General features: G+C 72.5%; 48 protein-coding genes, 1 pseudogene and 1 riboswitch (2 of these 50 cut by a window edge). Of the genes and pseudogenes, 36 read left to right on the forward strand and 13 right to left on the reverse strand.

The genetic code is table 11. The features are described 5' to 3' along the window. From truB to dapB, 6 genes are all read left to right on the forward strand, one after another. Positions 1–742 carry the 3' portion of a tRNA pseudouridine(55) synthase TruB gene (gene truB, locus AB0J93_RS01885; protein ID WP_363917129.1) on the forward strand. Its footprint begins 143 nt before the window's first position, so the window shows 742 of its 885 coding nt (coding positions 144–885); its start codon lies off the left edge, out of view; it ends in the stop codon at positions 740–742. Between the two features lie 59 nt (positions 743–801). Further along, complete coding sequence (locus AB0J93_RS01890; protein WP_363917131.1) at positions 802–1,731, forward strand: bifunctional riboflavin kinase/FAD synthetase; 930 nt, start codon at positions 802–804, stop codon at positions 1,729–1,731. A gap of 193 nt (positions 1,732–1,924) precedes the next feature. After that, a complete protein-coding gene (gene rpsO / locus AB0J93_RS01895; RefSeq protein WP_099847095.1) occupies positions 1,925–2,194 on the forward strand; it encodes a 30S ribosomal protein S15 in 270 nt (89 codons plus the stop codon). A 221-nt stretch (positions 2,195–2,415) separates the two neighbouring features. Further along, a complete protein-coding gene (locus tag AB0J93_RS01900) occupies positions 2,416–4,782 on the forward strand; it encodes a polyribonucleotide nucleotidyltransferase (protein WP_363917133.1) in 2,367 nt (788 codons plus the stop codon). Positions 4,783–4,985: 203 nt separating this feature from the next. After that, positions 4,986–6,284, forward strand: coding sequence for a pitrilysin family protein (locus AB0J93_RS01905; RefSeq protein ID WP_363917686.1), 1,299 nt, complete (start codon positions 4,986–4,988; stop codon positions 6,282–6,284). Between the two features lie 142 nt (positions 6,285–6,426). Beyond that, positions 6,427–7,191: a 4-hydroxy-tetrahydrodipicolinate reductase gene (gene dapB, locus AB0J93_RS01910; protein WP_363917135.1), complete on the forward strand. Its 765-nt coding sequence runs from the start codon at positions 6,427–6,429 to the stop codon at positions 7,189–7,191. A gap of 37 nt (positions 7,192–7,228) precedes the next feature. Here the strand turns inward: dapB and AB0J93_RS01915 are convergent, their stop codons facing one another. After that, positions 7,229–7,810 carry a GNAT family N-acetyltransferase gene (locus AB0J93_RS01915; RefSeq protein ID WP_363917137.1) on the reverse strand — a complete coding sequence of 194 codons (582 nt, stop codon included), beginning with the start codon at positions 7,808–7,810 and terminating at the stop codon, positions 7,229–7,231. Positions 7,811–7,845: 35 nt separating this feature from the next. Between AB0J93_RS01915 and AB0J93_RS01920 the strand changes: the two genes are divergently transcribed. Then, positions 7,846–9,150: a glycosyltransferase family 87 protein gene (locus tag AB0J93_RS01920; protein ID WP_363917688.1), complete on the forward strand. Its 1,305-nt coding sequence runs from the start codon at positions 7,846–7,848 to the stop codon at positions 9,148–9,150. On the opposite strand, the gene AB0J93_RS01925 is transcribed toward AB0J93_RS01920, so the two are convergent. After that, complete coding sequence (locus AB0J93_RS01925) at positions 9,046–9,600, reverse strand: GNAT family N-acetyltransferase (RefSeq protein WP_363917139.1); 555 nt, start codon at positions 9,598–9,600, stop codon at positions 9,046–9,048. The two genes, AB0J93_RS01920 and AB0J93_RS01925, sit on opposite strands and share 105 nt — an antisense overlap. Before the next feature lie 78 nt (positions 9,601–9,678). Between AB0J93_RS01925 and AB0J93_RS01930 the strand changes: the two genes are divergently transcribed. From AB0J93_RS01930 to AB0J93_RS01955, 6 genes are all read left to right on the forward strand, one after another. Continuing rightward, entirely contained in the window at positions 9,679–10,908 is a 1,230-nt protein-coding gene (locus AB0J93_RS01930) for a crosslink repair DNA glycosylase YcaQ family protein (protein WP_363917141.1), read from the forward strand. A gap of 50 nt (positions 10,909–10,958) precedes the next feature. Then, positions 10,959–11,528 (forward strand): DUF2752 domain-containing protein, encoded by a 570-nt coding sequence (locus tag AB0J93_RS01935; protein ID WP_363917689.1) that lies wholly within the window; start codon positions 10,959–10,961, stop codon positions 11,526–11,528. A gap of 124 nt (positions 11,529–11,652) precedes the next feature. Continuing rightward, on the forward strand, positions 11,653–12,396 hold the full coding sequence (gene thyX, locus AB0J93_RS01940) for an FAD-dependent thymidylate synthase (protein WP_363917691.1): 744 nt from the start codon (positions 11,653–11,655) through the stop codon (positions 12,394–12,396). A gap of 78 nt (positions 12,397–12,474) precedes the next feature. After that, entirely contained in the window at positions 12,475–13,401 is a 927-nt protein-coding gene (gene dapA / locus AB0J93_RS01945) for a 4-hydroxy-tetrahydrodipicolinate synthase (RefSeq protein ID WP_363917143.1), read from the forward strand. A 52-nt stretch (positions 13,402–13,453) separates the two neighbouring features. Further along, positions 13,454–15,145 (forward strand): ribonuclease J, encoded by a 1,692-nt coding sequence (locus AB0J93_RS01950; protein ID WP_363917145.1) that lies wholly within the window; start codon positions 13,454–13,456, stop codon positions 15,143–15,145. A 166-nt stretch (positions 15,146–15,311) separates the two neighbouring features. Beyond that, a complete protein-coding gene (locus AB0J93_RS01955) occupies positions 15,312–16,496 on the forward strand; it encodes a S1 family peptidase (RefSeq protein WP_363917147.1) in 1,185 nt (394 codons plus the stop codon). Positions 16,497–16,542: 46 nt separating this feature from the next. Here the strand turns inward: AB0J93_RS01955 and AB0J93_RS01960 are convergent, their stop codons facing one another. Beyond that, the gene (locus AB0J93_RS01960) at positions 16,543–18,075 is read right to left on the reverse strand and encodes a YbjN domain-containing protein (protein WP_363917693.1); all 1,533 of its coding nucleotides are present in this window, start codon (positions 18,073–18,075) and stop codon (positions 16,543–16,545) included. A 116-nt stretch (positions 18,076–18,191) separates the two neighbouring features. Continuing rightward, on the reverse strand, positions 18,192–18,671 hold the full coding sequence (locus tag AB0J93_RS01965; protein ID WP_363917149.1) for a YbjN domain-containing protein: 480 nt from the start codon (positions 18,669–18,671) through the stop codon (positions 18,192–18,194). Positions 18,672–18,783: 112 nt separating this feature from the next. On the opposite strand from AB0J93_RS01965, the pseudogene AB0J93_RS01970 reads away from it, so the two are divergent. Then, positions 18,784–22,689: pseudogene (locus AB0J93_RS01970) on the forward strand (DNA translocase FtsK 4TM domain-containing protein); the annotation flags it as partial. A gap of 19 nt (positions 22,690–22,708) precedes the next feature. Continuing rightward, the gene (locus AB0J93_RS01975; protein WP_363917151.1) at positions 22,709–23,086 is read left to right on the forward strand and encodes a VOC family protein; all 378 of its coding nucleotides are present in this window, start codon (positions 22,709–22,711) and stop codon (positions 23,084–23,086) included. 111 nt (positions 23,087–23,197) lie between these two features. On the opposite strand, the gene AB0J93_RS01980 is transcribed toward AB0J93_RS01975, so the two are convergent. Both AB0J93_RS01980 and AB0J93_RS01985 read right to left on the reverse strand, forming a co-directional pair. Further along, positions 23,198–23,425 (reverse strand): hypothetical protein, encoded by a 228-nt coding sequence (locus AB0J93_RS01980; RefSeq protein ID WP_164445641.1) that lies wholly within the window; start codon positions 23,423–23,425, stop codon positions 23,198–23,200. A 102-nt stretch (positions 23,426–23,527) separates the two neighbouring features. Then, positions 23,528–23,842 carry an SMR family transporter gene (locus AB0J93_RS01985; protein WP_363917154.1) on the reverse strand — a complete coding sequence of 105 codons (315 nt, stop codon included), beginning with the start codon at positions 23,840–23,842 and terminating at the stop codon, positions 23,528–23,530. A 58-nt stretch (positions 23,843–23,900) separates the two neighbouring features. Beyond that, a riboswitch (guanidine-III (ykkC-III) riboswitch) is annotated at positions 23,901–23,966 on the reverse strand. A 90-nt stretch (positions 23,967–24,056) separates the two neighbouring features. Between AB0J93_RS01985 and AB0J93_RS01990 the strand changes: the two genes are divergently transcribed. The 7 genes from AB0J93_RS01990 (at position 24,057) to AB0J93_RS02020 (ending at position 30,356) form a co-directional block, all read left to right on the forward strand. Further along, entirely contained in the window at positions 24,057–24,980 is a 924-nt protein-coding gene (locus tag AB0J93_RS01990; protein WP_363917156.1) for an ornithine cyclodeaminase family protein, read from the forward strand. A 57-nt stretch (positions 24,981–25,037) separates the two neighbouring features. Next, positions 25,038–26,525: a 30S ribosomal protein S12 methylthiotransferase RimO gene (rimO, locus tag AB0J93_RS01995; protein WP_363917158.1), complete on the forward strand. Its 1,488-nt coding sequence runs from the start codon at positions 25,038–25,040 to the stop codon at positions 26,523–26,525. 71 nt (positions 26,526–26,596) lie between these two features. After that, the gene (gene pgsA / locus AB0J93_RS02000) at positions 26,597–27,190 is read left to right on the forward strand and encodes a CDP-diacylglycerol--glycerol-3-phosphate 3-phosphatidyltransferase (RefSeq protein WP_363917160.1); all 594 of its coding nucleotides are present in this window, start codon (positions 26,597–26,599) and stop codon (positions 27,188–27,190) included. Between the two features lie 59 nt (positions 27,191–27,249). After that, positions 27,250–27,753 carry a CinA family protein gene (locus tag AB0J93_RS02005; protein ID WP_363917162.1) on the forward strand — a complete coding sequence of 168 codons (504 nt, stop codon included), beginning with the start codon at positions 27,250–27,252 and terminating at the stop codon, positions 27,751–27,753. A gap of 276 nt (positions 27,754–28,029) precedes the next feature. Next, the gene (locus tag AB0J93_RS02010) at positions 28,030–28,488 is read left to right on the forward strand and encodes a helix-turn-helix transcriptional regulator (protein WP_363917164.1); all 459 of its coding nucleotides are present in this window, start codon (positions 28,030–28,032) and stop codon (positions 28,486–28,488) included. A gap of 184 nt (positions 28,489–28,672) precedes the next feature. Next, complete coding sequence (locus AB0J93_RS02015; protein WP_363917166.1) at positions 28,673–29,533, forward strand: PspA/IM30 family protein; 861 nt, start codon at positions 28,673–28,675, stop codon at positions 29,531–29,533. 40 nt (positions 29,534–29,573) lie between these two features. Continuing rightward, positions 29,574–30,356: a hypothetical protein gene (locus tag AB0J93_RS02020; RefSeq protein ID WP_363917168.1), complete on the forward strand. Its 783-nt coding sequence runs from the start codon at positions 29,574–29,576 to the stop codon at positions 30,354–30,356. A gap of 104 nt (positions 30,357–30,460) precedes the next feature. On the opposite strand, the gene AB0J93_RS02025 is transcribed toward AB0J93_RS02020, so the two are convergent. Both AB0J93_RS02025 and AB0J93_RS02030 read right to left on the reverse strand, forming a co-directional pair. Then, positions 30,461–34,186, reverse strand: a complete 3,726-nt coding sequence (locus AB0J93_RS02025) for a hypothetical protein (RefSeq protein ID WP_363917170.1) — start codon at positions 34,184–34,186, stop codon at positions 30,461–30,463. A gap of 306 nt (positions 34,187–34,492) precedes the next feature. Beyond that, complete coding sequence (locus AB0J93_RS02030) at positions 34,493–35,296, reverse strand: zinc finger domain-containing protein (RefSeq protein ID WP_363917172.1); 804 nt, start codon at positions 35,294–35,296, stop codon at positions 34,493–34,495. Between the two features lie 110 nt (positions 35,297–35,406). On the opposite strand from AB0J93_RS02030, the gene AB0J93_RS02035 reads away from it, so the two are divergent. Then, on the forward strand, positions 35,407–36,609 hold the full coding sequence (locus AB0J93_RS02035; protein ID WP_363917174.1) for a hypothetical protein: 1,203 nt from the start codon (positions 35,407–35,409) through the stop codon (positions 36,607–36,609). Positions 36,610–36,703: 94 nt separating this feature from the next. Here AB0J93_RS02035 and AB0J93_RS02040 read toward each other — a convergent pair whose 3' ends face one another. Both AB0J93_RS02040 and AB0J93_RS02045 read right to left on the reverse strand, forming a co-directional pair. Further along, positions 36,704–36,946: a CPCC family cysteine-rich protein gene (locus AB0J93_RS02040; protein ID WP_210937277.1), complete on the reverse strand. Its 243-nt coding sequence runs from the start codon at positions 36,944–36,946 to the stop codon at positions 36,704–36,706. Between the two features lie 26 nt (positions 36,947–36,972). Then, complete coding sequence (locus AB0J93_RS02045) at positions 36,973–37,941, reverse strand: SAM-dependent chlorinase/fluorinase (protein WP_363917176.1); 969 nt, start codon at positions 37,939–37,941, stop codon at positions 36,973–36,975. Positions 37,942–38,074: 133 nt separating this feature from the next. Between AB0J93_RS02045 and AB0J93_RS02050 the strand changes: the two genes are divergently transcribed. Then, the gene (locus tag AB0J93_RS02050; RefSeq protein ID WP_363917178.1) at positions 38,075–38,695 is read left to right on the forward strand and encodes a hypothetical protein; all 621 of its coding nucleotides are present in this window, start codon (positions 38,075–38,077) and stop codon (positions 38,693–38,695) included. Positions 38,696–38,870: 175 nt separating this feature from the next. On the opposite strand, the gene AB0J93_RS02055 is transcribed toward AB0J93_RS02050, so the two are convergent. Then, a complete protein-coding gene (locus tag AB0J93_RS02055; RefSeq protein WP_363917180.1) occupies positions 38,871–43,439 on the reverse strand; it encodes an ATP-dependent helicase in 4,569 nt (1,522 codons plus the stop codon). Positions 43,440–43,619: 180 nt separating this feature from the next. On the opposite strand from AB0J93_RS02055, the gene AB0J93_RS02060 reads away from it, so the two are divergent. The 10 genes from AB0J93_RS02060 to AB0J93_RS02105 all read left to right on the forward strand — a co-directional run bounded on the left by AB0J93_RS02060 (position 43,620) and on the right by AB0J93_RS02105 (position 53,701). Then, a complete protein-coding gene (locus AB0J93_RS02060; protein WP_363917182.1) occupies positions 43,620–43,994 on the forward strand; it encodes a hypothetical protein in 375 nt (124 codons plus the stop codon). A 147-nt stretch (positions 43,995–44,141) separates the two neighbouring features. Continuing rightward, positions 44,142–46,976 (forward strand): Na+/H+ antiporter subunit A, encoded by a 2,835-nt coding sequence (locus AB0J93_RS02065; RefSeq protein ID WP_363917184.1) that lies wholly within the window; start codon positions 44,142–44,144, stop codon positions 46,974–46,976. Next, on the forward strand, positions 46,973–47,437 hold the full coding sequence (locus AB0J93_RS02070; RefSeq protein ID WP_363917186.1) for a Na(+)/H(+) antiporter subunit C: 465 nt from the start codon (positions 46,973–46,975) through the stop codon (positions 47,435–47,437). Before AB0J93_RS02065 ends, AB0J93_RS02070 begins: the two co-directional genes overlap by 4 nt. Before the next feature lie 37 nt (positions 47,438–47,474). Beyond that, positions 47,475–48,977, forward strand: coding sequence for a Na+/H+ antiporter subunit D (locus tag AB0J93_RS02075; protein WP_363917188.1), 1,503 nt, complete (start codon positions 47,475–47,477; stop codon positions 48,975–48,977). Next, positions 48,974–49,570, forward strand: a complete 597-nt coding sequence (locus AB0J93_RS02080; RefSeq protein ID WP_363917190.1) for a Na+/H+ antiporter subunit E — start codon at positions 48,974–48,976, stop codon at positions 49,568–49,570. Before AB0J93_RS02075 ends, AB0J93_RS02080 begins: the two co-directional genes overlap by 4 nt. After that, a complete protein-coding gene (locus AB0J93_RS02085; RefSeq protein WP_281566540.1) occupies positions 49,567–49,830 on the forward strand; it encodes a monovalent cation/H+ antiporter complex subunit F in 264 nt (87 codons plus the stop codon). The genes AB0J93_RS02080 and AB0J93_RS02085 overlap by 4 nt, the downstream gene beginning before the upstream one ends. Beyond that, positions 49,827–50,162: a monovalent cation/H(+) antiporter subunit G gene (mnhG, locus tag AB0J93_RS02090; protein WP_363917192.1), complete on the forward strand. Its 336-nt coding sequence runs from the start codon at positions 49,827–49,829 to the stop codon at positions 50,160–50,162. The genes AB0J93_RS02085 and mnhG overlap by 4 nt, the downstream gene beginning before the upstream one ends. A 170-nt stretch (positions 50,163–50,332) precedes the next feature. After that, positions 50,333–51,685 carry a hemolysin family protein gene (locus tag AB0J93_RS02095; RefSeq protein ID WP_363917194.1) on the forward strand — a complete coding sequence of 451 codons (1,353 nt, stop codon included), beginning with the start codon at positions 50,333–50,335 and terminating at the stop codon, positions 51,683–51,685. Next, the gene (locus AB0J93_RS02100; RefSeq protein ID WP_363917196.1) at positions 51,682–52,749 is read left to right on the forward strand and encodes a hemolysin family protein; all 1,068 of its coding nucleotides are present in this window, start codon (positions 51,682–51,684) and stop codon (positions 52,747–52,749) included. The genes AB0J93_RS02095 and AB0J93_RS02100 overlap by 4 nt, the downstream gene beginning before the upstream one ends. Before the next feature lie 10 nt (positions 52,750–52,759). Next, positions 52,760–53,701, forward strand: a complete 942-nt coding sequence (locus tag AB0J93_RS02105) for a sporulation protein (RefSeq protein ID WP_363917198.1) — start codon at positions 52,760–52,762, stop codon at positions 53,699–53,701. 80 nt (positions 53,702–53,781) lie between these two features. Here AB0J93_RS02105 and leuE read toward each other — a convergent pair whose 3' ends face one another. Continuing rightward, a complete protein-coding gene (gene leuE, locus AB0J93_RS02110) occupies positions 53,782–54,444 on the reverse strand; it encodes a leucine efflux protein LeuE (RefSeq protein WP_363917200.1) in 663 nt (220 codons plus the stop codon). After that, on the reverse strand, positions 54,441–55,685 hold the full coding sequence (locus tag AB0J93_RS02115) for a bifunctional pyridoxamine 5'-phosphate oxidase family protein/GNAT family N-acetyltransferase (RefSeq protein WP_363917202.1): 1,245 nt from the start codon (positions 55,683–55,685) through the stop codon (positions 54,441–54,443). Before AB0J93_RS02115 ends, leuE begins: the two co-directional genes overlap by 4 nt. Before the next feature lie 34 nt (positions 55,686–55,719). On the opposite strand from AB0J93_RS02115, the gene AB0J93_RS02120 reads away from it, so the two are divergent. Further along, positions 55,720–57,060, forward strand: coding sequence for an aminotransferase class I/II-fold pyridoxal phosphate-dependent enzyme (locus AB0J93_RS02120; RefSeq protein ID WP_363917204.1), 1,341 nt, complete (start codon positions 55,720–55,722; stop codon positions 57,058–57,060). A gap of 183 nt (positions 57,061–57,243) precedes the next feature. Further along, a protein-coding gene (locus AB0J93_RS02125; RefSeq protein ID WP_363917206.1) for a UdgX family uracil-DNA binding protein crosses the window boundary here: on the forward strand, positions 57,244–57,671 show its 5' portion. The gene runs 274 nt beyond the window's last position; 428 of the gene's 702 nt are visible here — the first part of the coding sequence; its start codon is at positions 57,244–57,246; its stop codon lies off the right edge, out of view.

Consider the following 57,671-nt stretch of genomic DNA (forward strand, 5'->3'; position numbering starts at 1 on the left):
GATCGGGGTGGGCCGGGCCACCCGGCTGCTGACGTACGTGATCGGTGCGGACAAGAGCTACGCGGCGACCATCCGGCTGGGGCAGGCCACGGTCACCGACGACGCGGAGGGTGACGTGATCGCCACCACGCCCGCCGGGATGCTCACCGACGAGGCGGTCCGGGACGTTCTGGCCGGAATGACCGGGGAGATCGACCAGGTGCCGAGCGCGGTGAGCGCCATCAAAGTCAACGGGCAGCGGGCGTACAAACGGGTCCGTGAGGGGGAGAGCGTCGACCTGCCGGCCCGGCGGGTCACCGTCTCCCGGCTCGACGTGCCGGCGATCCGGCGTGACCGGCCCGACGTGGTCGACGTCGACGTCGACGTGGCCTGCTCGACCGGGACGTACATCCGGGCGATCGCCCGCGACGCCGGCCTGGCGCTCGGGGTCGGCGGCCACCTGACCGCGCTGCGTCGTACCGCCGTGGGTGGGTTCACCCTGGCGGAGGCCCTGACCCTCGACGAGCTGGAGCGCCGCGCACCGGACGTGGTGGGGCTGCCGCTCGCGGCCGCCGCCGACCGGTTCTTCCCCCGCCGGGACGCCACCGCCGAGGAGGCGAAGGTGCTCTCCCACGGCGGTCCGCTCGACCCGGTCGGCCACACCGGGCCGTACGCGGTCTTCGATCCGGCCGGCGGGCTGATCGCTATCGTCAGCGAGCGGGCCGGCCGGGCCCGCGCGGAGATCGTGCTCGCCCCGGCCTGATGCCGGGTGCCCGACGGCCGACCGCCGACGGTCGGGGCCAACGACAGCGGAGGAGCAGCATGCAGCGGTGGCGGGGGTACGACGCGGCGCCCGGTGGCTGGGGACGGTCGGTCGTCACCATCGGCGTCTTCGATGGTGTGCACAAGGGGCACCAGGCGACGATCGGGCACGCCGTGGCCCGCGCCCGTGAACTCGGCGTGCAGTCGGTGGTGGTCACCTTCGACCCACACCCGGCCGAGGTGGTGCGGCCCGGTTCCCATCCGGCCGTGCTGACCGAGCCGTCCCGCAAGGCGGAGCTGATCGAGGCCCTCGGTGCGGACGTGCTCTGTGTGATCCCGTTCACGCCAGAGGTCTCCCGGCTGTCGGCCGAGGCGTTCGTGCACGACGTGCTTGTCGAGCACCTGCACGCCGCACTCGTGGTGGTGGGCGAGAACTTCCGGTTCGGCCACCGGGCCGCCGGTGACGTGGCGCTGCTGGAGCGGCTCGGCCGTACGTTCGGCTTCGCCGTCGAAGGGGCGCCGCTGGTGGCCGCGGCCGGCACGGTCTTCTCCTCGACGTACATCAGATCCTGCGTCGACGCAGGTGACGTGACCGCAGCGGCCGACGCGCTCGGCCGCCCACACCGGCTGGAGGGTGTGGTTGTCCGCGGTGACCAGCGCGGGCGTGAACTCGGCTACCCGACCGCGAACCTGCTCTGCCACCGGTACGCGGCGGTCCCGGCCGACGGCGTCTACGCCGCCCGGATGATCCGTCGGGGGCAGCGGCAGCCGCTCGCCGCCGCCGTGTCGATCGGCACGAACCCGACCTTCTCCGGCCGGGAGCGGCGGATCGAGGCGTACGCGCTGGACTTCGACGGCGACCTCTACGGCGAGCGGCTGGCGCTGGACTTCGTGGCGCATCTGCGCGGGCAGGCCCGCTTCGACTCGATCGAGCCGCTGATCGCCCAGATCGCCCAGGACGTCGAGCGGACCCGCCGGGTTCTGGGCTGACCGGTCACCGACCCGCCCGTGGCCCTTGACCGGCCGGGTCGGGTGGGTGCTGGTAGGCTGGCTGAGACGTCGGCTGACCGACGTGGGGCCTCGCCTGCCTGCTCGACGCCGCGGGTGCGAGGACCGTCCGTCACCGGTGCCGTAGCCCGGCCCGACGGACCGCATTGAGACAACCCACCAGAACAGGGAGAACATGGCGCTCGACCAGCAGTCCAAGGCCAAGATCCGCGAGGAGTACGCCACCGCCGAGGGTGACACCGGGTCGCCCGAGGTGCAGGTCGCGGTCCTCACCAAGCGGATCGCCGATCTCACCGAGCACCTGAAGGTGCACAAGCACGACCACCACAGCCGCCGTGGGCTGCTGCTGCTGGTCGGCCGTCGCCGCCGGTTGCTCAACTACGTTCAGAAGAAGGACATCAACCGCTACCGGTCGCTCATCGAGCGGCTCGGCCTGCGCCGGTGACGTGACGGGGGAGTGGCCCACCAGGTCACTCCCCCGTCGGCGTCCCAACCGAGAAACGGGCCACGACCACCCAGACAAGGGAGCGTCGGCGTACCGGTCTCCGGTAGTGGCCTCCGGGCACCCTGGCATCCCGCCGGTGGTCCCGGGCGCTTCGATCGAAGACCGGCCGTCCGCACAGCTTCCGCGTCGTGGCCCCCGATGCGAAGGAGCATTGAAGCAGCATGACCGAGACCAAACTCGGCACCGAAATCCGCACCGCCGTGATCGACAACGGGTCGTTCGGCACCCGTGAGATCACCTTCTCGACCGGCCGGCTGGCCCGACAGGCCGCCGGGTCCGTCATCGCCCAGCTCGGCGAGACGGTCGTCCTCTCCGCCACCACCGCCGGCAAGCAGCCGAAGGAGCAGTTCGACTTCTTCCCGCTGACCGTCGACGTGGAGGAGCGGATGTACGCCGCGGGCCGCATCCCCGGCTCGTTCTTCCGACGCGAGGGTCGGCCCAGCGAGGACGCCATCCTCACCTGCCGCCTGATCGACCGGCCGCTGCGCCCGTCGTTCGTCAAGGGGCTTCGCAACGAGGTCCAGGTCGTCGAGACGATCCTCGCGCTCGACCCGCAGCACCCGTACGACGTTGTCGCGATCAACGCCGCGTCGATGTCGACCAAGCTGTCCGGCCTGCCGTTCTCCGGCCCGATCGGCGCCACCCGGATGGCCCACGTGGACGGCCAGTGGGTCGCCTTCCCGACGCACGAGGAGCTGGCTCGGGCAACCTTCGACATGGTGGTGGCCGGCCGGGCCCTCGCGGACGGCGACGTCGCGATCATGATGGTCGAGGCGGAAGCCACCGAGCACACCGTGAAGCTGGTCGCCGGCGGGGCACCCGCCCCGACCGAGGAGGTCGTGGCCAGCGGCCTGGAGGCCGCCAAGCCCGCCATCCGCGAGCTGTGCCGGGCGCAGAGCGAGCTGGCCGAGGTCGCCGCCAAGCCGATCGCCGAGTTCCCGGTCTTCCTGGACTACCAGGACGACGCGTACGACGCGGTCGTCGAACTGGCCCGCGCCGACGTCGCCGAGGCCCTGCAGATCGCCGGCAAGGCCGACCGCGAAGGGGCCCTGGACGCGATCAAGCTGCGCGTGCAGGAGGAACTCGGCTCTCGCTTCGAGGGCCGGGAGAAGGAACTCTCCGCGGCCTTCCGCTCGCTGACCAAGTCCGAGGTGCGTAGCCGGGTGCTGCGCGAGCAGGTCCGCATCGACGGTCGCGGTCCGCGTGACATCCGCCCGCTGAGCGCCGAGGTGGGCGTGCTGCCCCGGGTGCACGGCTCGGCGCTGTTCGAGCGCGGCGAGACCCAGATCCTCGGCGTCACCACGCTCAACATGCTGCGCATGGAGCAGGCGCTGGACACCCTCTCCCCGGAGAAGTCCAAGCGCTACATGCACAACTACAACTTCCCGCCGTACTCCACCGGCGAGACCGGCCGGGTCGGCTCGCCGAAGCGTCGCGAGATCGGGCACGGCGCCCTCGCGGAGCGGGCGCTGATCCCGGTGCTGCCCTCGCGGGAGGAGTTCCCGTACGCCATCCGGCAGGTCTCCGAGGCGCTCGGCTCCAACGGCTCCACCTCGATGGGCTCGGTCTGCGCCTCGACGCTGGGCCTGCTCAGCGCCGGTGTGCCGCTGAAGGCCCCGGTCGCCGGCATCGCCATGGGCCTCATCTCCGACGAGGTCGACGGCAAGACCCAGTACGTCACGCTTACCGACATCCTCGGTGCCGAGGACGCCTTCGGCGACATGGACTTCAAGGTCGCCGGTACCCGTGACTTCGTCACCGCGTTGCAGCTCGACACCAAGCTCGACGGCATCCCGTCGGACGTGCTGGCCGCCGCGCTCCAGCAGGCCCACGAGGCACGGCAGACGATTCTCGACGTGATGCAGCGGGCGATCGAGGCTCCGGCCGAGATGTCCGACTACGCGCCCCGGGTGACCACCGTGAAGATCCCGGTCGACAAGATCGGCATGGTGATCGGCCCGAAGGGTCAGACCATCAACGCCATCCAGGACGAGACCGGCGCCGAGATCTCCATCGAGGACGACGGCACCATCTACGTCGGCGCGACAAACGGCCCGTCGGCGCAGGCCGCGGTCGAGCGGATCAACGCGATCGCCAACCCGACCCTGCCCAAGATGGGTGACCGGTTCCTCGGCACGGTGGTGAAGACCGCTCCGTTCGGCGCGTTCGTCTCGCTGCTGCCGGGCCGCGACGGCCTGCTGCACATCTCCAAGGTGGGCGACGGCAAGCGGGTCGAGAAGGTCGAGGACTTCCTCAACGTCGGTGACCGGGTCGAGGTCGAGATCGCCGACATCGACCAGCGCGGCAAGATCTACCTGGACAAGGTCCGCCCGGAGGGTGCCGAGGCGCCGGACGCCGCAGCCGGCGAGGAGCGGCCCGCCGGCCGCGACCGGGGTGGCGACCGGGGTCCGCGTGACCGGGGCGACCGCGAGCGCGGTGGCGACCGGGGCGGTCGTGGCCCCGAGCGTGGTGAAGGTGGCGAGGGCGGCGGCGACAACCGTCCCCGACGCCGTACCCGGCACAGCTGACCAATGAACCGCTGACCGGCCGGGCGACACCGTCGCCCGGCCGGTTCGTCAACTCGTCCACCGCCTCGTCGTACTGGAAGCAGGTTGCCGTGAGCCGCACCCGGCGTTCGTCACTCCCCACGATCACACCCGGGGTGACACCGCCCGGTGCCGGCCGACGCGCCACCGCGACCGCCCGGGCCGCCGGTGGGTCGACCCGGGCGGTGACCCGGACCCTGAGCGACGATCCGCTGGGCGGCACGGTACGCCGCACGGTGCTGCCGAACGGGCTGCGCGTACTCACCGAGGCGATTCCGGCCATGCGCAGCGTCTCGTTCGGCATCTGGGTGGCCGTCGGCTCGCGGGACGAGACCGGCCCGCAGGCCGGTGCCGCCCACTTCCTGGAACACCTGCTGTTCAAGGGCACCCACAAGCGGAACGCGCTGGAGATCTCCTCGGCGATCGAGGCCGTGGGCGGCGAGACCAACGCCTTCACCACGAAGGAATACACCTGCTACTACGCCCGGGTGCTGGACGAGGATCTGCCCCTGGCCGTCGACGTCATGTGCGATTTGGTCGCCGACTCGGTGCTGGAGCCGGCCGACGTGGAGACCGAGCGCGGCGTGATCCTCGAAGAGATCGCCATGCACGACGACGAGCCCGGCGACGAGGTGCACGACCTGTTCGCCCAGGCCGTCTACGGTGACCATCCGCTGGGCCGGCTGATCTCCGGCACCGCCGACACCGTCACCCCGATGACCCGCCGGCAGATCCAGAGCTTCTACCGGCGACGCTACGTCGCACCCCAGATCGTCATCGCCGCCGCCGGCAACCTCGACCACACCGCCGTGGTGCGGCTGGTCCGCCAGGGACTGCGGGGCACCCCGCTGGACACCGACCCGGCGGCGCCCGCGCCGCACCGGCCGGCCACGCCCCGGGTACGCACCCGGGCCGCTTCCACCGTGGTGGAGGAGAAGGAGACCGAGCAGGCGCACGTCGTGCTGGGCTGCCCGGGCATCGACCGGCTCGACGAGCGGCGCTTCGCCCTCGGCGTGCTCAACAACGTGCTCGGCGGAGGCATGTCCAGCCGGCTGTTCCAGGAGATCCGGGAGCGCCGTGGCCTCGCCTACTCCGTCTACTCCTACGCCAGCCAGTACGCCGACAGCGGCCTGTTCGGCGTCTACGCCGGCTGCGCCCCGGGGCGGGTCGACGAGGTGCTGGAGCTGACCCGGGCCGAGTTGGCGCGTACCGCCGCGCACGGCATCACCGAGGCGGAGCTGGCCCGGGGCAAGGGGATGAGCAAGGGCTCGTTCGTGCTCGGTTTGGAGGACACCGGTTCCCGGATGAGCCGGCTGGCCAAGGGCGAGTTGCTCTACGGTGACCTGGTGCCGGTCAATGAGTTGCTGGACCGGGTCGACGCGGTGACCCTCGACGACGTCAACGGCCTCGCCGCCGAGCTGCTGGACCGGCCGATGTCCCTCGCCGTCGTCGGTCCGTTCGCCGGCCGGCAGTTCACCGGCTGACCCTCCCGGGACGGGTGCGCTCCTCGCCGGATCGACACCGTCCCGGCGGCACGGCGACAACCCAACGGGTTACCTCGCCACACCGCCGGAACACAGTGGATCACGCGACGCGACCCCTTCTCGTTGGGATAGGTTGTGCCGCGTGACTGACGAGCAGGAGAAGGGCACGATCAAAGTCGGCGTGCTGGGTGCCGGCGGCCGGATGGGTGCCGAGGTGTGCCGGGCCGTCGAGGCGGCCACCGACATGAAGCTGGTGGCGACTGTCGACCAGGACGACTGGCTGGTCAGCGCCGCCGATGCCGGGGCGGAGGTGCTCGTCGACTTCACCACCCCCGACGTCGTGATGGACAACCTGCACTGGTGCATCGACCAGGGCATCCACGCGGTGGTCGGCACCAGCGGCTTCACCGAGCAGCGGATCGAGCAGGTACGCGGCTGGCTGGCCGGCCGGCCCGACGTGGGCGTGGTGATCGCCCCCAACTTCGGCCTCGGTGCGGTGCTGATGATGCAGTTCGCCGCCCGCGCCGCCCGCTACTTCGAGTCGGTCGAGATCGTCGAGCAGCACCATCCGCGCAAGCTCGACGCGCCCAGCGGCACCGCCATGCACACCGCGCGCCTGGTCGCGGCGGCCCGCGCCGAGGCCGGCCTCGGCGCGGTGCCGGACGCCACGAAGGACGAGATGGGCGGTGCCCGCGGTGCCGACGTCGACGGGGTACGCGTGCACGCCGTGCGGGCCACCGGACTCGTCGCCCACCAGGAGGTGCTCTTCGGCACCACCGGCGAGACGCTGACCATCCGGCACGACTCGTACGACCGGGTCTCGTTCATGCCCGGCGTGCTGCTCGCGGTACGCGCGGTGCGGAACCGGCCCGGCCTGACCCTCGGCCTGGACGCCCTGCTCGACTGAGCGACTGCCGGCCCCGGCCGGCGACCGGCGGGTCTGGTCAGCCGGCCTGGGGCGGTTCGGTGGGGACGGCGACGTGCAGGCGCAACTGGGGGACCAGCATGTCGTCCACGTCGAGCGCGCGTCCCGCGCCGTCGGGTTCCCAGCCGGCGGTGGTGAGGAACTTGCGGGACGCCTGGTCGCCCTCGAACACCCACGCCACCGCCCGGTCGAAGCCGGACTCCCGCCACAGGTCGACGCTGGCGGCGAGCAGCCGGGAGCCGTGCCCGCGTCGGCCCCAGCGGGGCTCGACCAGCAGGTCGGTCACCGCCACCACGTCCGCGCCGAGCGCGTCGGACGGTTCGTTCGGTGCCAGCGCCTCGGCATCGGCCGGACCGGAGGCGGCGAAGCCCACCAGATACGATTGCTCGGCCTGTTCGACGGCGACCAGCACCCGGTGGGTGCCGCCGGGCGGCTGGCGCACCGAGGCGTCCCAGCGTTCGGCCAGCAACGCCTCGTCGAGGCCGTCCAGCACCTCCCGGGGCAGCAGTCGCCGGTAGGCGACCCGCCAGGTGGCGAGCTGGATGCGGGCGATCTCGGCGGCGTCCTCCGGACGCGCCGGGCGGACGTACCCGAGACTCATGGCACGACAGCCTACGCAGGGTGAGGGAGGCGACGGTGGCGCAGGGTGCCAGGCGGACGGTCGGACAGGTCGCCGCGGTGATCGTGCTCGCCGTCGCGGTGGCCGGGTTCCTGTCCGTGGCGGCCGTTCGGCACGGCTTCTTCGACCTGCAGGTCTACCGGGGCGCCCTGGTGTGGTGGGTGCACGACGGCGGGGAGATCTACGACTACCTCAAGCCCGGCACCCAGTACGGCTTCACGTACCCACCGTTCGCCGCCCTGGTGATGCTGCCGATGGCGTACCTGTCCTGGCATGCGGCGATCGTGGTGAGCGTGGCCGCCGGCGTGGTGACCAGCGCGGTGCTGATCTGGTGGCTGCTGGATCCGGTGTCCCGGCGCGCCGGCTGGACGCGCTGGTTCGCCTTCGCGGTGGCGCTGTGCCTGGTCGCCGCCTTCGAACCGATGCGCGAGACGATCAACTTCGGCCAGGTCAACACGCTGCTGCTCTTCCTGGTCGCGGTGGATCTGCTCCGGCTGCTGCCGGGTGGCAGCAGATGGGCCGGGATCGGCATCGGCCTGGCCACCGCGATCAAGCTCACGCCGGGCATCTTCATCGTCTACCTGCTGGTGACCCGGCGCTGGCGCGCGGCGGTGACCGCGTCAGGGGCCGCGACCGCCGCGACCATCCTCGCCGCGGCCCTGTTCCCGGACGCCTCCCGGGAGTTCTGGACCAGCGCGCTGTGGAACACCGGGCGCGTCGGTGAGCTGGCCTTCGTCTCCAACCAGTCGCTGCGGGGCGTGGTGGCCCGGCTCGACCCGCAGAGCCCCAGCACGCTGGCCTGGCTGCTGCTGGTCGTCGCGACGCTGGTGCTCTGGGCGTGGCGGTCCCGGGCCGCGGCGTCCGTGGGCGACGAGGCCACCGGGCTGGCCCTGACCGGCGCGGTGATGTGCCTGGTCAGCCCGGTCACCTGGGTGCATCACCTGGTCTGGCTGCTGCCGGGCCTGCTGCTGCTGGTGGACCGGGGCATGGCCGCACCGCCGGGTGGCCGCCGCCGTCGGACCCTGCTGGCCTGCGCGACCATCGGGTACGCGTTCCTGATCAGCCGGATCGTCTGGGCGTGGGAGGAGGACTTCACCGGTCTGGACGGTTTCCTGTTCGGCAACACCTACGTCTGGATCAGCCTGGCGTTGCTGGCCTTCCTGCCCGTGCGTCCGGTCCCACCCCGGTCGCGGTCGGATCCAGCGTCGTCGTCGGATTCAGCCGCCGTCGAGGCGGCCGGTGTACCGCAGCTCGACCAGCCCGATCGACGGTCGCCCGCCGGACAACGGCACCGGATAGGTCGACCGCTCACCGTCCGGTGACAACCCGGCCCGCTCGTAGAACCGGCGGGCCCGGTCGTTGTCCGCCAGCACCCAGAGCCGGTACTCCGTCCAGCCGGTTTCGCGCAGGCCCGCCCGCGCCGCCGCGAACAGCGCCCGAGCGGTGCCGTCACCCCAGTGGTCGGGCGTGACGTAGAGGCTCACCACCTCGCCGTACGCCGGGTCGAGGTCACCGCGATCCTGGTTGTTGCGGTACGGACCGAAGGTGGTGAACCCGACGAGCGTGCCGTGCTCCTCGGCGAGCAGGGTGGTGAACGGATGATCCGGGTCGGCGGTGCCGAGGGCCCGGCGGCGCTGCGCCCAGGCGACCGGGTTGAGCCGGTTCAACACCTCGTCCGGCATGATTCCGGCGTAGCCGGCCTGCCAGCCGCGTACGTGCACCCGGGCCACCGCTTCGGCGTCGTCGGGCTGCTCACGGCGGATGCTGGGCATGGAAGTAGTTCTAGGCCGCCAGGGCGGGCAGGTCCAGTGTCCGCACCGATGTCGTACGCCTGCCGTAGCCTGCCTGCGATGGCCGCACCGGAATCGCTCTCGCTCGCCCAGGCCCGCCGCGTCGCGTTGGCCGCACAGGGCTTCGCCGATCCGGCGCCCACCGGGGCGCCCACCCGCCGGCACCTGCGTCGGGTGCTCGACCGGATCGGCTTGATCCAGATGGATTCGGTAAACGTGCTGCAACGGGCGCACTACCTGCCGCTCTACAGCCGGCTCGGGCCCTACCCCACCACTCTGCTCGACTCCGCCGCCTACCGCCGGCCCCGCGAGTTGTTCGAGTACTGGGGCCACGAGGCGTCGTTGGTGCCGGTCGCCCTGCACCCGGCGCTGCGCTGGCGGATGGCGCGGGCGCACGCCGACGCCTGGGGCGGGATGCGCCGCATCGCCGCCGAGCAGCCGGCCCTGGTCGCCTGGGTACGCGACGAGGTGGCCGCCCGGGGGCCGCTCACCGTGGCCGAGATCGAGCACGACGTGCCCCGCCAGACCGGCAACTGGGGGTGGAACTGGTCGGCGGTGAAGCAGGCCCTGGAATACCTCTTCTGGGCCGGCGAGGTGTGCGCGGCACAGCGCACCACCTCGTTCGCCCGCCGCTACGACCTGCCCGAACGGGTGTTGCCGGCGCAGGTGCTGGACGCGCCGACGCCGACCGACGCGCAGGCGTACCGCACCCTGGTGGGCGTCGCGGCCCGGTCGCTCGGGGTGGCCGCGGAGCCGGAGCTGCGCGACTATTTCCGGCTGCCGGTGGCCGGCGCGAGGCAGGCCATCGCCGAGTTGGTCGAGGCGGGAGAGCTGCGACCGGTCACCGTGCAGGGGTGGCGGCAGCCGGCCTGGTTGCACGCCGAGGCCCGGCTACCCCGCTGGGTGCGCGGCAACGGCCTGGTGAGCCCCTTCGATCCGCTGGTCTGGGAGCGCGCCCGCACCGAGCGGCTGTTCGGCTTCAGCTACCGCATCGAGATCTACGTGCCCGCACCGCAACGCGTGTACGGCTACTACGTGCTGCCGTTCCGCCAGGGCGAGCGCTTCACCGCCCGGGTCGACCTGAAGGCGGACCGCAAGTCCGGGGTGCTGCTGGTGCCGGCCGCCTGGGTCGAGCCGGGCGTCGACCCGGGGGAGACGGCGATCGCCCTGGCCGCCGAGCTGTACCGCCTGGCCGATTGGCTCGGCCTGGACACGGTGGCGCCGCCGGCCGCCGGTGACCTCGCGGCACCGCTGGCCGCCGCGTTGGTGGGCGTGGCCGGTGTACGGTGAGGTCCGTGACGAGCGTTGACCGATCGGACGCTGCCCAACCGCACCCTGCCATGGAGTCGAGCGCTTCCGGCGGCACACCGGTCCCGGCCGGGCATCCACACGGTGCGCCGGTGGACGGGGCCGCGCAGGGCGACTGGGCGGCTGCTTACCCGGCCGGCTATCCGGTGGTCGAGTCCGACCGGCTCACCCGGTTCGTGACCCGGATGCACGCTCGCACGCCGCGCTGGGTGGTGCCGTTGGCCGCGGTCGGCTGTGTCGCCGCCGGCATCGGGTACACGCTGCTCAGCGATCCCACCCGATCCGCGCCCGACGCCCTGCCGACCTGCCTGCTCAAGATGACCACCGGGCTGGACTGCCCGGGTTGCGGCGGCACCCGCGCGCTCTGGTACGTGCTGCACGCCGATCTGCCGGCCGCCGCCCGCCACCACTTCCTCTTCGTCTTCGCGCTGCCCTTCCTGGCGTACCTCTTCGTCGCCTGGGCCGGTCGGCAGGCGTTCGGTTGGCGGCTTCCCGAGCTACGCATCGGCCCGAAGCTGATCGGCGGGTTCCTCGCCGCCTGGCTGGCCTTCTCGGTGGTCCGCAACCTCCCCTGGCCCCCCTTCACCGCCCTCTACGTCTAGGTCCGAACCCTCAGCATTGCTCCGCGGGTGGCTGTCGACGTGACATACCTCGTGGTCTGTTCGCCGTCCGGCCCGCCGGCCGCTGCCCGCTGCCCGGTCCGCTACAGTCCCAGGAATGCCGGAGATGGTGCAGCCCCAGGTCAAGCTGATCGCGTGGACCCACTTCGATCCGCCGGAGGACGTTCCCTGGTCGACCGATGCCGACGGGGGGCAGGCGCTCGCGGAGTTCGCCGGGCGGGCCTGCTACCAGAGCTGGAAGAAGCCGAACCCGGCGACGGCGACGAACGCCGGGTACCTGGCGCACATCCTGGAGGTCGGCCACCTCTCGGTGCTGGAGCACGGCTCGGTGAGCTTCTACTTCACCGGCGTGTCCCGCTCGTTCACCCATGAGCTGATCCGGCACCGCCACTTCTCGTACTCCCAGCTGTCGCAGCGGTACGTGCCGGAGCGGGACGCCGCGATGGTGGAGCCGACGGTCATCGCCGACGACCCGGAACTGCACAAGCGGTTCGTCGAGGCCGCCGAGGCGAGCGTACGGGCCTACAACGAGCTGCTGGAAGGGCTGGAACGGCGCTTCGCCGACGTGGCGAACCCGACTCTGCGGCGCAAGCAGGCCCGCCAGGCGGCCCGCGCGGTGCTGCCGAACGCCACCGAGACCCGCATCGTGGTGACGGGCAACTATCGGGCCTGGCGGCACTTCATCGGTATGCGTGCCACCGAGCACGCCGACGTGGAGATCCGTGAGCTGGCGGTGGAATGCCTCCGACAGTTGCAGCGGGTCGCGCCGAACGTCTTCGCCGACTTCACCATCTCGACGCTGCCCGACGGCACGGAGGTGGCGCAGAGCCCGTACGCCCAGGTGTCCTGAACGGCGTCCGGCCGCCCACCCGGGGGTGGTGAGGCCTTCCCCGGTGGCCGGCCGTCGGCCGTCCGATAGGTTGTCACCATGACGCACGACCACCTCGACGCTCCGGTTCGAACGGCCTCCCGTCCGTTCGGCCGGGTGCTCACGGCCATGGTGACCCCGTTCACCGCCGACGGGGCGCTCGACCTCGACGGCGCGGCACGGCTGGCGGATCATCTGGTCGCGGAGCAGGGCAACGACGCCCTGGTGGTCAACGGCACGACCGGCGAGTCACCGACCACCACCGACGCCGAGAAGGAACGCCTGATCCGGGTCGTGGTGGAGGCGGTCGGCGACCGGGCCCGGGTGGTGGCGGGGGTCGGCACCAACGACACCCGGCACACCATCGAGCTGGCGACCTCGGCGGAGAAGGCCGGTGCACACGGGCTGCTGGTGGTCACGCCCTACTACAGCAAGCCGCCGCAGGCCGGTCTGCTGCGCCACTTCACCGCGGTGGCCGACGCCACCGGGCTGCCGGTGATGCTGTACGACATCCCGCACCGCGCCGGTGTGGCGATCGAGACCGAGACCCTGGTCCAGCTCGCCGAGCACGGCCGGATCGTCGCGGTCAAGGACGCCAAGGGCGACCTGACGGCGACGAGCTGGGTGACCAGCCGGGCGGAGCTGGCGTACTACAGCGGCGAGGACTCGCTCACCCTGCCCGCCCTGGCCGTCGGCTGCGTCGGCGTGGTGGGCACCTCCACACACTTCACCGGTGCCGAGACCAAGCGGATGATCGAGGCGTACGACACGGGGGACACGGCAACCGCACTGGCGCTGCACCGCCGCCTGCTGCCGCTGTTCACGGGGATCTTCCGTACCCAGGGCGTGATCCTGGTCAAGGCTGGCCTGGCGGTGCGGGGCCTGCCGGGTGGACCGGTCCGTCCGCCGCTGGTGAACGCCACCGATGGCGAGATCGCCCAGCTGCGCGCCGACTGCGCGGCGGCGGGCCTGCCGCTCCCTGAATGATCAAACGACACGACGGACGCCGGGTGACGGCGTCGCAGAATGAGGTGAACGCGTGACCGAGGCGCACAACGAGGAGGCCCAACTTCCACCGCCGCTGCCGGAGGGCGGACTGCGGATCGTACCGCTCGGCGGGCTCGGCGCCATCGGCCGGAACATGACCGTCTTCGAGTACGACGGCAAGCTGCTGGTCGTCGACTGCGGCGTGCTCTTCCCGGACGTGGAACAGCCCGGTGTCGACCTGATCCTGCCGGACTTCGGCCCGATCCTCGACCGGCTCGATGACATCCAGGCGATCGTGCTGACGCACGGCCACGAGGATCACATCGGTGCGGTGCCCTACCTGCTCGCACACAAGCCCGACATTCCGCTCGTCGGCTCGCAGTTCACCCTCGCGCTGGTGGAGGCGAAGCTGGCCGAGCGGCGTATCCAGCCGTACACGCTGACGGTGCGGGAAGGCGGCCGGGAGCGGCTCGGCCCGTTCGAGTGTGAGTTCTTCGCGGTGAACCACTCGATTCCCGACGCGCTCGCGGTGGCCATCCGGACCCCGGCCGGGCTGGTGCTGCACACCGGCGACTTCAAGATGGACCAGCTGCCGCTGGACGGCCGGATCACCGACCTGGCCGGCTTCGCCCGGCTCGGCTCCGAGGGCGTGGACCTGCTGCTGTCGGACTCCACGAACGCGGAGATCCCTGGCTTCGTCACGCCCGAGCGGGAGATCGGTCCGGTCCTCGACGCGATCTTCGCGAAGGCCCGGGGCCGGATCATCGTCGCCTCGTTCGCCTCCCACGTGCACCGGGTGCAGCAGGTCTTCGACTCGGCTCTCGAGCACGGTCGCAAGGTCGCCCTGATCGGTCGGTCGATGGTCCGCAACATGGGCATCGCGCGGGATCTGGGCCTGCTGAACATCCCGGCCGGCCTGGTCGTCGGGCTCGACGAGGCGACCTCGATGCCGCCCGAGCAGATCGTGCTGATGTCCACCGGTTCGCAGGGTGAGCCGATGAGTGCCCTGGGTCGGATGGCCAGCGGTGATCACCGGCACATCACCATCGCACCCGGCGACACGGTGGTGCTCGCCTCGTCGCTGGTGCCGGGGAACGAAACCTCCGTCTACCGGGTGATCAACCGGCTGGCCCGGGCCGGTGCGGTGGTCGTGCACAAGGACGTGGCGAAGGTGCACGTCTCCGGGCACGCCCCGGCCGGGGAACTGCTCTACCTGCTGAACGTGGTCCGGCCCAGCAACCTGATGCCGGTGCACGGTGAGTGGCGGCACCTGCGTGCGCACGCCCGGCTGGGCATCGAGTCCGGCGTGGCGGCGGACCGGGTGGTGCTCTGCGAGGACGGCGACGTGGTCGACCTGGTGGAGGGGCGGGCCAGCCTGGTGGGTCACGTCAAGAGCCGGTACGTCTACGTCGACGGCCTGGCCGTCGGCGACGTCAGCGAGTCACTGCTCACCGAGCGGCGCATCCTCGGCGACGGTGGCTTCATCGCCGCGACCGTCGTGGTCGACTCGGTCACCGGCAAGGTGGTCGCCGGTCCGACCGTCTCGGCCAAGGGCTTCTCCGAGGATCCAGGGGCGTTCAACGCGGTGATCCCGCTGGTGACCGAGGCGCTCAACCGGGCCGCCGCGGACGGGATCACCGACCCGCACCAGCTCCAGCAGATCGTCCGGCGCACCGTGGGCCGCTGGGTCAACGACGCGTACCGTCGTCGCCCGATGATCGTTCCCACCGTCGTCGAGGTCTGAACACCGCGCGTACCGGACCGGTTCCGATGGGCCACCGCACCCGGCGGGTGGTGGCCCATTGGCGTCAGCAAATCGATTGATCGGCGTGCGAGTTCAACCGTTCGAGCGGTTTGCCCGTACTCCGAGCCGGCAGGCGTGACCGCGCCAGCCGGGAGGAGCATGGCGGATGGACCGCAGACGATTGACAGCCATCGGTGTCGTGGTGGCGGCTCTGGGCGCGGCGGCGGCCGTCGCCCTGCCGTCGTTCGCCGGTGACGGTGGCGCGCCGGTCGGCGCACCGACCAGCGGGGCGGTGGAGGGCGCCGACCCGGACGTGGTCGAGGCGATGCGACGGGACCTGCGGCTGGACGAGTCGCAGGTGGCCGCGCGACTGAAGACCGAACGCTGGGCCTCCGGGGTGGTCGACCGGCTCCGGGCGGACCTCGGCGCGGCCTACGGCGGCAGCTGGCTCAGCGCCGACGGCAGCGAACTCAACGTGGCGGTCGCCGACGAGGCACAGGCACAGCGGGTCCGGGCCGCCGGGGCGGTGCCGAAGGTGGTCGAGCGTGGGGTCGGCCAGCTCGACACCCTCAAGACCCGGATGGACCGTACCGCCGCCCGCGCCCGACAGGTCTCCGGCTGGTACGTCGACGTCGCCTCGAACACCGTCGTGGTGCTCGCGGAGCCGGGCGCGGAGGCGGCCGGGTGGCGTTTCGTGGCCCGCGCCGGCGTGCCGCGGACCGCGGTGCGGATGACCACCGAGGAACAGCCACGGCTCTTCGCCGACGTACGCGGTGGCGAGCCGTTCTTCGTCGGCAGCGGCCGTTGCTCGGTCGGCTTCGCGGTGACTGGTGGCTTCGTCACCGCGGGACACTGCGGGCGGGTCGGTGCCCGCACCACCGGTGCCGACCGGGCACCGCAGGGCGTCTTCCGGGCCTCGTCGTTCCCCGGTGACGACTGGGCCTTCGTGCAGGTCAACAACAACACCAGGGTGCTGCCGGAGGTGACCGACTTCCGGGGCGGGGTGGCCCGGGTGGCCGGTTCGCAGGAGGTGCCGGTGGGTTCGTCGATCTGCCGCTCCGGCTCCACCACCGGCGTCCGCTGCGGCACCGTACAGGCCCGCAACGCCACCGTCCGTTACCCGGAAGGGCTGGTCAGCGGGCTGGTGCGGACAAACGTCTGCGCCGAACCCGGTGACTCCGGTGGCTCGTGGATCTCAGGTAACCAGGCGCAGGGCGTGACCTCCGGTGGATCCGGCGACTGCGTCCGTGGTGGCACCACGTTCTACCAGCCGGTCAACGAGATCCTCCAGCGCAACAACCTGACCCTGCTCACCACGCAGAACTTCCGCGCCCTGAGCAGCCGGCGCTGATCCGCCGATCCCGGCCGGGTGCTGTTCCGCGCCCGGCCGGGACGGGTCAGGGTAGGGCGGCGACCGCCGCCGCGTACGCGACACCGGTGCGGACCGCCGCGTCGACAAGCACCGCGACCTGATCCGGAGCGACACCGTACGCCAGGTCGGTGGTCACCTCGCCGGCCAGCACCAGCTCACCGTCGCCCGGATCGTGCACGTACGCCTTGGGGAGCAGCCGGTCCCGGTTCCACGCGTTGCAGAAGGCGTACGCCTCGGTGCGCCGGGAGGCCGCCAGCCGACGCCCGGCCACCACCCGGGCGTGCAGGATGTCGTGGCGTTCTCCGGCCCGCCGGAACTGGATCACCGCGTCGCCCCAGCGTCCCAGCACCGTGCCGGCGGCGTCGACGGTGTAGCCGTCACCTCGCCGGTCCAGCGCGTCGGTGATCATGGTCACGGTCAACGCGCCGACCTCGTCGCCGGCCAACTCGGTGCCACCGCCGTCCGGTCCCGGCCGGTCGTCGGGCTCCCCGTCCGGCCCGACCTCGTCGGCCGACTCGAACTCGTCGTCGGCGGGCAGCGGCACCGCCGGGGCGAGCGGACGCTCGGCCAGCCAGGCGGCCATCCGGCCGGACTGGTGCCCGGTGCCGTTGCGGGCGTCGAAGCTACCGGCCAGCGTGGTCCCGACGGCGAGCAGTTCGGCACCGAGCTGGCCCACCGTGACCTCTGCCGCCGGTCGCCCACCGTACGCCGGCCGGCGCACCACCCGGTCGGCGGCCGTCTCGCCCGCCAGCGCGCAGACCAGCGCCCCCGCCGCCGCGAACTCCATCACGGACAGATCCTCGTGCGGCCGGTCCAGTCGGGGCAGCTGCTCGACGACGATCTCCACACCGCGGTCGAGGTACCCACCGAGTGCACAGAAGCGCAGGTGGGTGGCGAGGTAACCGAAACCGTCGGGTTCCGCCCGGTGCCGCCGGTACGCCCGTACGTGCGCGCGGCCCGCCCGCTGCGCGTGGCCCGCCCACAGCCAGGGCAGCAGCGCCGCGGCCAGGGCCGCCTCCGGCTGGGCGGTGCAGCCGGCCGGCGCGTCGAGCAGCGGATCGAGCACGTCGAGCGCGGTAGCCCAGTCACCCCAGCCGGCCAGCAACTCCGCCTGCCGTACGGGCAGGCAGTCGGGGCACCCGGCAGCCGGGTCGGGTGCCCCGGCCGGCCACCGTGCCAGCCAGCGTCGGGCGGCGGGCTCGTCGCCCACGTGGTCGGCGATCCGGCACCGCAGCTGCGCCACCAGCGCCGCGTTCGCCTCGCCACCTTCCTCGGTGAGCCCGTGCAGTACGCCGCGAGCCTGGTCCAGGCCGATGCGCGGGGTGCCGAGCAGCGCCTCGACGGCGTACCGCCGATAGCGGCGCAGCGTGTCGTCGTCCGGTTCCGCCGCACGCAGGCAACGCCGGACCGGCTCGAACAGCCGCCACCGTTCGCCGCCGCGCAGGTGCGTCTCGACCAGCTCGGACCAGGCGTCCAGGGCGGTTCGCCGATCGCCATCCGCCTCGGCGAGAGCGGCTACCCGTTCCAACTCGCCGACGCGCACCTCGCCGTCGGGCATGTCCCTCGCGTCGGCGAGGGCGGCGGCGGTCCGCCGGTCGGTGCGTACGCCGTCGGCCGCCCGGCCGCTGACGTGGGCCCGGCCGCGGCTCCTACGGCCGCCGGGGACCGGCCCCGTCACGGGCGTCCCGTACCCGCGAGCCGGCCCACCTCGTCGGCCAGCCGGCAGCCGGCCGAGATGCCCCGGTCGAGCAGCCGGTCCAGTTGGTGCGGGGTGACGCCCCTCTCCAGGTCGGTGATGACCTCGCCGCAGACCCGGGCCTGACCGGCGTCGTCGACGTGCACGAACGCCTTCGGCCAGAACCGGTCACGGTTCCAGGTGTTGCAGAAGTCGTGCAGCCGCGGCACGTCCTCGACCGCGAAGGCGGGCGCGGCGACGGTGCGTACCTGGAGCAGTTCCCCGGCGTCTCCGGCGCGGAGGAACCAGATGTGCCCCTGCGCCCACCTGCCCACCAGCGCACCGTCGGCGTCGTCGGCCACGGTGTCGCCGCGGTGGCTCAGCACGGCGGAGACGAGCTGCCTGGTCAGCGGCCGCAGCGTCGACGGATGACCCGCCAACGGGTCGCCGGCACGGTCCTCGAATTCCGGCGACCCCATCGGACACTCCCTCGCGAGGCGAATATCACGGCAGGCGGCGGGGACCACGTTGCGACACGCGGAGCGACCACGATGACCGGCCAATCACCCGGCCCGCCGTTACGGTGATGCTATGGCGGGCCGTACCCCTCAGGCGAGTCGGCGGCGCGGCGCGTCGCCGCGTGGCAGCACGAACAGTCGTGCCCGCCAGCCGGCCAAGAAGACCCGTACGCCGGTACGGCGCCGCACCTCGACGAGGGGGCCGGGGCCGGCCGCGTACGTCGGTCGGGCGATCCAGGCGCTGTGGATGGGACTGGCCCACGGGGTCGGCTGGGCGGTGCGCGCCGCCGGCAGGCAGGCCGCCTCGGCCCGCGACCTCGACCCGGAGCACCGCCGCGACGGCGCCGGCCTGCTGCTCATCGGTCTCGCCCTGCTCGGTGCGGGCGCGATCTGGTTCTCGGCGGCCGGCCCGGTCGGTGCCCGACTGGCCGACACGGTGCGACTCTTCCTCGGTGCGATCTCCATCGTGGTGCCGGTGCTGCTGGGCATCGGCGCATGGCGGCTGATGCGTCAGCCCGGCGACCCCGAGCATCGGGGGCGGGGGCTGGTCGGCTGGGGTTCCATGCTGGTCTCCACCGCCGCACTGCTGCACATCGGCCAGCAGCCGGCCGGCCCGGGCGAGCGGGACTTCGCCGGTGGCCTGATCGGCGCCGGCGTCGGCAGCGTGCTGGAGCGGGCGGTCACCGCCTGGGTGGCGGTGCCGCTGCTGGTCCTGCTGCTGGTGTTCGGGTTGCTGGTGGTCACCGCGACGCCGATCAACAAGATCCCCGAGCGGCTCGGTCTGCTGGCCGGCAGCATGGTCGGGCAGGACGAGCCGGAGACGACGGAGACGCCCGCGACACCGGCCCGGCGACGCCCGACCAAGCGCACGGCGCCGCCGGTCGACCCGGACGAGTTCGACGACCTGGACGGCGCGGACCTGCAGGAGACCATGGTCCTGCCGCGCAAGGCGCCGTCCCGGGTGCCGGCCAGCCGCAAGCCCGCCGAGCCGCCGGAGCACTCGCCCGCGCCGACCCGGGCCGAGCAGCTCGCGCTGACCGGCCTGGCCGGCGACTACACGCTGCCCCCGTCGAACATGCTCGGCAGTGGGGCCGCCCCGAAGACCCGCAGCAAGGCCAACGACGAGGTGATCGCCGCACTCACCGGCGTCTTCGACCAGTTCGACGTCGACGCGGCGGTGACCGGCTTCACCCGGGGTCCGACGGTGACCCGTTACGAGGTCGAGTTGGGCCACGGCGTCAAGGTCGAGCGGATCACCCAGCTCTCTCGCAACATCGCGTACGCGGTGAAGTCCCCGGACGTGCGCATCCTGAGCCCGATCCCGGGCAAGAGCGCGGTGGGTGTGGAGATCCCGAACACCGACCCGGAGAACGTGGCCCTCGGTGACGTGCTGCGCTCGCGCGCCGCCACCAGCGACCACCATCCGATGGTGGTCGCCCTCGGCAAGGACATCGAGGGCGGCTACGTGGTGGCCAACCTGGCGAAGATGCCGCACATCCTGATCGCGGGGGCCACCGGGGCCGGCAAGGCTCTAGCCCTGGACACGCCGATAGCCACGCCTGAGGGCTGGTCAACCATGGGCGACTTGCGTGTGGGGGACCGGGTGTTCGACGAGCAGGGCCGGCCATGCACGGTGGTGGCCGCCACGCCTACGATGCTTGGCCGGCCGTGCTACGAGGTCGAGTTCTCTGACGGCACAGTGATCGTGGCTGACGCCAACCACGAATGGCGTACGACGACGCGTGCCGGGCGCACTCAGCGCAGGCACGGGTGGAAGGACGGGTCCTACTGGTCGCCGGAGGATCGCGGCCTGATCTCCGGCCGGTTGGCCAAGGTACTGGCGGAGCCGGATCGCCCAGTGTCGAGCAGAGAAATCTTGACGGAACTCGGACCGCAGTTCCGGAACGTTCTATACCGGATTCTCGGGAGTATGCAGAAGCAGCCGACGCTCGGCCGTGCGCGGTATGAGCGAGACGGTCGTCTGATCACTCGTTGGGTTCCCACCTACTCCCGCCATCAGGTGTACGAGGCTCTGTACATGCGGGTGAACGACCCTGGTCGGTCAGGCGGCAGGGAGCATCACGACCGAGGCACAGTGACGACGGCAAGCATTGCAGCGACCCTGCGGGTCGGACGGAACAGGCAGTGGGCCAACCACGCGGTGGACGTGGCCGCTCCGTTGAGCTGCACCGAACAGGAACTGCCTATCGAGCCCTACACCCTGGGTTGCTGGTTGGGTGACGGGACGACCGGTTCTGCCATGCTTACCTCCGCGGACGATGAGATCCTCGATCAGATCCGCTTGGACGGTTACGTGCTGACCAGGCATCCGGGTAGCAAGCTTCACTACACCATCTCGAACCGTCACGACCGCGATCGACGTGTCGCAGAAGCTCTACTGCTCGTAGATCAGGGCATGAGTGGGCCGGCGGCGGCCAGCCACGTCGGCGTCTCGACCACAGCCGTGTATCTCGCGCGGAAGCAGCGTGGACAATCTGGCGCCATCACCTCACCGATACCGCCCGGTCCCGGCCGGGAGGCGTACCGGACGATGCGTGCTCTCTTCCGGGATATCGGGGAGAAGCACATCCCTCCGCCCTATCTGAGGGCCTCCGAGCCGCAGCGGCGAGCTCTGCTGGCTGGTTTGCTGGACACCGACGGCACCGTCTCGAAGCGGGGCGGTGTGGAACTGGCGCTCACAAACGACCGGCTTGCCCGGGACGCTCTCGAACTCATCCTCAGCCTCGGCTACCAGGCGACGATGACAACGAAGGCCGTTCGGGGAAGGAAGCCGACCACCTCCACCTGTTACCGGATTCGCTTCACTCCCAAGGACAAGGTGTTCCGGCTCAGCCGTAAGCTGAGCCGGCAGGTGGTGGCCACCCGGTCCACGACATCGCGGCGGTACATCGTTGATGTGCGGCCGGTACCGTCGGTGCCTGTCCGGTGCATCCAGGTGGACAGTCCGAGCCACATGTACCTGGCCAGCCTGGCCTGCATACCGACCCATAACTCGAGCATCCTCAACTCGCTGCTCGTGTCGGTTCTGACCCGGGCGACGCCGGACGAGGTGCGGCTGCTGCTGATCGACCCGAAGCGGGTCGAGATGACCGGTTACGAGGGCATCCCGCACCTGGTCACCCCGATCGTGACGAACGCCAAGAAGGCGGCCGACTCGCTGGAGTGGGTCGTCCGTGAGATGGACATGCGTTACGACGACCTCGCGGCGAACGGGGTCCGGCACATCGACGACTTCAACCGGAAGGTGCGCAACGGCGAGATCAAGGCGCCACCGGGCAGTGAACGCGAGATGCGTCCGTACCCGTACCTGCTGGTGATCGTGGACGAGTTGGCCGACCTGATGATGGTGGCCCCGCGCGACGTCGAGGACTCGATCGTGCGGATCACCCAGCTCGCCCGGGCCGCCGGCATCCACCTGGTGCTCGCCACCCAACGGCCCTCGGTCGACGTGGTGACCGGCCTGATCAAAGCCAACGTGCCGTCCCGGCTGGCGTTCGCCACCTCCTCGCTTGCCGACTCCCGGGTCATCCTCGACCAGCCGGGCGCGGAGAAGCTGCTCGGCCGCGGTGACGGGCTGTTCCTGCCGATGGGGGCCTCGAAGCCGGTGCGGATCCAGGGTGCCTGGGTCACCGAGCGCGAGATCAACGATGTGGTGAAGTTCTGCAAGGACCAGCGTGAGCCGGAGTTCCGCCCGGACGTGCTGACCCCCGCGCAGGACAGCAAGAAGAAGATCGACGAGGACATCGGCGACGACCTGGACCTGCTGGTGCAGGCGGTCGAACTGGTGGTCACCTCGCAGTTCGGCTCGACCTCGATGCTGCAACGCAAGTTGCGGGTCGGCTTCGCGAAGGCGGGCCGGCTGATGGACCTGATGGAGACCCGGGGCGTGGTCGGCCCCTCGGAGGGCTCCAAGGCGCGTGACGTGCTGGTCAAGCCGGACGAGTTGGAAGAGGTCCTGGAGGGCCTGCGGGGCGGCGATGACTGAGCCGACGGCACTGGCCAGCGAGCTGTTCCCGATCATCACGGCCGCCGACCTGGAGGCCGCACTGCGCTTCTACGAGGGGCTGCTTGGCGGCCGGGTCGAGTACCGCTTCCCGGAGACCGGGGAGGCCGCGTACGTCTCGCTGCGCTTCGGTGACGGCCAACTGGGCATCGGCCGCAAGGCGGCCGACGAGCTGCCCGCTGGCCCGGCAACCCTCTGGGTGTACGTCGCAGACTGCGCCACGGCGCTGGCCCGGCTGGACGAGGCGGGCGTGGAGGTGCTCGCCGACCCGCAGCCGCAACCGTGGGGCGAGCGGATGGCGATCGTGCGCGACCCCGACGGCAACCGGGTCCTGATCGCCGACCACGGCTGACCAACCTTCGTTACTCAAGGTGAATTCCCGCCCGGGAACTCAACGCAGGGGAGAAACAGGTCATGGAGACGGCCCGCCGCGGAATGCGGCGGGCCGTCGAGGTCGGCGGGATCAGAGGGCGCTGAGGATCAGCATGCTCAGCAGCATGGCGACCACGTTCGCCGCGGCGGCGTACCAGCCGAGCGGCTTGTCACCGAGCACCGCGCCGACGACGCCGAGGACCAGACCGATGACTCCGAAGAGGACCGGGTTGAGCAGCAGCGCGAGTACCGCGCACACGAAACCCACAATGGTGCAGATGCGGGCGGCGCTGGTCGAGCGGACGGTGCTGGTGGCCATGTCTTCCTCCAAGGGATGAGTCTCAGGTCTGCTGTCCGCGTCTCTACCCACTACGGACGTTCGTCACGCCCACCCCGTGCAGACTCGCCACCCGCCCGCGACTCAGTGGAACAGCTTGAGCCCGACCACGCCGGCCACCACCAGCAGCAAACTGAGCAGGCGGGGCAGGTTGGCCGGCTCGCCGAGCGCCACCATGCCGACGACGGCGGTGCCGACCGCGCCGATGCCGACCCACACCGCGTAGCCGGTGCCGACCGGAATCTCCCGCAGCGCGTACGCCAGCCCGGCCATGCTCAGCACCAGTGTGATCGCGAAGACCACCGAGGCGACGGGTCGGGTGAATCCGGCGGAGCGGTCCAGGGCGATCGCCCAGGCCGTTTCGAGCAGTCCGGAGAGCACCAGCACGATCCAGGCCATCGGGTCACCTCTTCGGCAGTGGCCCGGCCACCGGGGCCGGGACGAGTCGGGTCCATGATCCGGGGCGTCTTGCCTGACCGGGTACGCCCACGACTCGTCCGGGGCGGCCACGCGGGCCGCCGGAATCGACCGTAGCACCGGGTCGAGGGGTGTCCGGGTGAGACGGATCACCCGGGATGGACTTCAAGCTTGCTTCAAGCTGCACCATGGATCCGTGACCGTGCTCATCTCCGATCCGGAGGTCGCCGCCGCGCTGGACGCAGCGACCTCGGTCGACGCGATGCGTCAGGCCCTGCTCGCCGCGTACGACGGGCGGCTCGTCGCGCCGCCCCGGGCCGCCGCGTCGCTCGGTGCCGGCCGGATGGTGCTCACCGCCGGGCACCTCGTCGGGCAGTGGTACGGATACCGGGCGTACGACACGTTCGGGCACCCGGAGACCGAGCAGGTGGTGGTGCTGCACGACGGGCGGACCGGCGCGGTACGGGCTGTGGCCGTGGGGGAGGAACTGGGTTCCCGGCGCACCGGTGCGCTGGGCGGCGTGGCGGTGGAAACGCTGGCCCGCGCGGACGCGGCCACCGTCGGCGTGATCGGTTCCGGCGGTCAGGCGTGGACCCAGGTCTGGGCCACCGCCGCCGTGCGACGCCTGCGGGAGGTGACCGTGCACAGCCGCTCGGCGGCGCGTCGGGAGGCGTTCGCCGCCCGGGTGTGGGCCGAACTCGGCATCCCGGCCCGCGCCGTGGACACCGCCCGGGAGGCGGTACGCGACCGGGACGTGGTGGTGTTGGCCACCACCAGCCCGACACCGGTGCTGAGCGCTGCCGACCTGCGCCCCGGAACCCACGTCAACGCGGTCGGCTTCAAGCAGGTGGACCGCGCGGAGTTCGGCACCGACCTGCTCGACGCGGCCGCCGTGCTGGCCAGTGATTCGGTGGCGCAGGCGATGTCGTACGCCCCGCCGATGCTCGCCGCGCTGCCGCCGTACGCCTCCCGGCTGCGCGACCTGGGCGCGGTGCTGGCCGGCAGGGCACCCGGTAGGACCGGCGCGGACCAGATCTCGGTCTTCTGCTCGGTCGGTCTGGCCGGCACCGAGGTCTTCCTGCTCGACCGCGTGGTCCGGATCCTCGCCACGGCGGTCTGACCCGACGCGGCGCAGACCGCCGTCGCCGGTGTGAACTCCGCCGCCCGGTACCCTCGGATGGTGTCTGCCACCTCCTCGCCTTCCCCCGATGGTCGCCGGGTCGCACTGCTGACCCTGGGCTGTGCCCGCAACGAGGTCGACTCGGAGGAGCTGGCCGCCCGCCTGCACGCCGACGGCTGGCAGGTGACCACCGACGGCGAAGGCGCCGACGTGGTGGTCGTCAACACCTGCGGGTTCGTGGAGAAGGCCAAGCAGGACTCCATCCAGACGCTGCTGGCCGCCGCCGACACCGGGGCGAAGGTGGTGGCCGCCGGCTGCATGGCCGAGCGGTACGGCCGGGAACTGGCCGACAGCCTCCCCGAGGCGCAGGCGGTGCTCAGCTTCGACGACTACCCCGACATCGCCGCCCGGCTGGACGCGGTGGTGGCCGGCCGGGAGGTCGCCGCGCACACCCCCCGCGACCGGCGTGAGCTGCTGCCGCTGACCCCGGTCGCGCGGCGCGACAGCGCGGTCTCCCTGCCCGGGCACGGCCGCAACACCGACGTCGACGAGCACACCCCGGCCCACCTGCGTACGGTGCTGCGTCGCCGGTTGGACAGTGGCCCGGTGGCCTCGCTCAAGCTGGCCAGCGGCTGCGACCGGCGATGCGCGTTCTGCGCCATTCCCGCCTTCCGGGGCGCCTTCGTCTCGCGTACCCCGGACGAGTTGCTCGCCGAGGCCGAGTGGCTGGCCAAGAGCGGCGTCCGGGAACTCGTGCTGGTCAGCGAGAACTCGACCTCGTACGGCAAGGACCTGGGCGACCCGCGCGCGCTGGAGAAGCTGCTGCCCCAGCTCGCCGCCGTCGACGGCATCGTCCGGGTGCGGGCCAGCTACCTCCAACCCGCCGAGACCCGGCCCGGGCTGATCGAGGCGATCGCCGGCACGCCGGGGGTGGCACCCTACTTCGACCTGTCGTTCCAGCACTCCAGCGAGCCGGTGCTGCGCCGGATGCGTCGTTTCGGCTCCACCGACCGTTTCCTGGAACTGCTCGCCGCCGCCCGGCAGCTGGCGCCAGAGGCCGGGGCACGCAGCAACTTCATCGTCGGGTTCCCCGGCGAGACCCGGGGCAACATCGACGAGCTGGTGCGGTTCCTCACCGAAGCCCGGCTCGACGCGATCGGCGTCTTCGACTACAGCGACGAGGACGGCACGGAGGCCGCCGGACTGTCCGGCAAGGTCTCCGCCGCCACCATCAAACGCCGGTACGACAGGCTCAGCGCGCTCGCCGACGAGCTGTGTTCGCAGCGGGCCGAGGACCGCCTCGGCTCGACGGTGGAGGTGCTCGTCGACTCGGTCGACGGTGGGGTCGTCGAGGGACGGGCCGCACACCAGGCACCGGAGGTGGACGGGTCGACCACCCTGGTCGCCCCCGACGACGGCGGCGTCGATCTGGCCGCGCTGCGCCCCGGAGACCTGGTCCGCGCCACGGTGACCGGTACCGAGGGTGTCGACCTGCTCGCCGTGCCGGATGAGATGATCTCCGCCGCGCCCGGCGCGGCGCGGTGACGGTGGGCTGGGACGAGGCGGAGGAGGCACGAGGTGCGGTGCCGGGTGAGCCACCCGAGCGGGGCGATTCGATGACCGGGGCGACGGAGTCGCCTGCGGTGCCGGTGGTGGCCCGGGTTCCCGTGGTGAACGCCGCCAACGCCCTGACCGCGCTGCGGCTGGCGCTCGTACCGGTCTTCGCCGCCTCGGTGGTCATGTCGGGGATGACCCACGCCGGATGGCAGGTCATCGCCTGCGTGATCTTCGCCGTGGCCTCGGTGACGGATCTGGTCGACGGGTGGATCGCGCGGAGGTTCGCGCTGGTCACCGCCGTGGGGAAGGTGGCCGACCCGATCGCTGACAAGGCGCTCACCGGCGCCGCCCTGCTGCTGTTGTCCTGGTACGACCGGTTGCCCTGGTGGGTGACGGCGGTCATCCTGGCCCGGGAGCTGGGGATCACGGCCCTGAGGTTCTGGGTGATCCGCCGCGGCGTGATCGCCGCGAGCCGGGGCGGAAAGATCAAGACCGCACTCCAGGTGCTGGCCATCACCTGGTACCTGTGGCCGATGCCGGCCGCCCTGACCCCGATCGGGCCCTGGATCATGGGCGCGGCGGTCGCGGTCACCCTCGTCACCGGGCTGGACTACATCGCCCAGGCCGCCCGGTTGCGTCGCACCCAGGGGTGAGAGCGGGTCAACGGCGTTGTGACGCGTAGATCATGCCGGGGCCGGGAAGGATGCAGGTCATGGGCGTACGCGAGGGCGAAGGTTCGATGGGTGCTGCGGCGGCGGGCGTGGTGCACCGCCTCGCCGAGCGGCGGGAGACGTTCGCCACCGTCGAGTCGTTGACCGGGGGCCTGCTGGCCGCCACGGTCGTGGAGATCGCCGGAGCGAGCGCTGTCTACCGGGGTGGGCTGGTGGTCTACGCCACCGAGCTGAAGGAGCGGCTGGCTGACGTACCGGCGGCTCTGTTGGCGCAGCGGGGCCCGGTCGACGCCGACGTGGCCAAGGCGCTCGCCGAGGGTGGGCGGCGACGCTGTGGTGCCGACTGGGGCTTGGCCACCACCGGTGTGGCCGGACCGGAGCCGCAGGACGGCAAGCCGGTCGGCCTGGTCTTCGTCGCGGTCGCCGGCCCGGACGGCACCGAGGTACGGCAACTCGACCTCGACGGTGGTCGCGACCAGGTCCGGGGTGCGGCCGTGACCGAGGCCCTGCGCCTGCTGGCCGACCATATCCAGGTTCCGACCTGACCCCGCTGCCCCTCTTCTCCGATGTTGCTGTTCTTCTCTGACGGCGCTGTTCTCCGACCGCGCTGCTCGACGGCACTTCAGGTGCCGTCGTCCCGGCGTGTCGGACAACTGCGCTTGCCTCCGATCGATCGAGCGGTCGGCGGCGGCCGTGGGATGACCGGGCGGGGCGGGATGTCGTGGCGGCGCACAGCGGGTACGGTTGCGGGAAAGCTCCGACAGCCGGTGCTCCCGCAGGGCCGGTCGGCCGGGCGAACTGTGTCCCTCAGGGGAGGTGCGATGGTCCTGCTACGCCGGGTGATCGGTGACGCACTACGGGCGCGCCGGCAGGGGCAGCACCGCACGCTGCGCGAGGTCTCGTCCGCAGCCAATGTCAGCCTGGGCTACCTGTCGGAGATCGAACGCGGCCAGAAGGAGCCCTCCAGCGAGCTGCTCGCGGCGATCTGCGACGCGCTGGGTGCCCGCCTCTCCGAGTTGCTGCGCGAGGTCAGCGACACGGTCGCGCTCGCCGAACAGATGCCGGGCGTGCTGGTGCCGGTGCAGGACGAGCCGGCCGAGTCGACGCCGGTCGCCGCCGCGTCGGTGCACAAGGCCACCGGTCGGGGCGTACGCCAGGTCACCTCGGACGGCAACGTCGCTGTCTCGGTGCGGCAGGACTCTCCGCTCAAGGCCACGCTGCGCAGCGCCCGGGTCCGACCCGCCGACCGCAGCGACCGGGACGTGGTCTGCGCCGCCTGAGCCTCGCGGCCGATGGTCGCGGTAGCTCCCGCCGCGTAGGGTTGATCGCGGACGTCCCCTCTCGCCGGTACGGATGCCGTGTTGGCGCCCGGCTGGGACGATGGAACCACCATCGCCGGTAGCCGAGCCGATTTCCCCGGGGGTGGGGCAGGCGCAGCGACGTGATTGAGGGGATACCGCGGAGATGGCGAACCCGTTCGTCAAGGGGTGGAAGTACCTGATGGCGCTCTTCGGCGCCCGTATCGACGAGCACGCCGACCCGAAGGTGCAGCTCCAGCAGGCCATCGACGAGGCGCACCGGCAGCACCAGGCGCTCGTCCAGCAGGCCGCCGCCGTGATCGGCAACCAGCGGCAGTTGGAGATGAAGCTGTCCCGGCAGATGTCCGACGTCGAGCGCTTGCAGGCCAATGCCCGCCAGGCGCTGGTCCTGGCCGACCAGGCCCGGGCCAAGGGTGACGAGGCCGAGGCCGGGCGGTACGAGCAGTCCGCGCAGACCCTGGCCACCCAGTTGGTCAACGCCGAACAGTCCGCGGAGGACCTGAAGACCCTGCACGACCAGGCGCTGGCCGCCGCCGGGCAGGCCCGCCGGGCGGTGGAGAACAATTCCATGATCCTCCAGCAGAAGCTCGCCGAGCGCGCCAAGCTGCTCAGCCAGCTGGAGCAGGCCAAGATGCAGGAGAGCGTCGCCGCCTCGCTGGAGTCGATGTCGGCGCTCACCGCTCCCGGCAGCACCCCCACCCTCGACGAGGTACGCGAGCGCATCGAACGCCGTTACGCCAACGCCATGGGCCGCGCCGAACTGGCCGGCAACTCCACCGAGGGTCGGATGCTGGAGATCCAGAAGGCGACCCTGGACACGGCCGGTTCCGCCCGGCTGGACCAGATCCGCGCCAGCATGGCCGGCGACCAACTCGGCGCGGGCGCTGACCGTGGTGCCGTCACCGACCAGCCGACCACGGCCGATCCGGGGGTGGCCCGGCTCGACGAGATCCGCGCCAGCATGAGCCGTGAGCGCGGCACCGGCGACACCACGGCCGCCGGCTGAGCGGAGATCGCCGACTTAGCGGAGAATCGAGGAGGCCACGGTGGCAGCGGACGAGCGCACCCGGTATTTCCGCCGGCTGAGCAGGCTGCGCGGCTCCGCCCGCCGGTGGAGCGTCCTGGCTGGCGGGCTCGGTGGCGCGACAGCGGTGCTGACCCCGTACGCCGGGATCGGTCTGGCCGACGCGGCCTGGGCCGCCACCGCGGGCGCGGCCACCGCCCTGGCCGCCTGGCGCTGGATCGATCTGCGGGCCCTCGCCGCCCAACCCGCCCCGCCACCGCTGGATCCGGCCCAGGTGGCCGCCCGTAACCGGGCCCGCCTGGTCGCCGCCGTGGAACGACTCCCCGCCGGGGCCGGTGTGCTGGCCGAGGTGCGTCGGGTCCGCTCCCGCACCGCGCTGCGCGGCACCACCGCCGCCCAGCCGTGGGAGCGCCTGGACCGGGCCGCCGCGACCATGGCCTCCATGTCGGGCCGGCTGACCGGCCTCGCCGAACCGGCCGTCGCCGAAGCCTCCGCCGCCGAGCAGTCCCTGCGCGAGCTGGCCAACCGGGTCGCCAGCGTGGAACGCGCGGTACGCCTCGCCCCCGCCGACGCGAAGCCACCGCTGGCCGAGGCGCACCGCGCGCTCACCGGGCAGTTGGAGACGGGCGTGGCGGCGTACGAGCGCCTGGTGGTCGCCGCCGCCGGCTACCTAGCCGAGGAGTACCGCCCCGAAACCGAGCATCCCGCCGCCGCCCGCCTGACCGAAGCGACGGACCTCCTCCACGGCTTCGCCTCAGCCCTGTCCGAGCTACGCACCGTCTCCCGCCCCGCCCCCACCCCCTGACCGTCGCGTTGATCAAGAAGTTTGCGTCGGGATCTGGCCACGACTGAGACCAGAACCTCTTGGTCAACACCCGGCTGGGCCGCGCGACAGGCCGAGACCGCCGGTCAGGATGGGGTGGTGACTGGGATGGGGCCGGTGTACGGGGAGGCGCCGACGACGTTGAACGAGCGCACCCGGTAGTGGTAGGTGACGCCCCGGGCCAGGCCGGTGTTGGTGAAGCCGCGGCCGGTGACGGTGAAGGTGGCCGGTTCCCGGGTGAACGCCGGGTCCAGGGCCCGCTCCACGGTGAAGCCGGCGCCCTGGCCGGCGGGGGTGCTGGCGGACCAGCCCAGCACCACTGTCGCGGTGTCCGGGCCGGGAGCGGTGGTGGCCACGCTGACCGAGGTCGGTGTGCCGGGGGCGGGTGGGGTGGTCACCGTCGCCACTGTGGACCAGGGGGAGGCGGCGCCCAGGTAGGTGGTGCGTACCCGGTAGTAGTAGGTGGTGTCGGGGGCGACCGCCGGGTCCAGGTGGTTGTCGCCGACGCTGATCGCGGTGGTGCCCGGCCCGCTGGTGAAGGTCGGGTTGGTGGCGCGTTGCACGTCGATGCCGGTGGCGAAGGAATGGTTGGCCCAGCGTAGGGCGACCCGCAGCGGTGCGGCGGGTGGAATTGTCGCGGTCAGCTTGGCTGGCGCGGTGAGCTGCACCGACGCGGGAACGCTGTTGGACCAGGTGGAGCAGCTGGTCGCGTTCTCGGCACGGATGCGGTAGTGGTAGCTGACGCCCGGGGTGACGGTGGCGTCGGTGTAGCGGGTCGCGGTGGCCGCCACGGTGATGGTGGTCAGCCCGTTGGTGAAGGTCGCGTCGGTGGCCCGTTGCAGCAGGTGGCTGGTGGCCGGTGGGCGGCTGCCGTTGCCGGTCCAGGCGAGGGTGATTGCCGGTAGCGCGGTTGCCGAGCCGGGGGCCGGTGCGGCGGTGAGCCCGGTCGGTGCCCGGGGCGAGACCCGCACCACCAGCGGCCGGCTCATGCCCAGGTCCCGGTGGCCGGCCGCCGCACTGCCCCAGCGGTACTCCCAACCGAGGTTGACAAGTTGGTTGACCACTGCGGCGGGCCGCCCGTCGACCGGGCTGATCGGGGTGGAGTCGAGCCGGGTGCCGGCCGGTCGGGTCGGGTCGAGCAGCCGCACGCTGTCGCCGATCTTGAACGGTAGGGCCGGTGCCTCGGGGCGCAGCGCGAGCAGCACGTCCTCACCGGGATCAACGCGTACCACCTGCTTCCAGCCGAATTCGCCGGGGTGCGGTGGCCGGATCGTGCCGTCCCGGCCGACCCGGCCGATCACCTGCACATCCAGGCCGTCGAACCGCACCGGATGGCTCTGCCGCCCGGAGCCGCGTACCCGCCAGAGCTGGCTGCCGTCGCCCGGTGTGCCGACGGACAGGGCCGGGTCGCTGGCATGCACCACCTCGGTCGCCGGTTCGGTGGGACCGAGCGGCAGAGTGGCCCCGCCTCGTGGTCCGTCGTGTGGGTGTGCCACGCCGAGCCGGGCGGTGAGCCGGCCGTACTCGGGTTCGAAGACCTGTCGCACGGACTTGAGGTTCAGCGGCAGGCTGACCGGTGCGCCGCCGGGCGGGGTGAACTCGACGGTGGTGGCGTGCACCGGGATCCGGGTGGGGGCGCTGGTGGTGCCGAAGCAGGGGTCGTAGGCCGGTTGCGGCACGACCGGCGGACGCTGGCTGGCCGCGTACGCGCCGGGCAGGCGGTCCCGCAGCCGGTCGAGGTCGTACGGCGTTGCCGGCGTGCCCGTCACCCGTAACTGCATCAGGGTGCGGGTGTTCGGGCCGTACCCGGGCACGGTCGGCGGTGCGCCGCCCTCGGCGGTCCGGTCGGCCCCGCCGGTGTGGTGGTCGTAGCGGGGGTCGAAGCAGGGCAGCGGGGCGGGGCAGTCGTTGTAGAGGATCAGGGTGGTGCCGGGCTCGACGGTGGCGAGGTCCACAAGCACGTCGGCCCGCTCGCCGGGGGCGAGCAGTAGCGCGTGGCCGTCGACGTTGAGCACGGTCGGGTCGCGTCGGTCGTAGCGGAAGCCGATCGGCCGGTTCGGCACGACCACCGGTGCCGGCAGCAGGCCGCTCTCGTTGCCGATCCGGATCATCTCCGGGCCGGCCGCCGCCGGGTCCGGCACGCCGCCGGGCCGCCCGTCGGTGGGCCAGTCCGCCGGCCGGTCCGGGACGCGTACCGCGTCGACCATCGGCACCTCACCGGCGGCGGCGTCGGCGAGAGCGCCCTCCGGCGTCCACATCGGTGCGTCGGAGGCGGCCCGGTACAGCTGAAGGTTGAGCCAGCGGTCGGTGCAGGCGTTGAGGATCCGCCACCGGTGGACCTTCGGCTGCACCTCCAGGTACGGGTACGCGGCGCCGTTGACCAGGACCGTGTCGCCGTACGCGGCGGGCACGGCGCTCGGGTGCGGCACGCCGGGAGTCTCCGGTGGCTCGTCCGGGTCGGTGACCGGGTCGTGGTGCGGATTGGGCACGGCGGCGGCGGTGGCGGCGGGGTCGGCGGCGGCGGTACGCGACCAGGGCCCGTAGTCCCACCGGCCGGTCGGGTTGATTCCGTCGCGACGGTAGGGGTTCTGGCGGGACTGGTAGACGTGCGGGTGCCAGAGGGAGCCGCGGGCGCCCCACCGGTCCCGGTCCCAGGTCGGGTCCTGGGCGGCGAGCTGGGCGTCGTCCGGCACGAACGTCTTGTCCTCGAAGACCAGGGGCAACTGCTCGGCCGGCAGCGTCCCGTCGGCGATCAGCCGCTCCTGCGCGTCGTCGGTGAGCAGGTAGAGCGCGAGCTGACCGGAGTAACTGGTCAACCGGGAGAGCCCGACGGTGTTGTCGTGGAACCAGAGCAGGCGCCCGCTCTGGTCGTTCGGGTAGTAGCGGGTGGTGGCGCCCTGCCCCGGGTGGGTCATGTCCGGCACGTGGGCCAGGCTGGCCCCGGTGGGGTAGGGGGTGATCTCACCCGCCGGGGTGATCCACTGCCATGGGCTGCCGGCGCTGATCCAGCCGGTGTGCGCGCCGCAGAGATGGGGCACGGCCCGGTTCTGGGGGTAGGGTGCCGGTCCGTCGAGGGGCCCCGGGCCAGCGCCGGGCACCGTCGGGTCGACCGGCAGGAAGAGGTCGCCGGTGGGCAGCTGGTTGATGAACTTGATGCGTACCGGCCGGCCGCGTCGGGCGAGCACGACCGGACCGAGATGCCAGGGTCGTCGTGGCGGGGCGACCGTGTTGTGCCCGTCCGGGTTGGTGCCCAGGTTGAGCTGGCGGTAGCCGCGCAGCCGGGTCGTCGGCAGGTCCCGGTGCAGCCGCTGGGTGTACTCCTGCAACCCGATCTCGTAGTAGTCGCAACCGGGATAGGTGATCGTGTCGGGCACGGCGACCGGCAGGTGGGCGCCGAGCGGGGTACGCCCCAGCGGGCCGAGGCCGGGCAGTGGGTCGACGAACTTGCGCAACCCGGTGCCGGTCACCACCTGCCCGTCCTCGTCGTGCACGGGCAGCGGACTGTAGGCGTGGTTCGGCGTCGGGCCGAAGCAGCGGGGTGTCGCCGCCGGGTCGAGACTCGCCGGCCCCGGGCGCGGCGGTCCGAACGGTGCCGGTTCCGGATGCGGCGGCTCGGGTGCCGCCGGTGCCCGCGCCGGTGCGCCCGCACCGGTGTCGTCGGGACCGGTCCCGTCGGTGTCGGGAAGGGTGTGCGTGCCGTTCTCCGTGTCCGGGGCGGTTCGGGTGCTGGGGACGGCGCTCGGTGTGCCCGGCTGGTCGGTGCGGGCGACGCGGTCCAGCCAGGTCGACCGGAGTCTGCGGAACACGGCCATGGCTCTCCCGGTGATCGGGGCGCGGCGGCCACCACCCCGACGTGGCGGCGCGGACGCGCGTGCTGACGTTCCGTGAGCCTCAACCGCAGCATGCGACGCAGGGTGGCCGGTTAGGAAGTCCCCTTTCGTGCCAATCTGCCGAGCTGCCGGCGTGTCGTCGCCGCCACTCCGCGCCGGTCGCGTGACCGGCCGTCTACCGGCTCCGACCTGCCCAGACCGGCGCGTGGAAGATGCACGGCGGCAGCCCGTCCGCCGGGTGGAAGATGCGGCCTCGCGGCCCGGCCCGGCGAGTGACCGGTACGCGGATCAGGCCGGGTCACCCGGCTGGCAGGTGGGGCACCAGTAGGTGACCCGGTCGCCCAGTTCCTCCTTGCGGATGGCGGTGCCGCAACGCCGGCACGGCTGCGCCCGTCGCCCGTACACGTAGCTGGTCCGGCCACGCCCCAGCGAGCCGGTGGTGCTCTGCGTCCAGCGCCCCCGGTTCGCGGCAAGCAACTTCTGCGCCAGGGTCACCAGGCCGACGGGGTCGGGCACCTCCCGCACGGGGGTGCGGGGGTGGATGCCGCGGAGGAACAGCACCTCGCACTTGTAGAGGTTGCCGACGCCGGCCAGGATGCGCTGGTCGAGCAGTGCCACACCGACCGGGGTGTCCGGGTGGGCGGTGAGCCGACGGGCGGCCTCGGCCGGATCCCAGTCGGCGCCGAGCAGGTCGGGGCCGAGGTGACCGACGAGGCGCCCCTCGTCGGCGGTGGGCACCAGCGCCACCTCGTGCAGGTGGTAACCGACGGCGGTCGCGACCGGGGCGCGGAGCACCACTCGGATCAGGTGCGCCGGCCGAGCCGTCCACCGCTCCCCGGGGGCGTACGCCCGCCAGGTGCCGTCCATCCGCAGGTGCGAGTGCAGCGTCCAGCGCGATTCGCCGGTGCCGGCGGGGGCGTCCAGCCGGAGCAGCAGGTGTTTGCCCCGGCTCGCGCTGTCGCGTACCGACCAGCCGGCGAGGTCGGTGGTGGCGAGCGAGGGCACCCGAAAATCGCTGCCGGTCAGCCGGGCGCCGACCAGGGCGCGTTCCAGGACGCGGGCGGTGTTCCAGACGGTGTCACCTTCGGGCACGGCACCATTCTCCCTCACCCGAGCGCAATTCACATGTATCGCTATTTGTATGGCGCTTCTGTTCGATCTCCGGATATAGGCACTATCGGGGAGTTCTGAGGAGAATGCCGATGAATCGTCCCCGCAACTCCGTCCTGGCCCTCGTCCTGGTCACCGTCCTCGCCGTCACCGTCCATCCCAACTCCGCCTCGTCGGCCGGCCGGGCCGACCGGTGGACCGCCGACCTGTCGGTCGTCGATGCTGACGACGTAAACGTGCGACACACCCGTGCGGGCCTGCGCCTGGCCGACGCCCGGCCACCCGGCGTGCCCGCCCGGCGCAGTGCGGTCGCCGAGGGCATGCTGGTGGCCGCACCGCGTACCCTCAGTCGCCCGGCCACCCGGGTCCGCGCCCAGGTCACCAGCGTCGCCCGGCCCGGTGCCACCGCGATCGTGCAGGTCCGCGGTTGGCGGACAGCCGGCTGGACCGAGTGGCGCGACGCCGCGCCGGCGGCCGTCTTCGACCGGCCGGTCCGTCGGGTACAGGCCCGGGTGGTGCTGACCGGCAGCCCCTCCGGTGCCAGCACCCAGGTCCGCGCCGTCCGGCTCACCGCCGACACGGTCGCCGCCATCACCGCCGCCACCCCCGGCCTGACCTACCGGGTGTACGCGACCCGGATCGGACTGGTCGGCGAGCTGACCGCGAACGGGCACACGGTCCGCGCCCGGGACCATTTCGTCGCGTTGCCCTCCCGTCGGGGGCTGTCGCCACGCAACACCGGCGACTACACCGTGCGGGTCTGCACCATCACCGGCAGCCGCTGCGAGTACGCCCCGGTCTGGGACGTGGGCCCGTGGAACACCCGCGACGACTACTGGAACCTCAGCGCGGTGCGGGAGAACTGGAAGGCGCTACCGCAGGGCAGACCGCAGGCGCAGGCCGCCTACCAGAACGGTTACAACGGCGGGCGGGACCAGTTCGGCCGGGTGGTGCTCAATCCGGCCGGCATCGACCTCGCCGACGGGACGTTCTGGGACGGGTTGCAGCTGTCCACGAACGCCTGGGTCGACGTGGCGTACCTGTGGACCGGCACCGGCCCCCGAGGGGTGGTCGGTGACGGGCCACTGACCGTGCGATCCGGCCCCGGCACCGGATACCAGTCCCGGGGCCTGGCCGCGCAGTACGCCAACGTGCCGATCCAGTGTTACGTGACCGGGCAGACGATCACCGGCCCCTACCGTACGACCAACCGGTGGAACCGCCTGGCCAGCGGGCAGTTCGTCAGCCACGCGTACATCTCGACGGTCTGGGGCGGGTCGGTGCCGCTCTGCTGAGACCGGCATTCCGAGCCGGGTCGGCATCCTCCCAGGCCGGCCCGGCTCGGCTCGTCGTGTCAGCGTGGGCCGGGAGCTGCCCGTACCGGCTGGTTCAGGGCAGTTCCTCCGGCCTCGGCGTGCGCACCAACTCCTGGTACCGAGGGTGGCAGGCACCGTAGACGGCGAAGTTCAGGCGGGCGTGCGACAGGCTCAGGTCCCCGTTCGCCCCGCCGCGTACGACGTCCGCGTCGGCGTCTCCCTGACCGTCATCTGTCCAGAAACAGACCGGGCAGGTGCCACCGCCGGTCCGGTACGCGCAGCAGGGACAAGCGGCGGGAACCCAGCGATCATCCACCTTGACAGCTTTCCACAGTAGACACTTCATCCGTGTTGTCCGGTAGCGTCCCCCACGACGCCGCAACCCCGGACCCGCAGCAGCGTACCCGGGACCACCGCGAGTAGTTCGGCGGCGTGTCCACCGTTGACGGAGAGCGCGACCCGGCCGGCGGAGTCGGCGTGCGCCACCAGGGCACCGACCGGGGCGTCGCCGAACGTACGTCCGTGCACCGCGTCCCGTTCCCACCCGCCGGCACTTGCCGGGCCGTCCTCGCCGGTCGGGTCGTGCACCGTCGGCTCGCCGGTCGGGTCGTGCACCGTCGGCTCGCCGGTCGGGTCGTGCACCGTCGGCTCGCCGGTCGCCGGGCGTACCCGCACCCGCGCCGGCAGGGGGTCCAGCAGCTCGGCCGGGGCGGCCAACTGGACGTTGCCGAAATGGTCCACCATCACCACCTCGGCGACGAACCCGTCCGGCAGCCGGCGGACGAGCGGCTCGGGCAGCCGCACCAGCGTCGCCGGGTCGACCGGCGGGCCGGCCTCGGCCAGCGGGGCACCGAGAGCCAGGCGGGCCGCGACCGGCGCGAAGACGTCCCGCCCGTGGAAGGTGGCCGACACCCGTGGCGCCAGCCAGCGCGGATTGGTCAGCTCCACTGCCCCGGTGACCCCGCCGAGCGCCTCGGCGGCGTCCAGCAGCAGGCCGTTGTCGGGGCCCACCAGCAGGCCCGCGGGGGTGCCCAGCGCGACACCCCGGCGGCTCGTACCGACCCCGGGGTCGACCACCGCCACATGCACCCCCGGCGGCAGGTGCGGCACGGTCTGGGCCAGCACCGCAGCGCCCCGCCGGACGTCACCCGGCGGCACCAGGTGAGTCACGTCGATGACCCGCAGCGCAGGTGCGACGCGGGCGATCACCCCGTGGCAGGCCGCCACGAAGCCGTCGACGAGGCCGTAGTCGGTGGTCAGCGAGACGACCTTGGCCGGTGGTCGGGACTCGTGGGCAGCGCTGCTGGTCACGGCACCGGATCGTACGCCCGTATCCGCCGACCCGGCGGACCCGTGACGTCGATGATCCGTTGCCGGAAAGCCGACAGCGTGGCTGACCGACCGGCCACTGCCGGTGGCGGTCCCGGTTGGACAGACTGCGTGGGTGAGTCACCGGATACTGCCAACCGTCGTTCTGCTCATGGCCACCGTGGCCCTCGCCGCCTGCGGTGCCGACCAGGACGCGCCGTCCGCCGCCGCACCGGCACCGACCGTCGGCGGCCCGTCGGCCGCTCCGGCCCCACCGGACGCCGCATCTCCGCCGACCGGCGAGGCGACCCCGGCAGCCCCGGGCAACGCCGCTCCGGGCAGTGCCGATCCACCGCCGGCGTCCCGACCGGCGACGGCCGGACCGAACGTCGACGGCACCACCGAACGGCGTCCACCGAGCCCGCCGCCGGTGGTGCTGCCACCGCGCCAGGCCGGCGAGCCGACCGGCCGGGAGGTCGTGGCGGCGTTCCGGGCAGCCGGGCTCAAGGCGGCAAACGTCCGGGACCGGTCAGTCGACTGCGGACCAGACGGGTTGGGGCTGGGCTGCTCGGAGTTGGTCGTGACCGACAACGTGGCCGTCTACGTCTTCCCCGACGAGAGCAGTGCCGGTGACCTGGCCGAGCGGTGGAGCGGAGCCGCCTACCGCAGCGGCACCGTGGTACTCAACTACCTCGAGGCACCGACCCCCCTCGCCGACCGCCCCCACTACGAGAAAGTCCTCAAAACCCTTCCCTAACCCCACCCCACCCCCCACCGTCGCGCCGATCTTGCACTTTTGGTCGCTGAGATGCCCCACTTGAGCGCAATTGTCGCGACGAAAAGTGCAAGATCGCGGCGGCGTGGGGTGGGGGCGTGGGGTGGGGGCGTGGGGTGGGGGCGTGGGGTGGGGGCGTGGGGTGGGGTGGGTGGGGTTAGGGGCGGAGGCGGAGGCCGCGGGGGGTGGTGCGGAAGCCGGCGGCGGTCAGTGCGTCGCGCAGCGGCGACGAGCGTACGGACTCGCCGTCGGCGCGTTCCACCGAGATCGCGCCCAGCGCGCCGGAGTGGACGGCGTCGGCCAGCGCCTTGCCGGCCGCGCCCAGCGCGTCGACGTCGTCGGTGAAGGAGAGCAGCGTCCGCCCTCCCCGTTCCACGTAGAGCGCCAGCTCACCCTCGACCAGCACGACAAGCGCCCCGGCCTTGCGACCCGCCCGGTGCCCGGCGGCCGGCGGTGAGGTCGCGTCACCGGAGTCGACCGCGCGCTCCGGCCAGGGCAGTGCCGCGCCGTACGGGTTCGCGGGGTCGGTGGCCGCCAGCACCACCGTGGCCCCGCCCCGCCGGCCACCGTCGAGCGGATCGGCGCCGGCGCGGATCCGGTCCACCGCACCGGGCACCGCGAACTGCGCCGCGCCCAGCCCGTCGACGAAGTATCCCCGTCGGGCCGCGCCGCGCTCCTCCAGCGCGGCCAACACCGGGTAGACGGCGGCGAAACCGCCCGCGACCTGCTCGGCCATGACCGCGCCCCGGGTCAGCACACCGTGCCGTTCCAGTAGGACATCGGCGAGCGCGGCGGCGCGGCGGGTCGGGTCGGTGTCCCGTTCCGGCAACCGCGACCAGCGCCCGGCCACCGTTGGCGGTCCACCGCGACTCGGCAGCGCCACCCGTCCCGGGCGGCGGTAACGGCCACGGGCCGCGGTCGGGCGGGCGCGGTGCGCGCCGCCGGCGCCAAGGACCGCCCGCAGCGGCGCCAGGGTGTCGTTGGTGAGGTGACCGGCCCAGACCAGGTCCCAGATGACCGCGGTCAGCTCGGCGTCGTCGGTGGCGCCGACCCGGTCGGCCAGGGGCCGGAAGAACAGCGCCTGCCCGTCGTCGAGGGCATCCAGCACCGCGTCGTGCCGGGGCGTCCGGGCGAGAGTCTCATCCGGCGGCGGGAGCAGCAGCGGAGCCGAGTCGGCGTACGCCAGGCTGACCCAGCCGTCCCCACCGGAGATCGCCCCCGCGCCGGCCCACAGCACCTCGCCGCTGGCGCAGAGCTCGTCGAGCTGGGCGGGGGAGTAGTCGGCGACCCGGGCGGGCAGCACCAGCCGTTCCAGCGCCGACGCGGGCACCGAGGCACCCTGCAACTGCTCGACCGTCGCGGCCACCGCCTCGACCCCGCGAGCCGAGGAGCCCACCTGCTGCCAGCGGGGCAGGAAAGTGGCCAGGGCCTGCGGCGGTACCGGCTCGATCTCGCGGCGTAGCGCGGCGAGGGAGCGGCGGCGCAGCAGGCGCAGCACCTCGGCGTCGCACCACTGGGTGCCGACCGTGTCCGGGGTGAACTCGCCGGAGACCACCCGGCCGCTGGCGGCCAGCCGGCGCAGCGTCTGCTCGACCACGAAGACGCCGAGCCCGAACCGGGCCGCGCAGCCGGCGGCGCTGAACGGGGTGTGGGTGCGGGCATACCGGGCCACCAGGTCGCCGAGCGGATCGGCGACCGGTTCGAGGTACGCCTCGGCGACACCTACCGGCAGGGCGACGCCGAGGGCGTCGCGCAGCCGGCCGGCGTCCTCGACGCCGACCCAGCGTTCCTGACCGGCGATGCGGACCCGCAGCACCCGGCGGGCGGCGGCCAGGTCGGTCAGCCACGCCTCGGGCGCCCCGCGCTCGGCCAGCTCAGCGGTGCTCAGGTCGCCGAGCTGCCGCAGCAGCTCGATCACGTCCTCGGCGTCGCGGGTACGGCGCTGCGCGGTGAGCCAACGCAGTTGCCGTTCGGTCTCGGCGAGCACCGCCGGGTCGAGCAGCTCGCGCAGGTCGACCCGGCCGAGCAACTCGCCGAGCAGGGCCGAATCCAGCGTGAGGGCAGCGGCCCGGCGTTCCGCCAGCGGGGCGTCGCCCTCGTAGAGGAAGGCACCGACGTAGCCGAAGAGCAGCGAGCGGGCGAACGGGGACGGCCGGGCGCTCTCCACCTCGACCAGGCGCACCCGGCGGCCGGCCAGGTCACGCATCACCTCGGTCAGGGCGGGCAGATCGAAGACGTCCTGCAGGCACTCCCGCGCCGCCTCCAGGGTGACCGGGAAGTCGGCGTACTCGCGGGCCACGTCGAGCAGTTGGGCGGCGCGTTGCCGTTGCTGCCAGAGCGGCTGGCGGCGGCGCGGATCCCGGCGGGGCAGCAGCAGCGACCGGGCGGCGCACTCCCGGAACCGGGCGGCGAACAGTGCCGAGGTGCCGACCGCCTCCTCCACCAGCTGGGCGATCTCCTCCGGATCGAAGGCGACCACGTCGGCACCGGGCGGGGTGTCGGCGGTGTCCGGCAGCCGGACCACGATCCCGTCGTCGGCGGGCATCACCTGCGCGTCGACCCCGTAGCGCTCGGCGAGGCGGCGGCCGATGGCCAGCGCCCATGGTGCGTTGACCCGGGCACCCAGGATGCTGTGCACGGCCAGCCGCCAGTCACCCAGCTCGTCGCGGAAGCGTTCGACGACGACCGTCCGGTCGTCCGGCAGGGCCCGGGTCGCCGCCCGCTGCTCGTGCAGGTAGGTCAGCAGGTTGCCGGCGGCCCAGTCGTCCAACCCGGTGGCCCGCAGTGCGGCGGTGGCCTGCTCGGTGTCCTGCCGGAGCAGGGCCCGCACCCGGGCGCCGATCGCCCGGCCCAGTTCCACCGGCCGGCCCGGCTGGTCGCCCTTCCAGAACGGCATCTTCGCCGCCTGCCCGGGGGCGGGGGAGACCAGCACCCGGTCGGGGGTGATCTCCTCGATCCGCCAGGAGGAGGAGCCGAGCAGGAAGACGTCGCCGACGCGGGACTCGTAGACCATCTCCTCGTCCAGCTCGCCGACCCGGGCGGCCCGTTCCGCACCGGCCAGGAAGACGCCGAACAGGCCCCGGTCGGGGATGGTGCCGCCACTTGTCACCGCGAGCCGTTGGGCGCCGGGACGGCCGGTCAGCACGTCGGTGGCGCGATCCCACACCAGTCGGGGGCGAAGCTCGGCGAAGGCGGTCGACGGGTAGCGGCCGGAGAGCATGTCCAGTACGGCGTGCAGCGCGGAGTCGGGCAACTCGGCGAAGGGTGCGGCCCGACGGACGACGGTCGCCAGGTCGCCGACCCGCCACTCGTCCAGGGCGACCATCGCGACGACCTGCTGGGCGAGCACGTCCAGCGGGTTGCGGGGATGGTGCAACTCCTCGATGGCGGCCTCGCCCATCCGCTCGGCGACCACCGCGCAGGAGAGCAGGTCGCCCCGGTGCTTGGGCAGGACCACCCCCCGGGACACCGCGCCGACCTGGTGCCCGGCCCGGCCGACCCGCTGTAGACCGGCGGCCACGCTCGGCGGTGCCTCGATCTGCACGACCAGGTCGACCGCGCCCATGTCGATGCCGAGTTCGAGGCTGGAGGTGGCCACCACGGCCGGCAAGTGGCCCGCCTTGAGCGCTTCCTCGATGTGCCGACGCTCCTCCCGGGAGACGCTGCCGTGGTGCGCCCGGGCGATCACCGGCGGAGCACCGGACACCCCGCCGGCCTGGGCCATCATCTCGGCCGGCGTCCGGGCAACCGGACCGGTCGTGGGTGGCGTCGCCGCGGCCGTCTCGTCGGCGGCCAGCTCGTTGAGCCGGGCGCAGAGGCGTTCGGCGCTGCGTCGGGAGTTGGTGAAGACGATTGTCGAGCGGTGCGCCCTGATCAGGGCGAAGACCCGTTCCTCCACGGCCGGCCAGATGGACGCCGTGCGTGGACCGGCGAGGTCGTCCTCCGGTGTCGCCTGCTCGTCGAGGCGGGTCATGTCCTCCACCGGCACCTGGACACTGACCTCGATCGTCTTGGCGGTCACCGGGGCCACCACCTCGACCGGACGGGCGCCGCCGAGGAAGCGGGCACACTCGTCCAGCGGCCGGACGGTGGCGGAGAGCCCGATGCGCTGTGCCGGGGCGGGCAGCAACTCGTCGAGCCGCTCCAGGGAGAGGGCCAGGTGGGCGCCGCGTTTGGTGCCGGCGACCGCGTGCACCTCGTCGACGATCACGGTCTCCACTCCCCGCAGCGAATCCCGGGCGGCCGAGGTGAGCAGCAGGAACAGCGACTCCGGCGTGGTGATCAGGATGTCCGGCGGGGTGCGGGCGAAGGCCCGCCGCTCGTCGGCGGGGGTGTCGCCGGTACGCATCCCGACGGTGATCTCCGGCGGGGGCAGGGCGAGCCGGGTGGCGGCCTGCCGGATGCCGGTGAGCGGGGCGCGGAGGTTGCGTTCGACGTCGACGGCGAGTGCCTTGAGCGGACTGACGTAGAGCACCCGGCAGCGCTGTCGAGGGTCGGCCGGGGCCGTTTCGCGGGACAGCCGGTCGAGTGACCACAGGAACGCGGCGAGGGTCTTGCCGGAGCCGGTGGGCGCCACGACCAGGGCGTGCCGGCCGGCGGCGACCGCGTTCCAGGCACCGGCCTGCGCCGCGGTCGGCGCGGCGAACGCCGCGCCGAACCACTCCCGGGTCGCCGGGCCGAACTGAGAGAGCACCTGCGCGCCGGGGGCCGTGCTGGAATCCGCCACGAACCAATCCTGCCCCCGGGTACCGACATTCGTCCGTCGCGAGTCAGGCGGCCTATGTCTTGTTAAGGCGTTTAAGGTGACTTGCGCGTAGAATCCGTTAAGTCTTACTTAACTGCTTGCTCTTGCAGGGCAACATAAAGTAACTTCACCCGCGTCGTGGTGAGCGGTGGAGGGGGTCGGATGGCCGTCGAGGAGCGGAGTTCGGGGCCCGGCACCGACATCCTGATCCGCAAGGTCGACAGTCATGTCACCGCTTTGCGCGTCGGGCTGCACGGCCCGGATCTCGAGCTGGCCGAGCGGCTCGCCAGTTGCCTGCGCGAGCTGGTCGTCTCCACCGCCCAGGCCAGCGCCGCCGACCGTGCCCAGGTGCGGGCCGCCGTGCACTACTTCGTACTGCGTCGCGAGAGCCGTGGCCGGTTGTTGTCCGTGCGGTCCCTGGCCGCCGCGCAGCGGCTGGTCAACAAGGCCGCGTCCCAGTTGGGCCGGCCGGACCTGGTCGTCGAGGGGTGCCCGGGTCGCGGCAGCGCCGCGACGGACGCCGCCGCGCACAGCTGATTCGGTCTATCCCGGTGGTTCGCCGCATTGACGGCGAAAGTGTGCTTATTTCGAGAAAAGCATCCATAGTGCGCTGAACTGTCGTCTGATCGCTGCTAGACCCCCAACCCCCGTGGGGCGTCTCGGCCACGTCGACCGGGAGCGCGCGTGCTCGTACTGCTGATCCTGCACCTCGTGGCGGCCGTCGTGGCGCCACTGCTGGTCCGTCGGTGGGGTCCGCGCGCCTGTTACCTGCTGGCACTGGTGCCGGCGGCCGCCTTCGGCTGGGCGTTGGTACGCACACCCGACGTGGCACGCGGCGGTGCGGTGGTCGAGACGTACCTCTGGATTCCGGAACTGAGGTTGGACCTTGCGCTGCGGATGACCACCCTGTCCTGGCTGATGACACTGCTGGTCGGTGGCGTCGGCGCGCTGGTGCTCGGCTACTGCGCCCGCTACTTCCCACCCGACGCGCTCGGCAACTCGCGGTTCGCCGGCGTGATGGTCGCCTTCGCCGGGGCGATGCTCGGGCTGGTCCTCGCCGACGACCTGCTGCTGCTCTACGTCTGCTGGGAACTCACCACCGTCTTCTCGTACCTGCTGATCGGGCACAGCACGGAACGGCGGTCGAGCCGTTGGGCAGCGGCCCAGGCGCTGACCGTGACCACCCTCGGCGGCCTCGCCATGCTTGTCGGGTTCCTCATGCTCGGTCACCACGCCGGCACCTACCGCTGGTCGGAGCTGGCCCAGCAGCCGCTGCCCGGAGGGGCGTACCTGGTCGTCGCGGTGCTGCTGATCCTGGTCGGTGCGCTGTCGAAGTCGGCGGTGCTGCCGTTCACCTCGTGGCTGCCGGCGGCGATGGCCGCGCCGACGCCGGTCAGCGCGTACCTGCACGCGGCGGCGATGGTGAAGGCCGGCGTCTACCTGCTCGGCCTGCTCACACCGGTGCTGGCCGTGGTCGGACCGTGGCGTCCGGTGGTGCTGATCGCCGGCCTGGCCACCATGCTGGTGGGTGGTTGGGCGGCGCTGCGGCAGACCGACCTGAAGCTGCTGCTGGCACACGGGACGGTCAGCCAGCTCGGGCTGCTGACGGTGGTCGTCGGGGTGGGCACCGCGGACGCCGCGCTCGCCGGTGTCGCCATGCTGCTCGCCCACGCGCTGTTCAAGGCGGCGCTGTTCCTGGTGGTCGGCGTGATCGACCACGGTGCCGGAACCCGGGACCTGCGCGAGTTGTCGGGACTGCGGCGCACCGCGCCGGTGCTGACCGGCGTGGCCGTGCTCGCCGCCGCCTCGATGGCCGGACTGCCACCCCTGCTCGGCTTCGTCGCCAAGGAGGCCGTGTTCGCCGCCTTCGCCGACCGGCCGCTGGTCCTGGCGGTGCTCGTGGTCGGCACCGTGCTCACCGTCGCCTACAGCATCAGGTTCATCTGGGGCGCGTTCGCCGACCGCCCCGGCGCCGCCGCCACCGACCTGGGGCGGATCGAGCCGTCGCTGCTGGCCCCACCGGCCCTGCTGGCCGTCGTCGGGCTGGTCGCCGGCCCGGCCGCGGGAGCGCTGGATAACCTGCTCCGCCCGTACCCCGAACTCTTCGGCACCGTCGGGAAACACCTGGCCCTGTGGCACGGGTTCACCCCGGCGCTCGGTCTGTCCGCGCTGGCCCTGGCGGGTGGTACGGCGCTGTTCGCGCTGCGCGGCCCGCTGGCACCGGCGCTGGCCCGGCTGCGCTGGCCGGTCACCGGCCAACGGGGATACGAGTGGATCACCCACCGCTTCGACCGGCTCGCAGTGGACATCACAAGCGTCACCCAGCGGGGAGCGCTGCCGCAGTACCTCGGTCTCATCCTGATCGTCCTGGCCGCGGTGCCGGGCGGGGCGGTATACCTGACCCAGCCCTGGTCTCAGCCGCTGGACCTGTGGGCCACCCCCGCGCAGCCGGTGGTGCTGCTGGTGGTCTGCGTCGCCGCCCTGCTCGCCGTGGGTGCCACCCGGCGACTGACCGCGATGCTCCTGGTCGGCATGACCGGTTACGGCACCGCCATGCTGTTCGTGCTCTACGGCGCGCCCGACCTGGCGCTGACCCAGTTCCTCGTGGAGACCATGACCATCGCGATCTTCGTGCTGGTGCTGCGCCGACTGCCCGAGCGATTCTCGATGCGGCCCCTGCGGCGCAGTCGCTGGATCCGGCGGACGATCGGGGTGATCGTCGGTACGACCGTGGCCGCGCTGGCCGTCGCTGCCGCGGCGGCCCGACAGGCACGCTCCATCTCCGAGGATTTCCCGCACCTGGCGGTGGACCAGGGGCACGGCCGCAACGTGGTCAACGTGACCCTGGTGGACATCCGCGCCTGGGACACCCTGGGGGAGGCGGCGGTGCTGGTGGCTGCGGCGACCGGAGTGGCAAGTCTGATCTTCCACCAGTCGCGCACCGGGCCGCGTCCCCGGCGGCGGGAGGTCGCGGAGGACGAGGCGCCCGCAGGCCGGGCGGTCTGGCTGCGCGGCGGGGCGACGCTGCACGAGCGGCAACGGTCGATCGTGCTGGAGGTGGTCACCCGACTGATCTCGCACACCGCGGTGCTCTTCTCGCTCTACCTGCTCTTCTCCGGGCACAACGCGCCCGGTGGCGGCTTCGCCGGAGGGCTGGTGGCCAGTCTCGCGCTGACCATGCGGTACCTCGCCGGTGGCCGGTACGAGCTGGTCGAGGCGGCGCCGGTCGGTGCCGGCACGGTGCTCGGTGCCGGCCTGTTGCTCTCGGTCGGCAGTGGGGTGGTCGCCATGATCGCCGGCGGCACCGTGCTGGAGAGCACCACGGTCGACCTCTGGCTGCCGTTGATCGGCCACTTCTACCTGGTCACCTCGCTCTTCTTCGACATCGGTGTGTACCTGGTGGTGATCGGTCTGGCGCTGGACGTGCTGCGCAGCCTGGGCGCCGAGGTGGACCGGCACATCGAGGCGGCCGGCGGTGCCGAGGGCGGGCTGGCCGGCCGGCGAGGGGAGGCAGGGTGAGGGCCGCCGGAGCGAACCTGGTCTCCTTCGTCACGATCGGGGTACTCGTCGGCTGCGGCGTGGCCCTGCTGCTGGAACGCAGCCTGAGCCGGGTCCTGCTCGGCATCGTCCTGATCGGCAACGGCGTCAACCTGTTGATCGTTTTCGGCGGTCGGTCCGGGGAGGCGCCGGTGGTCGGGGTCGGCGACGAGGCGGCGATGAGCGACGCCCTGCCCCAGGCCATGGTGCTCACCGCCATCGTGATCACCTTCGGCTTCACCGCCTTCCTGCTGGCGATCAGCTACCGCAGCTGGTATCTGAGCGGCGACGACGAGGTACCCGACGACATCGAGGACCGGGAGATCGTCCGCCGGGCCGCCCAACGGGAGATGTCCGCCGCCGACCTCGCCGGCGAGCCGCCGACGGCCGACCCTCAGCAGATCGACGCGCCGGCCCCACCCCGCGAGGAGGGCCCGGGATGAGCCGGTACCCGTCGACCGGGCCGGGCCGGTGGCGGCGATGAGCGCGCTCGTGCCGCTGCCGGTGGTGCTACCGCTGCTGGGCGCCGCGCTGACCCTGCTGCTGGGCAGCCGGCCGTGGACCCAGCGGACGGTAAGCGTGGGCTGCCTGAGCATCAGCCTGGCGGTGGCGGTGGTGCTGTTGGTGCAGGCGTACCGGCACGGACCGCTGGTGGTGCAGATCGGCGGCTGGCCGGCACCGGTGGGCATCGTGCTGGTCGCCGACCAGTTGGCCGCGCTGATGCTTGTGGTCTCCTCGGCGGTGACCCTCTGCGTGCTGCTGTACTCGATCGGGCAGGGCCAGGCGGAGATCGGGGAGAGATCCCCGGTGGCGATCTTCCACCCCACCTACCTGGTGCTGACCGCCGGAGTGTGCAACGCGTTCCTCGCCGGTGACCTGTTCAACCTCTTCGTCGGCTTCGAGATGCTGCTCGCCGCAAGCTTCGTCCTGATCACCCTCAATGGCACCGGGCCGCGCATCCGTACCGGCTCCACCTACGTCGTGGTCAACATCCTGGCGTCGATGATCTTCCTGATCTCGGTGGGCCTGGTCTACGCGGCCACCGGCACCCTCAACCTGGCCCAGCTCACCGCGCGGCTGGACGCGCTACCGGACGGCGTACGCCTGAGCCTGCAACTGATGCTGTTGGTGGCCTTCGGCATCAAGGCGGCGGTCTTCCCGCTGTCGGCCTGGCTGCCCGACAGCTATCCGACGGCGCCGGCCCCGGTCACCGCGGTCTTCGCCGGCCTGCTCACCAAGGTCGGCGTGTACGCGATCATCCGGACCCAGACCCTGCTCTTCCCGGGGCAGCATGCCGGGGAACTGCTGATGGTGGCGGCCGGTCTGACCATGCTGGTCGGCATCCTCGGCGCGGTGGCCCAGTCCGACATCAAGCGGCTGCTGTCGTTCACGCTGGTCAGTCACATCGGCTACATGATCTTCGGGGTCGGGCTGAGCACTGTCGCCGGGCTGGTCGGTGCCATCTTCTACGTGGTCCACCACATCACCATCCAGACCACCCTGTTCCTGATCTCCGGACTGGTCGAGCAGCGGGCCGGCAGCACCGACCTGCGCCGCCTCGGCGGGCTGGCCCGGCTGGCGCCCCTGGTGGGCGTGCTCTTCTTCGTCTCGGCGATGAACCTGGCGGGCATCCCTCCGTTCTCCGGGTTCCTGGGCAAGCTCGGCCTGCTCCAGGCCGGCATCGCCGTGGGCGGGCCGCTGCCCTGGACGCTGGTCGCGGTGGGCACCGTGACCAGCCTGCTCACCCTCTACGTGGCGAGCCGGGTGTGGAACATCGCCTTCTGGCGCTCACCCTGCGAGACGGTCGCACCGACCGCACCGCTGCCGGCGCTGATGGTCGGCGCCACGGTCGCCCTGGTGGCACTCGGGGTGGCGTTGACCTTCGTGGCCGGACCGCTGTTCGAGTTCACCGGGCGGGCAGCGGAGGATCTGATCGAGCGCACCCCGTACGTGCGCGCCGTCCTGCCAGGTGGGGCTTCATGAGCGCGTCCGATGCCGCGCCACCCGCCTCGCCGGACCGGCGGACCCGGACCGGCCGGTGGCGTGACCAGCTGATCGCCTTCGGCTGGCTGGTGCTGGCCTGGAACCTGTTCTGGGGGGAGTTCACCTGGGGCAACCTGCTGGGTGGGCTGCTGACCGCCGCCGTGGTGCTGCTGTTCTTCCCGCTGCCCCCGGTGACCTTCCACGGACGGCTCCGGCCGTGGGGTCTGCTGCTGTTCGGCGGCCGCTTCGTCGTCGAGTTGGTCAGGGCCAGCGCCCACGTCGCCCGGATCGCGGTGCAACCCGGCTACACACCCCGCTCGGCCATCATCGGCGTGCGGTTGCAGGTGCCCACCGACCTCAACCTGGCCCTCACCGCCGAGGTGCTCTCCCTGGTGCCCGGCACGTTGATCGTGGAGGTGGACCGGGACGCCGGAATCCTCTACGTGCACGTGCTCGACGTACGCGGCCCCGCCGCCCTCGCCGCCAGCCGTGACCAGGTCCGCGCCGTGGAACGGCGGATCGTCGAGGTGATCGGCTCGGACGCCGAGCTGCGCCGGGTGCGAACCGGATCCGTAGACAAGGAGTTCCCGTGACCGTCTTCCTCGCCGTCGTCCTCACCAGCCTGCTGTCGGTGACCGCCCTGCTCGCCCTCGTCCGCCTCTACCGGGGCCCGACCCTGCTGGACCGGGTCGTCGCCGCCGACATGCTGCTCGCCACCATGGTCGGCGCCGTCGGCGCGGAGGCGGCGGTCAACCGGCACGCCACCACCCTGCCGGTGCTGGTGGTGCTCGCCCTGCTCGGCTTCGTCGGATCGGTGTCGCTGGTCCGTTTCGCCGTCCGGGACCGGCCGTGACACCCGGTGCCGTCGCGGACTGGCTGGCAGCCGTCAGCCTGACCACCGGTGCGCTGCTGAGCCTGGCCGCCGCCATCGGGGTGCTGCGCTTCCCGGACACGCTGAGTCGGATGCACGCGGCCACCAAGCCGCAGGTGCTCGGCGTACTGCTCCTGCTGCTGGGCGTGGGTCTGCGGCTGCGCAGCCCGGCCGACCTCGGCATGATCGTCCTCGTCGGGGTCTTTCAACTGGCCACCGCCCCGGTCGCCGCGCAGATGATCGGTCGGGCCGCGTACCGGGCGGGGCGGGTGGAGCGCAACCTGCTCGACGCCGACGAACTGGCCGGCCGCTGAACCAGCCCACCCTGGCCGGCAGAAACAGTACGCACACCCGCCCGGCCCAAGCCGCGACGCCGGTAGAATGACCGCATGATCGACTCTTCTGCCCGGGAGGGCAGCAGTAGCCAGCCGGGTAGGCCCCGGCATCCCCACACACCGACGACCCCGGGAGCCCTGAACCTCCCGTGTTGATCCTCGTCGGTCTTCTTCTGATCGTTGTCTTGACCGTCGCGACGGGTTACTTCGTCGCGCAGGAGTTCGGCTACGTCGCGGTCGACCGCGGCAAGCTGAAGCAAGCCGCCGCCGAGGGCGACCAGGCGTCCGCCCGGGCCCTCGAGGTCGCCGGCCGGCTGTCGTTCATGCTCTCCGGTGCGCAACTCGGCATCACCGTGACCGCCCTGCTGGTCGGTTACGTCGCCGAGCCCTACCTCGGTGCCGGCCTGGCCGAGCTGCTCGGCGTGGCCGGCGTCTCCACCGGCGTCAGCCTGCCGTTGTCGGTCGCGCTGGCCCTGGTCATCGCCACCGTGGTGCAGATGGTCGTGGGTGAGCTGGCCCCGAAGAACCTGGCCATCGCCCGTCCCGAACCGGTCGCCCGGGCGTTGTCCCGTTCCACCCTGGTCTACCTGGCCATCGCCGGCCCGCTGATCAAGCTGTTCGACAAGTCCGCGGTGCGGCTGCTGCGGCGGGTCGGCATCGAGCCCATCGAGGAGCTGCCCAGCGGTGCCACCCCGGAGGACCTGGAACAGATCATCGCCGAGTCCCGGCTGGAGGGGCACCTCGACGCCGACATGTCGGCGCTGCTGGACCGGGGGCTCGACTTCCGGCAGTTGACGGCCGGAGAGGCCATGGTGCCCCGCGTCGACGTGCACACCGTGCGGGCACACGAGCCGGTCAGCCGGGTGGTCGAGCTGCTCGACACCGGCCGCTCCCGCTTCCCGGTGCGTGGCGCGGAGGGCGTCGACGACCTGGTCGGTGTGATCGGCATCGCCGACGTGCTCCAGGTGCCGCCGGCCGAGCGCGCCACCACCCCGGTCAGCGCGGTGGCCGTACCGCCGCTGCTGGTGCCCGAGACGCTGCCGCTGCCCACCGTGCTGGACCGGCTCCGTTCCGGGCACCGCCAGCTCGCCTGCGTGGTCGACGAGTACGGCGGCTTCGCGGGCGTCATCACGCTTGAGGACATCGCCGAGGAACTGGTCGGCCCGATCCGCGACGAGGACGACCCGCCGGAGCGGGCCCCGGCGCGGCAGGAGGACGGCTCCTGGGTGGTACCCGCCCGCTGGCGCATCGACGAGGTCGCCGACAGCACCGGCATCGCCCTGCCCGAAGGCCCCGAGTACGACACCATCTCCGGGCTGGTCATGCGGGAGCTGGGCCGGGTGCCCGAGGTCGGTGACCGGCTGGAGATCAGCCTGCCGGCCGACGGCGACAACGGGCAGGTGCCGCCGCGCGCCCTGGTCGAGGTGCTCGCGGTGGACCGGCACGTGGCCGACTCGGTCCGCCTCCAGGTAAGCGACGGGCCTGCGGAGGTGACGGCATGAGCACCGGATTCGCGCTGATCACCTCGGTGGTTCTGCTGGCGCTCAACGGTTTCTTCGTCGCCGCCGAGTTCGCCCTGGTGGCGAGCAAGCGGTACCGCCTGGAACAGGCGGCGGCCAGCGGCACCCGGGCCGCCCGGGCCGCTCTCGACGGCGTACGCGAGCTGTCTCTGATGCTGGCCGGTGCGCAGCTCGGCATCACCCTGTGCACGCTGGGCCTCGGCGCCCTGGCCGAGCCGGCGATCGAGCGGCTGCTCAGTCCGCTGCTGCACGCCGTCGGTCTGCCGTACGGTGCCAGCCACGTGATCGCGCTGATCTTCGCGCTGAGCCTGGTCACCTTCCTGCACCTGGTGGTCGGCGAGATGGCACCGAAGTCCTGGGCGATCACCCACCCGGAGCGGTCCGCGCTGCTGCTGGCGCTGCCGTTCCGGGCCTTCGCCCGGGTGGCTCGTCCGGTGCTGTCGGTGCTCAACGCGGTAGCCAACGCGATGCTGCGGCTGGTGAAGGTCAACCCGCAGGACCAGTTGGCCCAGGTGCACGGCCCCGACGAGTTGCGGATGCTGCTGGAACAGTCCCGGGAGCACGGGCTGCTCGGTGCCGCCCAGCACGAACTGCTCACCAGCATGCTGGAGTTGCAGGGCACGACGGTCGCCCAGGTGATGGAACCGTTCGACCAGATCGTGACCGTGCGCCGGGACGATTCGGCGGGCCGCATCGAGCAGGTCAGCCGGGACAGCGGCCGGTCACGGCTGGCGGTGCTGGACGCCGCCGGTCACGTCTGCGGCCTGGTGCACGTACGGGAGGCGGTGCGGGCCACGGCCGGCCGGCCCGACGCCACCGCGGCCGATCTGATGAACGACGCCATCACGATCCCGGACACCGCCACCGTGACCGAGGCGGTGGCCGTGATGCGGGCCCGCCAGTCGCAACTCGCTCTGGTCCGCAACGGTGGTGGGCCCACCCGGCCGGTCGGCTTCGTCGCCCTGGAGGACCTTCTGGAGGAGGTCATCGGGGAGTTCGACGACGAGACCGATCCGATCCCGCGCGCGGTACGCCGGCTCAGATAGGGGCACACGGGTGCGACTGACGGGGGTGTCACCGGAATCGGGCGGAACGGGCCTGACGGTGCAGACCGCGCTGGCCAACCCGAGCACCCGCCCCGGCCTGCGCCTGCCGGGGCGGGTGAACCTCATCGCCGGTTCCGTCGACGTACCGGTCCTGCACGTCCGGCTCGGCCTGGTCGGCACGGTCGAGCCGGACGATCCGGAAGCTCCCCGCCGGCTGGTGCAGTTCCATCAGGCGCAGGTGGCCGGCGCCGGGGTGCTACGCGCCGGCCGGGCCCGGTCGATTCCGTTCGAGCTTGCGATCCCGTGGGAGACGCCGGTGACCACGTACGGCGGAGTGCCGCTGCTCAGCCTGCGGATGGGACTGCGCACCGAGGTGGCGATCGAAGCCACCCTGGACCAGGGTGCGATGGTGCCGGTCTTCGTCCACCCGCTGCCGACCCAGCAGCACATCCTGGCCGCCCTGGACACGCTCGGCTTCAGCGTCCGCCAGTCCGGCCTGGTCGACGGCCGGCTGCCCGGCGTGCAGCAGGCCCTGCCCCTGCACCAGCGGTGGGGCTTCTGGGTCGGCCCGCTCTACGCCGGGCCGATCACCGAACTGGAGGTGATCTTCGTAGCCAACTCCGCCGGCCTGGAGGTGATCCTCTGGTGCGACCGGCGGCTGGCGCTGGCCGGCATCACCCACACCAGCATCAGCCGGTTCCGGATCTGGCACGTCGGCGCCGACCAGCGGGACTGGGTGAGCACCGTGGACGGCTGGCTGCGCGAGGCCATCAACCGACATGCCGCCGCGGCGGCGCACGCCGACTGGTCGGCCACCATTACCGAGTCGGCCCACGTCAGTCGCCCGCCCGACCGGCCGCTGCCACCCGGCCCGCCGTCTGGTGGCGACGCGGGCGGTGCCGGTGTCGGTGGCGGCGAGGGCGGTGGCGGCGGCGGTGGCGGCGGCACCTGACGCCGTTCGCGCCGGCACCTGACGCCGTTCGCGCCGGCATCGCAGCGGCTCATCTGCCGGGAGCGCGCCCGCGCGTGTGGTCAGCCCTGCGCGAGCTTGAGGCCGAAGCCGAGGAAGAGGGCACCCACGGCGCTGGTCGCGCCGGCCGCCAGCCGGCGGCGCCGGCTGAACTGGGCGGCCAGGAACGTGCCCGCGAAGATCAGCGCGGTCAGGTAGAGCGCGCTGGTCACCTGGGCGATCAGACCGAGCAGCAGGAACGACAGCGCGGGCCAGGGGTACGTCGGGTCGACGAACTGGATGAAGAACGAGACGAAGAACAGGATCGCCTTCGGGTTGAGCAGGCTGATCACCAGCGCCTTGCGGAACGGGCTGCGCGTCGCCGCCGGCTCCGCGGCGTCGATCAACCGCGGGGTGGCCGGGTCGTTGCGGTCCCGCCAGCGCCGCCACGCCCCGCGCAGCATGGTCAACCCCACATAGCCCAGGTACGCGGCACCCGCGTACTTGATCACGAGGAAGATCGGGGGGTACGCCTTGAGCAGCGAGGCCACTCCGACGGCGGAGAGGAACATGAGTATCGCGTCACCGACCCAGACGCCGCTCGCCGCCTGGTAGCCGACGCCGACACCGCGCCGCGCGGCGGTGGAGAGGACGAACAGCGAGTTGGGGCCGGGCAGCAGCACAATGGCCACGGTCCCCAGCACGTACGTCCAGATGTCGGTGATTCCCAGCACGTCCGACATCATCGGGCCGACACGGTCCGAGCGCGAAGCCTTTCTCGCAGGCTGACCTGTGCTTTCGGCCACTCGTCGACGGTCATCGAATACTGCACGGTGTCCCGCCACGAGCCGTCGGGTCGCAACCGGTGCATCCGCAGCACCCCCTCCCGGGTCGCGCCGAGCCGCTCGATGGCGCGCTGCGAGCGCTCGTTGCGAATGTCGGTGTGCCACACCACCCGCACCGCGTCGAGTTCCTCGAAGGCGCGGGTGAGCAGCAGCAGTTTCGCCTCGGTGTTGATCCCGGTGCGCCACCACGGCCGGCCGAGCATGGTGTGCCCGATCGCCACCGACCGACGCTCCGGGTCGATCTCGTAGTACGAGGTGGTGCCGACCACCGCGCCGGTCACCGCGCAGCGCTGGGCCCAGGCGACCCGTTCCTGCCGGTGCTGCTCGGCCAGGGCCGCGACGATCACCTCACGCAGCTGCTCCGGCCCGCCTGGCAGCGGCCGGCTGAGGTGCCGCCAGACCTCGGCGTCGGCGGTAGCGGCGTACAACTCGTCGGTGTGGGCCTCATCGAGCGGCTCCAGCAGCACGTGTGCGCCGCCCAGCACCGCCGGTTCGTGCCAGGGCGAGCGGTGCGGGCGCAGGTACGCCGGCAGCGTTGCGGTGACCCCGGCGTCCGGCTCCGGCAGGCCGGCGGTCAGCCGCAGCGGCACCACGCCGGCCCAGTGCGCCAGGTCGAGATCGGCCGGGTCGTCGCGTACCCCGCCGGTGCGGGTGCGCAGTGACACCTCCGTCAGCGGCAGCGCCAGCACGGCGGTTTCGGCCAACTCCCGCCGGTTCGGCGGGCGGCTGTCCGCCGCGCGGCCGGTGCCGACCTTCTCCACCAGGGCTGTCAGCACGTCGGACTTCTCGCCCGGGTCGGTGACCAGGTGTGCGGTGCCGTGCGCGACCACCGACCGGTAGTTGGCGCTGTGGTGGAACTGGGAGCGGCCGTAGACCAGGCCGTCGAGGAGGGTGACCGCGACGCAGACCGGCAGGCCGTCGGCGCGGGCGGCGAGCAGTGGCCGGCTGCCGGTGGAGCCGTGCAGGTAGAGCGTGTCACCGATGCGTACGTGCAGCGTGGGCAGCACGCGGGGCTCGCCGTCCACGGTGAACCCGAGCGCACAGTGGTACGCCTCGTCGAGCAGGGCATGGGTGGCGGTGCGGTCGTAGCTCATCCGGTCCCGGGAACGGCTGGCGGTGGTGCGGGTGGTCGGCGAGTACATGCTTCCACCTTTGTTCTAGTACAATCTCATCTTTGTGTCAGCACGCTACCAGGTGACCGGTGCGACGGCCGTCGAGATTTCGGCCAGCATCGAGTCCGGCATCCGCGAAGCCGCCCTCGCTCCCGGCGACCCACTGCCACCGGTGCGCACCCTCGCCGCCGACCTGACCGTCAGCCCGGCCACCGTCTCCCGCGCCTACGCCGAACTGCGTCGTCGCGGACTCGTCGTCACCGCCGGCCGGCACGGCACCCGGGTACGCCCCCGACCACCCGTCGCCGCCCGCCGAGCCGCACTGCGCCCGCCGCCCGCACCCGGGCTGCGCGACCTGTCCCGAGGTCAACCCGACCAGCGGCTGCTGCCGCCGCTGCGGCGGCACCTGGCCGCCCTCGCCGATACCGTCGGCGACCCGGTGGGCTATCCCGACCTCGGCGTACTGCCCGAGATGACCGAGGTGGCCGCAGCGCGGCTCGCCGCCGACGGGGTACCGGCCCCCGGGCTCACCCTCACCGGCGGCGCGCTTGACGGCATCGAACGCCTGCTCGGCGCGCACCTGCGCCACGGCGACGCGGTCGCCGTCGAGGATCCGGGCTGGGCCGGCCTGCTCGACCTGCTCGCCGCGCTCGGGCTACGGCCGATCGGAGTGCCCATCGACGACGACGGGCCGATCGTCGCCGGAGTCGCCGCAGCCCTCGCCGCCGGCGCGCGAGCACTCATCGTGACCAGCCGGGCCCAGAACCCGACCGGCGCGGCCGTCTCCGCCGACCGGGCCGGCGCCCTGCGCGAACTGCTCGCCGGACGGGCCGACCTGCTCCTGATCGAGGACGACCACGCCGCCGAGCTGGCCCGCGTACCGCTGCACCCGCTCGCCAAGGCGACCACCCACTGGGCCTTCGTCCGCTCGGTCAGCAAGCCCTTCGGCCCCGACCTGCGCCTGGCCGTGCTGGCCGGAGACGAGACCACGGTGGCGCGGGTGGCCGGCCGGGCCCGGGTCGGCACCGGCTGGGTCTCCACCGTGCTGCAACGGCTCGTGCTCTCACTCTGGGAAGATCCGGAGACGGACGCCCTGATCGACCGGGCCGCGGAGAGCTACGAACGACGGCGCCACGCCCTGATCACCGCCCTCGCCGACCGTGGCCTGCCCGCCCACGGTCGCAGCGGCATCAACGTCTGGCTACCGGTGGACGACGAGACCAGTGCGCTGACCACCCTGCGTGACGCCGGCTGGGCGGTCGCCCCGGGCGCGCTCTACCGGCTCGCCGGTCCGCCGGGGCTGCGCATCACCGTCAGCGACCTGCACGAGAAGGAGATCCCAGCCCTCGCCGACGCGGCCGCCCGCGCGGCCCGCCCCACCCCCTCACCAGGCTTCACCGCCTGACCGACTCCCAGGTCTGCGGCAGCAGGACACCGGCGTCATGAGGGCTGGGCGGGCTCCGCTTGCGGCATCTCGGGGCGTCCCGGCCGGCGGATACACCGAGTTGCGGCATGTCGGGCCTGCCTCCCCAGGGCTGCGGGCCGCCCTGCTCGCGTGAGGCGCGCCACAGCGGGTAGAACAGTCGCCATGGCCGACACCGACACCGCGCCCGGCGCCCAGCGGTTCATCCCGCCGCAGGCCGACACCCTCGACGACCTGCGGGCCGCCGCCACCGGCTGCCGGGGCTGCGAGCTGTACCGGGACGCCTCCCAGACCGTCTTCGGCCGGGGCGACGCCAGCGCCCGGGTCGTCTTCGTCGGCGAACAACCCGGCGACATGGAGGACCAGAAGGGGCTGCCCTTCGTGGGCCCCGCCGGCCGACTGCTTCGCAAGGCGGTCGACGACGCCAAGCTGGACCCGGCCCACATCTACCTCACCAACGCGGTGAAGCACTTCCGCTTCGAGCTGCGCGGCAAGCGGCGGATCCACCAGACCCCCGACCGGGTACACATCACCGCCTGCCGACCCTGGCTGGTCGCCGAGTTCGCCCAACTGACCCCCGAGGTGATCGTGGT

Origin of the sequence: Micromonospora sp. NPDC049374, from assembly GCF_040677165.1 — a bacterium.
In the GTDB taxonomy this organism is placed as follows: domain Bacteria; phylum Actinomycetota; class Actinomycetes; order Mycobacteriales; family Micromonosporaceae; genus Micromonospora.

Coding starts and splice junctions, on each gene's coding strand:
- AB0J93_RS01915 (WP_363917137.1), bottom strand. CDS start 7,810: ATGAGTCTCGGGTACGTCCGCCCGGCGCGTCCGGAGGACGCCGCCGAG.
- AB0J93_RS02025 (WP_363917170.1), bottom strand. CDS start 34,186: ATGGCCGTGTTCCGCAGACTCCGGTCGACCTGGCTGGACCGCGTCGCC.
- AB0J93_RS01900 (WP_363917133.1), top strand. CDS start 2,416: ATGACCGAGACCAAACTCGGCACCGAAATCCGCACCGCCGTGATCGAC.
- rpsO (WP_099847095.1), top strand. CDS start 1,925: ATGGCGCTCGACCAGCAGTCCAAGGCCAAGATCCGCGAGGAGTACGCC.
- AB0J93_RS02100 (WP_363917196.1), top strand. CDS start 51,682: ATGAGCACCGGATTCGCGCTGATCACCTCGGTGGTTCTGCTGGCGCTC.
- AB0J93_RS02005 (WP_363917162.1), top strand. CDS start 27,250: ATGGGCGTACGCGAGGGCGAAGGTTCGATGGGTGCTGCGGCGGCGGGC.
- dapA (WP_363917143.1), top strand. CDS start 12,475: ATGACGCACGACCACCTCGACGCTCCGGTTCGAACGGCCTCCCGTCCG.
- leuE (WP_363917200.1), bottom strand. CDS start 54,444: ATGATGTCGGACGTGCTGGGAATCACCGACATCTGGACGTACGTGCTG.
- AB0J93_RS02010 (WP_363917164.1), top strand. CDS start 28,030: ATGGTCCTGCTACGCCGGGTGATCGGTGACGCACTACGGGCGCGCCGG.
- AB0J93_RS02075 (WP_363917188.1), top strand. CDS start 47,475: ATGAGCGCGCTCGTGCCGCTGCCGGTGGTGCTACCGCTGCTGGGCGCC.
- AB0J93_RS01955 (WP_363917147.1), top strand. CDS start 15,312: ATGGACCGCAGACGATTGACAGCCATCGGTGTCGTGGTGGCGGCTCTG.
- AB0J93_RS01935 (WP_363917689.1), top strand. CDS start 10,959: ATGGAGTCGAGCGCTTCCGGCGGCACACCGGTCCCGGCCGGGCATCCA.
- AB0J93_RS01925 (WP_363917139.1), bottom strand. CDS start 9,600: ATGCCCAGCATCCGCCGTGAGCAGCCCGACGACGCCGAAGCGGTGGCC.
- pgsA (WP_363917160.1), top strand. CDS start 26,597: ATGACCGGGGCGACGGAGTCGCCTGCGGTGCCGGTGGTGGCCCGGGTT.
- AB0J93_RS02015 (WP_363917166.1), top strand. CDS start 28,673: ATGGCGAACCCGTTCGTCAAGGGGTGGAAGTACCTGATGGCGCTCTTC.
- rimO (WP_363917158.1), top strand. CDS start 25,038: ATGGTGTCTGCCACCTCCTCGCCTTCCCCCGATGGTCGCCGGGTCGCA.
- AB0J93_RS01890 (WP_363917131.1), top strand. CDS start 802: ATGCAGCGGTGGCGGGGGTACGACGCGGCGCCCGGTGGCTGGGGACGG.
- AB0J93_RS02060 (WP_363917182.1), top strand. CDS start 43,620: ATGGCCGTCGAGGAGCGGAGTTCGGGGCCCGGCACCGACATCCTGATC.
- AB0J93_RS01930 (WP_363917141.1), top strand. CDS start 9,679: ATGGCCGCACCGGAATCGCTCTCGCTCGCCCAGGCCCGCCGCGTCGCG.
- AB0J93_RS01975 (WP_363917151.1), top strand. CDS start 22,709: ATGACTGAGCCGACGGCACTGGCCAGCGAGCTGTTCCCGATCATCACG.
- AB0J93_RS02035 (WP_363917174.1), top strand. CDS start 35,407: ATGAATCGTCCCCGCAACTCCGTCCTGGCCCTCGTCCTGGTCACCGTC.
- AB0J93_RS01980 (WP_164445641.1), bottom strand. CDS start 23,425: ATGGCCACCAGCACCGTCCGCTCGACCAGCGCCGCCCGCATCTGCACC.
- AB0J93_RS01960 (WP_363917693.1), bottom strand. CDS start 18,075: ATGCCCGACGGCGAGGTGCGCGTCGGCGAGTTGGAACGGGTAGCCGCT.
- AB0J93_RS01965 (WP_363917149.1), bottom strand. CDS start 18,671: ATGGGGTCGCCGGAATTCGAGGACCGTGCCGGCGACCCGTTGGCGGGT.
- AB0J93_RS02080 (WP_363917190.1), top strand. CDS start 48,974: ATGAGCGCGTCCGATGCCGCGCCACCCGCCTCGCCGGACCGGCGGACC.
- AB0J93_RS01985 (WP_363917154.1), bottom strand. CDS start 23,842: ATGGCCTGGATCGTGCTGGTGCTCTCCGGACTGCTCGAAACGGCCTGG.
- thyX (WP_363917691.1), top strand. CDS start 11,653: ATGGTGCAGCCCCAGGTCAAGCTGATCGCGTGGACCCACTTCGATCCG.
- AB0J93_RS02115 (WP_363917202.1), bottom strand. CDS start 55,685: ATGTACTCGCCGACCACCCGCACCACCGCCAGCCGTTCCCGGGACCGG.